Below are 51709 nucleotides of genomic sequence, written 5' to 3' on the forward strand. Positions count from 1 at the left end.
TTCATCAATCGGCTGTTCACCCGCAGCGACTGAACCAGTGCGGATTTGATAGGCCAGGAGCCTGGGCGGCAGAAGGCGTCGAAGCGAAAAGTGGCCCCGGCGAGGACAGTTTTTGCCGGGTTTGCAGCCTCATAGCCGTAGCTATGGGGCAAGAAGCCGGTGAAAAATGGACCGTCGCGGCCACTTTGCAGCCGACGTACCTTCTGCCGCCCAGGCTCCTAGAGGGTTATGATCAAAAAAAATGCTGGCGTTTAAGCATCTGCAAATCATATGGGCCACAAGTGGGCCACGGATGGGCCACATGAAACGGCCAACATCTGCGTTGACCATAGCCCTAGCGCCCTGCTTGGCCCACAAGTCATGCTGAAAGGGCCAGCTTGAAATCAATTGACTGCAAGATGCGCCTCAAGCGGCACACGTAAGTCATTGATTTTGGTGCGGCTGGCGGGGATCGAACCCACGACCCTTGGCTTCGGAGGCCAATACTCTATCCACTGAGCTACAGCCGCAACGCTGAAAGGATGACCCTGATCGACTTTGCAGTGCGCAGGGAGTTCACAGGACCCCGCCAGTTGGGCATGTTCCTGTGGAAAGCATGGATTCTACCAGCCAGGCCAGCGTCGCCCAGTCCTCAGGGAGGCCGCAGCTATAATCAAAGGTTGTCGAATATGAGTTGCTTTAGTCACCCGATATCTGCCTTTTTGAGGAAGCCATGAGCGCAAACGATCACACGACGGCCCACGAAGAAGACCACTCTGGCCCCATCAAAACACCCCAGCAGCTACTGGCTGCGATTTTTTTCTCTTTTGTTGTCCCTATTTTCGCCATCATTGCACTGGTTTATTACGTCACATCGGACAAGCGTCCCCCCGCTGGCGCCGTCAATGTTGAAAAGGCCGTGGCACAGCGCATCCAGAAAATCGGCATGGTGGAGATTCGCGATGCGAACCGCCCGCTCAAGGCCGGCGCGGAAGTCTATGCCGTTCAATGTGCCGCCTGCCACACCGCTGGCGTAGCCAACGCGCCCAAGCTGGGCGACGCCGCAAGCTGGGGACCGCGCATCCGCACCGGCTACGAAGCCTTGCTGACTTCCGCCCTCAAAGGCAAGGGCGCCATGGCCGCGCAGGGCGGTGGCGATTTTGAAGATGCCGAAATCGGCCGGGCCGTTGTGCACATGGCCAATTCAGCGGGCGCAAAATTTGCCGAGCCGCAGCGGGCCGCTGCGGTGGCTGCGGCCCCGGACAGTGCCGCACCCGCTGCTGGGCCCTCCCCCGACGTGATGACCGCCGTGGCCGCTGCCAACAAGACCGCAGCAGCACCTGCCGCCGCGCCGACAACCGTAGCCGGCGCCGTTCCGGCCCTGTACACCCAGGCTTGCGCAGCCTGCCACATCGCAGGCGTCGCCAATGCGCCCAAGCTTGCCGACAAGGCGGCCTGGGCGCCGCGCGTTGCACTGGGCGTGGATGCCCTGACCGCCAGCGTCATCAAGGGCAAGGGCGCCATGCCGCCACGCGGCGGCTCGACCGGCTCGGATGCCGACATCAAAGCCGTCGTGCAGTACATGGTCAGCACCGTCAAATAAAGGAGCAGCAAGCCATGGAAAAAGGCCTCTGACCCATGTCTGACGGGCGACATCAGCTATTTATTTGATAGCATCAGGCCTTGGGCTGCTGACCAGCGGCGGGGCTGCGCACATAGGCAAAACGCTGCGGCAAGTCCCGCGTGGGCACCTCCTGCGGCACCCAAAGGCCCTGCTCGATGGCCTCGGCCGCGTGCAGCATGTCTTGCGTATGAACCAGGCCAAAACCCAGATGCGTGTCGAGGTAGACCCGGCCGTGCTCGTCAAGGACGCAGCGCTGCACACGCGCCGCCTCGCCGGTGTGCGATGTCACTGCGAAATCGGGTGCGATGCCGATGCGCCACACCAGCGGCGTCGCCTCCAGCTCCACATACACGCGCTGCGGGCCGTTCTGGAAAAACCACCGGCCGGCCTTGTCGCTTTCGTAGTTGCGGGCAATGAAGTCGATCAGCTTGTCGTGCTTGAGCAGCGAGCCCTTGCCCGCCGCGACACCGCCGGCAAACGGTCCGGCCGCCTGCGCCTGGTCGTCACGCATGTACCAGTTGCCGCGTGCATCCAGCCCCAACCAGCCGTAGCAGTCGGGCACGTTGGGCCATTTGGCAATGGCCTGGCGAACGATGTCATCCATGGCCTTGATTTTCCGCCAATGGCAACTGCGCCGCGAAAAATCCGCAGACGGCCTCGGGCATGGCACGCACATGGCCGGGAAACGGCGCCGACGGAAACCCGACATGGCCACCTTCGCGCGGCTGCCACAGCGTCACGGCCGCGCTGACGTCGGCGGACTGCGGCAGGCTGGCCGCCGGCACGAAAGGATCGTTGAGTGCATTGAGCGCCAGCGCAGGCACCGCAATGCGCCGCATGTGCGGCTTGGCCGAAGCGCGTCGCCAGTAGTCTTCGGTGTTCTTGAAGCCGTGCAGCGGCGCCGTCACCACGTTGTCGAACGCGTACAGGTCGCGCGCCGCCAACAAGTCTTCGACGCTGAAGAGACCGGGGTGCTGCTCCAGCTTTTTAAGCGCCTTGGGCACCATGGAGCTCAGGAACATGCGTGTGTAGACCAGGCGGTTAAAACCTTGACCGATGGCACGGCCGCTGGCCGCCAGGTCCAGCGGGGAGCAGACCGACGCCACCGCACTGACCACGCTACTGGCGGCGCTGCCAAGCTCGCTTGCCCAGCGCATCAGGGCATTGCCGCCCAGCGAAATACCCACCGCCACCACCGCGCCCGCATGGGCGGCTTTCAAACGCCGCAGTATCCAGTCGATCTCCTCGAAGTCGCCCGAATGGTAGGCGCGGGGCGCATGGTTGAGTTCGCCCGAGCAGCCACGGAAATGCGGCACGGCGCAGGCCCAGCCGCGCACACGCGCGACATCGGCAAAGGCTTCAGCGTAATGGCTGGCCGAGGAGCCTTCCAGGCCGTGAAACACCACAAGAAGTGGGACTCCCACGCTCCCTACCGGCATCCGTTCGTCCTGAGCCTGTTGAAGAAAGCCCCCTGAGGTATCTTCCGATTGTCCTGAGCTTGTCGAAGGGGGGGGCAGCCCTTCGCTGCGTTCGGTATTCGCGCCGGTAGCATGCTGCGCAAAATCGACATCGACAAAATCGTTATCGGGCGTGACCCAGCGCTCGCGCCGGAAGCTGGGCGCTTCGGCCAGATAACGCTGCGAACGCAGGGCCGCATAAATGGTCTGCAGGTTGCCGCCAGGCAACCACCACGGGGCTTGGTAAATCATGGGCAGGGGAAGCAAACTCAATGCAGCACTTGCGGGCTGTCGGAGACTTCCTGCATTTCGCGCGGCGTGCCGGGGCTGGCGTGGTGGGCAACCATGCGCCAGCCCTGCGCGGTCTTGTTGTACACGTTGGTGGCAATCACATAGGCGTGGCGCAGCCCATCTTCGGTTATCACCTCGATACGCTCAAGCACGCTGTGCACGCTGGCGCTCATGGCTTCAACTTTATGGACTTTTTCGGCATGCGCGCGTATGGTGCCGATGGCAAACATGGCTTCAAACGCCGCGCGTATCGCACCAGCGCCCAGCCAGCGGGGACCGCCGGGGTGCACACAGACAATATCGTCCTCATCGGCCCAGCAGGCCATGAGTTTGTCGATGTCGCCGAGTTGCAGCGCTTCGTAAAAAGCCGCTTCGATGTCATCGGCGTTGCCGCTGCTGGCCGGGGGTACTTTGGGTTTTCGCATGGTTCGGTGGGAAGGTGCAGTACTAGGCGCTGACCTTCGTATTAAGCCATGGCTGCACGACGCCCTGCATGTCACGGGCCACGAGCAGTTTGTGCGTGTTGCCAGTGCTGGCGCGCGTCGGACGAGGCGAAGCGATTGGCAAACACATTGGCCTGCCATTGGAAGAGCGATTTTCCGACTCGATGGACATCGTTGTCTATGGTAGTGTTGCAAATCGCATTTTTGGAGGCTTGTCATGAAATCACGCTTTTTCAATGGGGCCCTTGTTGGCGCATTGGCGCTGCTGCTGTCCGGCTGCGGCTACAACGACTTCCAGCGCCTGGACGAACAGACCAAGTCGGCCTGGTCCGAGGTGCTGAACCAGTACCAGCGCCGCGCCGACCTGGTGCCCAACATTGTGGCCACCGTCAAGGGCGAAGCCGCTTTTGAGCAGGACACGCTGACCAAAGTGGTGGAAGCGCGGGCAAAAGCCACCTCCATACAGGTGACACCCGAGACGCTGAACAATCCGGAAGCCTTTGCCAAATTTCAGGCGGCGCAAGGCGAGCTCAGCTCGGCGCTGTCGCGTTTGCTGGTGGTCACTGAAAACTACCCCAACCTCAAGGCCAACCAGGGCTTCCAGGACCTGCGCGTGCAGCTCGAAGGGACAGAGAACCGCATCACCGTGGCGCGCAACCGCTACATCCAGGCGGTGCAGGCGTACAACGTGCTGGCGCGCAGCTTTCCCAACAACCTGACGGCGATGGTGTTTGGTTACGCAGTCAAACCGACCTTCAGTGTGCAGAACGAGACGCAAATTTCTGCCCCGCCCACGGTGGACTTCAACAAGAAGTAAGCCAACACTTTGCCGGGCATGCGCCACTTTCGCTCCTTCCATTGGCCGCAGCTCGCGCTGGCCCTGTGTTTGTTTGTGGGCATCGGTGCGCTGCGTGCGCAGGATGTTCTGCCGGTACCTGCGTTGACTGCCCGCGTGATGGACCGCACCGGCACCCTGGATGCCGCACAAAAGCAGGCTCTTGAGGCCAAGCTGGCCGCTTTTGAGAAGGCGCGCGGCGCACAGGTGGTGGTATTGATGGTGCCCACCACCGCGCCGGAAGACATCGCGGCGTATGCGCAGCGGGTGGGTGACAGCTGGAAGATCGGGCGCAAGTCCATCGGTGACGGGCTGCTGCTGCTGGTGGCCAAAGACGACCGCAAGGTGCGCATTGAAACCACCAAAACGCTGGAAGGGGCCATCCCCGATCTGGCCGCGCGCCAGATCATTGACAGCGCCATCACGCCGCGCTTTCGGCAAAACGACTTTGCCGGCGGTATCAATGCCGCCACCGACCAGATCATGGCGCGCATCACGGGTGAAAACCTGCCGGTCCCTGATCAGCCCGGCGGCAGCCGCCCTGCCGACAGCGGCATCAACTGGACCGACATGGCGGTGTTTCTGTTTTTTGCGGTGCCGATAGGCGGGCGCGTGCTGGCCAGCATGCTGGGCCGCAAGCTGGGTTCGGTCGCCACCGGCGGCGCAGTCGGTGCGCTGGCCTGGCTGTTCACCAGCAGCCTGTGGATAGGCGGCATTGCGGCGCTGGCGGGCATGCTGTTTGCGCTGGTGTCCAGTCTGGGCAGCTTGGGCGCTATGGGCGGTATGGGTCGCGGCCGGGGCTCGTCGGGCTGGGGCGGCGGTGGCGGTTTTGGTGGTGGTGGCGGCGGAGGTGGTTTCAGCAGCGGCGGGGGCGGCAACTTTGGCGGCGGTGGCGCGTCGGGAAGCTGGTAGGCGTCATGATCACCCAACTTAAACTCCTGCTCAAACACCTGTGGCTGGACGCATCCGACGCGGCACGCGCGATTCCGCCGGACATGCTGGAGCGGCTGGCCCGGCGCGTGGCCGCCAGCGAGCGGCGCCACAGCGGCGAGATCAGGATTTGTGTCGAGGCCGCACTGCCCGCCAGCACCCTGTGGCGGCTGGACGGCAACCACAGCCTGGCCGCACTCACCCGCGAGAGGGCTGTGGCGATGTTTGGCAAGTTGGGGGTCTGGGACACCGAACACAACAACGGCATCCTGATTTACCTGCTAGTGGCAGAACACGCCATCGAAATTGTGGCGGATCGTGGTGTGGCCCGGCACGTCAGCGCGGCCCAGTGGCAGGCCATGGTGGCGCACATGGCCAGCGCCTTCAAAGAGCAGCGTTACGAAGACGGGCTGACACAGGCGCTGGAAGAATGTTCGGCCGTGCTGATGCAGCACTTTGCGCTACAGCCGGGCGCCAGCGGCGTCCATGACGCAGGCAACGAATTGCCTGACGCACCCCTGATTCAATAGCCGCTTGCCTTTGCAGCTAACGCGCGAGCAGTACGCCGAGGGCCGCAACGGTACAGAGCAACAACAGCCCGCGCCTGAGCCAGACCCAGCCCACACGTCGGGCCTGTACCGCTGGGTGGACCTCGTCCGCCCAGGTCTCGCTGTCCAGAATGCTGTCCATGATCTGCCCTCCTCTTGGTCGTTTCAACCCCCTCCAACATAGCGCCCATCGGCGCGTCCTGGCGTGAGGAGTTGTTACCATTCGCTATCAATTTAGTAGCTGCTTACGCAGGTGTGATAAGGGCTGGAGGCATATTTGACTGGTATAAAACTGTAGCACCCCAAAAATGACACTTCCGGCAAACACCACACAACCGCTACCCGTGCCGGGTAAGGGTTGCACCCCGACGGCCTGTAGCCAGGTGTGTGTGGAGCACATGAAAAAGCCCCTGGCTTGCGGCAGGGGCTTTGGCGTTGGTGCAAATACCGGCGGCGAGCGATGCGCTGCCTTACTTTTTCTGGCGGAACTTGCGCAGGGCGGCAATTTGCGCCGCCATCACCATCAGTTCGGATTGCGCCATCGCGATATCGATATCGGTCTTGGCGTTTTTCAGGGCCTCTTCGGCAGCCGCTTTGGCCACGCCGGCCTTGGCTTCGTCCAGGTCTTTGCCACGGATGGCGGTGTCGCTGAGCACGGTCACGCAGTGCGGTTGCACTTCGAGCAAGCCACCAGCGACGAAAACAAACTCTTCCGTGCCGTCGGCCTTTTCAATGCGCACCGCACCTGGTTTGATTCGGGTGATCAGCGGTGTGTGGCGTGGGTAAATGCCCAGCTCGCCCGCCTCGCCCGGCAAAGCCACAAACCTGGCTTCGCCGGAGAAGATGGACTCCTCGGCACTGACCACATCGACGCGGATGGTGTGTGGGGTGTCCATGACTTAGACCTTCTTGGCCTTCTCGAAAGCTTCGTCAATCGTGCCGACCATGTAAAAGGCCTGCTCTGGCAGGTGATCACACTCGCCAGCCACAATCATCTTGAAGCCGCGAATGGTTTCCGCCAGGCTGACGTATTTGCCGGGTGAGCCGGTGAACACTTCAGCCACATGGAAAGGCTGCGACAGGAAGCGCTGGATCTTGCGGGCGCGGGCCACGGCCAGCTTGTCTTCAGGCGCGAGTTCGTCCATGCCCAGAATCGCAATAATGTCGCGCAATTCCTTGTAGCGCTGTAGCGTGCCCTGCACGGCACGCGCCGTGTTGTAGTGGTCTTCACCGACCACGGCTGGCGACAGCTGGCGGCTGGTTGAGTCGAGGGGATCAACCGCCGGGTAGATACCCAGCGAAGCAATATCACGGCTCAACACCACGGTGGAGTCCAGGTGGGCAAAGGTGGTGGCAGGCGACGGGTCGGTCAAGTCATCGGCCGGCACGTAAACCGCCTGGATGGAAGTGATGGAGCCCACCTTGGTCGAGGTAATACGCTCTTGCAGGCGGCCCATTTCTTCGGCCAGCGTGGGCTGGTAACCCACGGCGGAAGGCATGCGACCGAGCAGCGCGGACACTTCGGTACCGGCCAGCGTGTAGCGGTAGATGTTGTCCACGAAGAACAACACGTCGCGGCCTTCGTCACGGAAAGACTCGGCAATCGTCAGGCCGGTCAGCGCCACCCGCAGACGGTTGCCTGGGGGCTCGTTCATCTGGCCGTACACCATCGCAACCTTGGACTCACCGAGGTTCTCCAGGTTCACCACGCCGGAATCGGCCATCTCGTGATAGAAGTCATTGCCCTCGCGGGTACGCTCGCCCACCCCGGCAAACACGGACAGACCCGAGTGCGCCTTGGCGATGTTGTTGATGAGTTCCATCATGTTCACGGTCTTGCCGACGCCGGCGCCGCCGAACAGGCCAACCTTGCCGCCTTTGGCAAACGGGCACACCAGGTCAATCACCTTGATGCCGGTTTCCAGCAGTTCCTGCGATGGGCTCAACTCGTCATAAGCCGGGGCTTTGCGGTGAATCGGAGCAGTCAGGGTCTGGTCCACCGGGCCACGCTCGTCAATTGGCGCGCCCAGCACATCCATGATGCGGCCCAGGGTAGCCTTGCCGACCGGCACGGTGATGTTGGCGCCGGTGTTGTACACCATGTTGCCGCGACGCAGGCCGTCGGACGTGCCCAGCGCAATGGTACGCACCACGCCGTCGCCCAGCTGTTGCTGGACTTCAAGCGTCAGCGCGGAGCCTTCCATCTTGAGCGCGTCATAAATCTTGGGCATCTGGTTGCGCGCAAATTCCACGTCAACCACCGCACCGATACACTGAACAATCTTGCCCTGAACACTTGTGTTCATTTTCGGATTCTCTTGAGCCATGACTGGATCCTTTTCTATTCTTTAATCTTTAAATCGGTGTGGCGGTTTAAACCGCAGCAGCACCAGCGACGATTTCCGAAAGTTCTTTCGTGATCGCTGCCTGGCGCGTTTTGTTGTAAACCAGCTTGAGCTCGCCAATCACGCTGCCGGCGTTGTCGGTGGCGGCCTTCATGGCCACCATGCGGGCGGACTGCTCGGACGCCATGTTTTCGGCCACCGCCTGATAAACCAGCGCTTCGACGTAACGGACCAGCAGGTCGTCAATGACGGTCTGTGCATCAGGCTCGTAGATGTAGTCCCAGCCGTGCTGGTCCTTGTCGGCCTGCATGTTTTCTGCCGTCAGCGGCAGCAACTGCTCGACCACCGGCTCCTGACGCATGGTGTTGATGAACTTGGTGTAGCACAGGTACACCGTCTTGATCTTGCCTTCGCTGTATGCGTCGAGCAGCACCTTGACGGGACCGATCAGCTTCTCCAGGTGCGGCTTGTCGCCAAGCTGCGTCACATGCGAGATCACCTTGGCGCCAACGCGGTTGAGAAAACCCAGACCCTTGTTGCCGATGGCCACCGCCTGCGAATCCTCGCCCGCCGCCTGCAGCTCCTTGAGCTTGAGCGTCACGGCACGCAGCACATTGGTATTGAGGCCACCGCACAAGCCCTTGTCGGTGGTCACCACGATGAAACCCGTCGTTTTGGTGTCGTTGGACTCCATGAAGGCGTGCGTGTACTCGGGGTTGGCCTGGGCCAAATTAGCCGCGATGTTGCGGATCTTGTCGCTGTAAGGACGGGCGGCACGCATCCGTTCCTGCGCCTTGCGCATCTTGGAGGCCGCCACCATTTCCATGGCTTTGGTGATCTTCTTGGTGTTTTCCACCGATTTGATCTTGCCTCTAATTTCCTTGCCTGCAGCCATTTCTGTTCCTAATAGTTTCTAGAACGCTTTGGTTTTAGGTCAGATCAAGCGAATGACTTCTTGAACGCAGCCACTGCCGTGTTCAGCTCAGCCTCGGCGTCCTTGTCCATGGCCTTGTTGGCTTCCAGCTTGGCCATCAGCGCAGCGTTTTTGTCCTTCAGGTAGCTGTGCAGTCCGGATTCGAACGCCAGAACCTTCTTGACTTCCACGTCGTCCATGAAGCCCTTGTTCACTGCGAACAGCGTGGCGGCCATGTTGGAAATCGACAACGGCGAGTACTGGGACTGCTTGAGCAGTTCAGTCACGCGGGCACCGCGGTCCAGCTGCTTGCGGGTCGCTTCGTCCAGGTCAGACGCGAACTGCGCAAACGCAGCCAGCTCACGGTACTGGGCCAGATCGGTACGGATACCACCGGAGAGGTTCTTGATCAGCTTGGTCTGGGCAGCACCTCCGACGCGCGACACCGAGATACCGGCGTTGATCGCAGGGCGGATACCGGCGTTGAACAGGCTGGTTTCCAGGAAAATCTGACCGTCGGTGATCGAGATCACGTTGGTAGGCACGAAGGCCGACACGTCGCCGGCTTGCGTCTCAATAATCGGCAGGGCCGTCAGTGATCCGGTTTTGCCTTTGACTTCGCCTTTGGTGAAGTCTTCAACGTATTTTTCGTTCACGCGGGCTGCGCGCTCAAGCAGACGGCTGTGCAGATAAAACACGTCGCCGGGATAGGCTTCGCGGCCTGGGGGACGGCGCAACAGCAGCGACACCTGACGGTAGGCCACAGCCTGCTTGGACAGGTCGTCATAAACAATCAGCGCGTCCTGACCGCGGTCGCGGAAGTACTCGCCCATGGTGCAGCCAGAGTAAGCGCTGACATATTGCATGGCAGCCGACTCGGATGCAGATGCAGCCACAACGATGGTGTAGTCCATGGCACCGGCTTGCTCCAGCGAGCGCACCACGTTTTTGATTGACGAAGCCTTCTGGCCGATGGCCACGTAGACGCAGAATACGCCGGTGCCCTTCTGGTTGATGATGGCGTCAATCGCCACAGCCGTTTTACCGGTCTGGCGGTCACCAATGATCAGCTCGCGCTGGCCACGGCCAATCGGCACCATGGAGTCAATCGACTTCAAACCGGTTTGCAAAGGCTGGTCCACCGATTTACGGGCAATCACACCAGGTGCCACCTTTTCAATCACATCGGTCATCTTGGCATTGACCGGGCCTTTGCCGTCAATCGGCTGACCCAGCGCATTGACCACACGGCCCAGCAGCTCGGGGCCGACCGGCACTTCCAGAATGCGGCCCGTGCACTTGACGGTGTCGCCTTCAGCGATGTGTTCGTACTCGCCCAGAATCACCGAGCCGACCGAGTCGCGCTCCAGGTTCAGGGCCAGGCCATAAGTGGGGGTGCCGTCAGCGGTAGGCGGGAATTCCAGCATCTCGCCCTGCATCACATCGGACAGGCCGTGGATACGCACGATACCGTCGGACACAGACACCACGGTGCCCTGGTTGCGAATGTCGGCATGAACGGCCAAGCCTTCAATACGGCTCTTGATCAGTTCGGAAATTTCTGCGGGATTGAGTTGCATGACTCTTTCCTTCTTTCTGTGTTGTTGGCTAATACCGGGAAGTTGCGCTTGGGCACAACATCACGAAATCAGCGCCACTTTCATTTGCTCTAAACGGGCTTTGACCGAGGTGTCCAGCACCTCGTCACCCACCACGACACGTACGCCGCCTATCAGTTCGGGTTCCAGCTCTACCCTCAGGTTGAGCTTGCGGCCAAAACGCTTTTCCAGCGTTGCCGCCAGATCGGTCAGTGCGCTACCGTCCAGCGCAAACGCGCTGTACACGATGGCATCTGACGATCCGCTCTGCGCATTTTTCAAAACCCGGAACTGGCTGGCAATTTCGGGCAGGACGCCGAGACGCCCGTTGTCCAGCACCGCGCGCAGGAAGTTTTTTGCAGCCTCGGGCAGGTTTGCCTTGGCCACGCCGGAAACCACGTCAAACGTCTGTTCTGCCGTGACTCTGGGGTTGCCTGCAAACTGCTGCAGCTGCGCATTGGCTGCGATAACGGCCAGTTCATCCAGCCAGGTCGCCGCAGCGCCCAGGTCAGACCCGGAGGCCTTGAACAGCGCTTCAGCGTAAGGACGGGCGATGGTGGCTAGTTCTGCCATGTTGACGCCCCTCTTACAGCTCGGTCTTCAGGCGGCCCAGCAAGTCAGCATGCACACCGGCATTGACTTCCTTGCGCAGAATCTGCTCGGCACCCTTGACCGCCAGCGCAGCGACCTGCTCGCGCAGCGTCTCCCTGGCTTTGACGGTTTGCTGCTCGGCTTCGACCTGGGCAGCGGCAATGATTTTCTTGCCCTCTTCCGCAGCTTTGGCCTTGGCCTCTTCGATCATGGCTTGGGCGCGACGCTCGGCATCTGCCAGGCGCCCGGCGGACTCATTGCGCGACTTGGCCAGGTCTTCTTCCACGCGCTTGTTGGCCACGGAGAGTTCAGACTTGGCTTTGTCAGCGGCAGCGAGGCCTTCAGCGATTTTCTTGGCCCGCTCGTCCAGCGCTTTTGTGATCGGGGGCCACACGTATTTCATCGTGAACCACACCAAAATCGCAAAAACGATGGCTTGCAGGAACAGGGTTGCGTTAATGTTCACAGGTCAAGCCCTTTCGCTCGTGAAAGGTCGCCGAAAATCAGGAGAAAGGTCTGGCGAAAGCGAACAGCAAGGCAATTGCCACGCCGATCAGAAACGCAGCGTCGATCAGGCCGGCCAAAATAAACATCTTGGTTTGCAGCTCGTTCATCAACTCAGGCTGGCGGGCCGAGGCCTCAAGAAACTTGCCGCCCATCAGCGCAATGCCGATGGATGCGCCCATAGCGCCCAAACCTACGATCAAACCACAAGCCAACGCGACGAGGCCAAGAGTGTTTTCCATGATTGCTCCTAAAAAAATACAGAAAAGTAAAACGAAAGGTAAAACGAAAAAGTTTAATGTGAATCGTGGGCCTGCCCTACATAGATCAAGGTCAACATCATGAAGATAAAGGCTTGCAGCGTGATCACCAGGATGTGAAAAATGCTCCAGACCGTGCCCGCAAGGATGTGCCCGACGCCGAGATAAAAACCGCCTTGCAGCGGATTAAATTGCCAGGCCCATGCGCCACCCAACAAGGCCACCAGCATGAACACCAGCTCGCCGGCGAACATGTTGCCGAACAATCGCATGCCGTGCGAAAGGGTTTTGGCGAAATACTCGATCACCTGCATCAAAAAGTTGATCGGGTATAAAAACACGCGGTCGCCAAAGGGCGCCGCCACGAGTTCATGCGCCCACCCGCCGGGGCCTTTGATTTTGATGTTGTAGGCCAGGCAAACCAGCAGCACGCTGATCGACAGGCCCAGCGTAGTTGACAGGTCAGCCGTTGGCACCACCCGCATGTAGGCATGCGCCGGGTCATGACCGGCTGCGCCATAAGCGAATGCCCACAACTCGGGAAGCAGGTCTACCGGCAGCATGTCCATGGCGTTCATCAGAAAAATCCAGACAAACACGGTCAGCGCCAAGGGAGCGACCAGCTTGCGGCTGTTGGCATTGCGCACCACGCCCCGCGCCTGGGTTTCAACCAGCTCGGAGAGCATTTCAACAGCGGCCTGAAAACGGCCGGGTACGCCGGACGTCGCTTTCCGGGCGGCGCGCCACAGGAAAAAACAACCCAGCACACCCAAAATAACGGAGTAAATCAACGAGTCAAGATTAAAGAGGCTGAAGTCAACAATGCTGGTTTGCTTGACGCCCTGGCCTGAAAAATTCATCTGCAAGTGCTGCAAATGGTGAACGATGTAATCGCCAGCCGCCGGGCCTTGTGTTCCAGATTGTTCAGCAGCCATAAATCACCCGTTTACCTCTTTTTAATACCTGAAGACTTCAACCACGCCGGGTTCAAGCCATGCTCAAGGTTTCGCCTTCAGACGAAACAGCAACAGCACCCAAACCACCTTCATCGTCACCACAAACCCCGCCACCAGGGCCAGCCAACTCAGGGAAACAACCACTTTTGGCGCAGCGAACAGCATCGCCACCGTCACCAAAATCTTCACCGCTTCCCAAAAAACAAAACCGGCAAAACCCGCTACTGCGCCGCCCGGATGACCCCCGGCCATCCGGCCCGCCAGCCCACCCAACAAACCGCGCCCCATGCCCCGCGCAAACAGTGCCGCTGGAATAACCACCGCCAGGGCACCGTAGAGCGCCGACCAGGCCACATTGCTTCTTCCGGTCAAAGCCCAGGCGGCACCTGCCAGCACAAGCCCGACCATTAATTGCCATGCCACCACCCGCCAGGGCGACAGCGAAGGACTGGCTTCACGCAGCTTTTGCGCTTCCTCGCGCGTCAGCGGCTTGAAATCTTCGTCTCCAGCCTCAAATGGCTGGGCTGAAACCTTCGCCGTGGGAAGAACCGCCGAATTTGTCATTTTTACCATCACAAATTACGAGCAGGGTACAAGCCGGTTATTAGCAAAGCCTTTGATTATACGTAGAAACCCGACGCTGTCGAACAGCGGCTTAAAGTCGGGCGCGGCCGGGGTACATTGGTCGCATTCGTCAAATTCTTTGGCGACGAGCCACAATCAAGACTTTTAGTCACAACCATCTGGGACAAGCCATGTACGACGCAGTCAAACTCATTCACCTTGTCGCGGCCATTGTCTGGATCGGTGGCATGACATTTATGCTTTTTGCGCTTCGGCCAGCCGCATTGGCCATGCTGGAGGCACAGCCCCGGGCACGGCTGATGGGCCAGGTCTGGCAACGTTTTTTTCTGCTGGTGTTGGTTTCCGTTGTGGCGCTGTTCACGACCGGCACCAACCTCTACACCACCGCCTTCAGGGCTGTCAAAGCGGCCACTGGCGCGGGCAGCGTGCCCTTGGGCTGGAACCTGATGCTGGGGATCGGCATCGTGATGATTTTGATTTTTGGCCACATTTACTTCGCCGGGTTTCGCAAATTCAAGCGTGCCGTGGCTGCCGCCGAGTGGTCGCTGGCCGCCAAGGCAGCGGAACAGATTCATCGGCTGACGGTGATTAACTTTGTGCTGGGCTGGCTGTCAATTGCCGCAGTCCGACTGATTCGCTAATTTTGGGTGTCTGCTTGCAGCATGCCCGACGCAGAAATCCAAGGAACCATGATTTTTTCCATAATGAAAATTGATAAACCCCGACATCCGCCAGCCAAACTGGCAACCCAATGAGCGCGCGCAAGCAGCATTCCGACCGTCCCGAGCAAAAGCGCACCAAAGCAAGTTGGACAGACCGCTTCACGCAAGGCGTCAGCCCCCAAACACTGGCGGCCCATCCATGGCTCAAGCCGGTCGCGCATCGCCTGCAGGAGCCCGGGCTCTGGCATTTGCAACATGAAGCGGTAGCCCGGGGAGTTGCCATTGGCCTGTTCTGGGCGTTTGCAATACCTGTCGCGCAGATTTTGGTGGCAGCAGCCCATTGCGTCTGGTGGCGCGCCAACATCCCGGTGGCCGTAGGCATGACGCTGGTCACCAACCCGTTCACCATCGGCTTCTGGCTCTGGCTGGCTTACAAATTGGGCAGCCTGATTCTGGGTGTGACGTCGCACGATGTGATCGACGACAGCGCCGTGCTCCAAGGCGTTGCGATCAGCAGCGGATTTGATCCGCTGGCGTGGCTGCAACAATTTGGCTGGCGCGCCGTACTTGGCATGGCTATTTTTTCAGTCGTCGGCTCAGTCAGCGGTTACATCCTGGTCAAACTGATCTGGCGTTGGCGCGTGTGGTTCAAGCGCCGCAGCCGACTGCGCGGCCAGTGATAAGCACCCACCATCACTGCACCCTCCTCCAGCACCCACGATGACCACTTCCAGCACCCTTCTGCCCGACACGCCCTGCTACCTCAACGGTGAAATCACCGCGCTTAAAGACGCGAAGATCAGCGTGATGGACCGCGGCTTCATCTTTGGCGACGGTATTTACGAAGTGGTCCCAGTCTACGGCGGCAAGCCCTTCCGTTTTGCCCAGCACATGGCGCGCCTGGACCGCAGTTTGGCCGAGTTGCGCATCGCCAATCCGCTGTCCCATGCCAAGTGGCGCGAGCTGGTGCTGAAACTGGTGGACGGCTACGCGCTGTCGCAACACACCTCGCATGAAAAAATCGACCAACTGGTGTACATCCAGATCACGCGCGGCGTGGCCCTGCGCGACCATGTCATGCCGCCCGACCTGGCGCCCACGGTCTTCGTCATGACCAGCAGCATGAAGCCACCCACGCCCAAGCAACGCGCACAAGGCGTGGCCTGCGTCAGCGCCGACGACTTCCGCTGGAGCAAAGCGCACATCAAAAGCACCAGCCTGCTGGGCGCGGTGTTGGCGCGCCAGATCAGTGCCGATGTCGATGCGGTCGAAACCGTGATGTTCCGGGACGGCTACCTCAGCGAGGCGGCGGCCTGCAACGTCTGGGCGGTGCAGGGCGGCAAGGTGCTGGGCCCGCCCAAAGACAACCTGGTGCTGGAAGGCATTCGCTACGGCCTGATCGAGGGCATCTGCCACGACGCCGGCATTGGCTTTGAATTGCGCCGTATCAAGCGCGAAGAAGTGTTCAGCGCCGACGAGTTGCTGCTGTCGTCGGCCACCAAAGAGGTACTGCCCGTCACCCTGCTCGATGGCCAGCCGATTGGCAGCGGCAAGCCGGGCCCGGTGTATGCCAAGATACACGCCGCTTACCAGCGCGCCAAACAGGCAGAGCAGGCATGAGCAGCCCCACGCCCCCTGAAGTCCCGCGCCAGGAGTCGCTGATCGAGTACCCGTCGCAGTTTCCGATCAAGGTGATGGGCCAGAAAGCCGATGGGCTGGTGCATGCCATCAGCCTCATTGCGCACCAGTTTGACCCGGCGTTTGATGCCTCCACCATCGAGCTGCGCGAAAGCAAGGGCGGCAAGTACCTGGGCATCACCATCACCGTAACGGCGACCTCCAGAGAGCAGCTTGATGAGTTGTACCGCACGCTTTCCACGCATCCGATGGTCAAGGTGGTGCTTTGACCGTCAGCTCCACGGTTTTGTGAAAGTTTTGAGGTCGTTTCTTTCACAAGAATAAAGGCTGCCATGCCTTATGAAAATATCGCACTGACTGCAAATCAAGCCCGGCGTGGCAACCTCACCATCAATCGCAACACTTGTAAGTTGTTGATTTCATTGAGAAATACAGTTAAATTAAAATTAGGTAATAAAATTTGCGCCTAATTTGACATTTTAAGTAAACTCACGAGATGCTAATAGAACAGTCTCTTGTTATTCCATTGCCAGCGGTGCAGGAGTACCTGGCCGACACCAATCCTTGGTGGGTAGCCGGTAAAGGCATTGACTCTGACATGCAAGCCTGGCCCAAACGCGCCTACTTTACGTCCTTCATGCGCTTGATCAAAGCCATTGATGTGCGGCGGGCGGTCGTGGTCATCGGCCCCCGTCGGGTCGGCAAGACGGTCATGCTGACGCAGGCGGTGCAGGATCTTCTTGATTCTGGCGTTTCAGGCTCGCGCATCATGGTCGCGCAAATGGACGTGCCCTTATTCTCCGGCCAGTCACTGGGTAGCCTGGTCAAGCTCTTTATCGACACCCATCGCCACAAGCTAGACGATCCAACAAGCGTTTTGTACGTGTTTTTTGACGAAATCCAGTACCTCAAAGATTGGGAAACCCATCTCAAGGTGCTGGTCGACACCCACAAAGGCGTGCGTTTTGTCGCTACCGGCTCCGCAGCAGCCGCACTGCGCATGAAAAGCCGCGAATCGGGGGCAGGCCGGTTTTCAGACTTCGTATTGCCGCCACTCACTTTTGCCGAATACCTCGATTTTTGTGGCCAGACTCATCTGGTACAAGACATCGCAGCGCTGGACGCCGCGCGGCCCGAGTACCACGCGCCCAACATCGCGGCCCTGAACGCGGAGTTCATCAACTACCTCAACTACGGCGGTTTCCCCGAAGCGGTGATGAACCCCTCGGTACGGCAAGACCCCCGGCGCTACCTGCGCCAGGATATTGTGGACAAAGTTTTGCAAAAAGACTTGCCCAGCCTGTTTGGCATTTCTGACACGCAGGAACTGAATCGCTTTTTCAACGTCCTGGCATACAACACCGGGATGGAAGTTGCACCGGCGGGCTTGTCCAAAGACACGGGCTTGAGCAAAACACGCATCGACGAATACCTGGAGTATCTGGAGGCCGCTTTTCTGATCAAACGGGTTCACCGCCTGAGCGACAACGCACGCCGCCTGCAACGCGCCACCAGCTACAAGGTCTACCTCACCAACCCCTCCATCCGCGCCGCGCTGTTTGGCATCGTACGCGCCGAAGACCCGGCCATGGGCCGCCTGGTTGAAACCGCCATCTGGAGCCAGTGGCTGCACAGCACAGACACCATCGCCTCGCTGCACTACGCCAGATGGAAAGAAGGCCGCACCGACTACGAGGTCGATCTTGTCGGCCTGGCCGCCAGCACCCAGAAACCGCGCTTTGCAGTCGAGATCAAATGGTCGGACCGCGCCTGGTCGGATTGGAGCGAACTCAAAAGCCTGCGTAAATTCATGGCGCAGCACCCTCTGGCCCGGCCGCCGCTGGTGACCACGCTCACCCAGGCAGGCAGCGCAACCATTGACGGAAAGCAAGTGGACTTCACCCCGAGCAGCCTGCACTGCTACACCATCGCCCGCAACCTGCTGCAACAAGCCGGTTGAGATACGTCCCCATTTGCTACTGATGCCCCATGCCCACACTTGACTGGCTCAACCGCGCCAACGCCTTCACCACCGCCGCCCGCGTGCCTTACCGGCTGCTGGAACAGGTGTCGATGCATACTACTGCGGCACCTCTTGCTCCCTCGCCCCTTTGGGGAGAGGGCGGGGGTGAGGGGCCGCGCGCGATCACCGACAACCTGCTGATCCAGGGTGACAACCTCGAAGCGCTCAAGGCCCTGCTGCCCTTCTATCGTGGGCAAGTCAAATGCATCTTCATTGACCCACCCTACAACACCAAAAGCGCGTTCGAGCATTACGACGACAACCTGGAGCACGCCCAGTGGCTCAGCATGATGCTGCCGCGCCTGCAGCTCTTGCGCGAGCTGCTGCGGGAGGACGGCTCGATCTGGGTGACGATTGATGACAACGAAGGGCATTACCTCAAGGTGCTGATGGACGAGGTGTTTGGGCGGGGGAATTTTGTGGCGAATGTGGTGTGGGAAAAAAAGTTCTCGCCGCAGAACGACGCGCACCAACTCAGCATCAATCACGATCACTTATTTGTTTATGCCAAGCGTAGTGAAATTTGGCGCCCTGCACTACTGCCTCGCAGTACTAAACAACTGAATAATTTCAAAAATCCAGATGCAGATCCGCGCGGTGGCTGGCTTTCTGTCGATTACACCTGCGCCAAAACGCGTGATGAGCGACCCAACCTTTATTACCCCATCACGAACCCCGCTACGGGAAAAGAAGTTCTACCTTCACCCACGCGGGTATGGGCGTATGACCGAGAGTCAACCAAAGAAAACCAAGCGGCCAACTTACTTTTCTGGGGAATCAAGGGTGAAAACGAACGGCCTAGATTGAAAAAGTTCGTTGACTCAGTGCAAGCGGGCACTGTACCGACCACGATCTGGCGCAACGACGAAGTGGGTAACAACCAAGATGCGAAAAAAGAAGTGCTTGCGTTGGGCGGGGAGACGACATTCACGACGCCCAAACCCGAAGGTTTGATTCAGCGCGTCCTACAACTCGCCACCAACCACAACGACCTCATCCTCGACTCCTTCCTCGGCTCCGGCACCACCGCCGCCGTCGCCCACAAGATGGGCCGCCGCTGGATAGGCATTGAAATGGGCGAACACGCCGCCACGCATTGCCTGCCGCGCCTGCAAAAAGTCATTGATGGCGAACAAGGCGGCATCAGCAAGGCCGTGGGCTGGCAGGGCGGTGGCGGCTTTCGTTTCATGAAGCTGGGCGCGCCGGTGTTTGACGAGAAAGGCCGCATTCACCCCGGCGTGCGTTTTGCCACGCTGGCCGCTTTTGTCTGGCAGCAGGAAACCGGCACGGCGCTGGACGCCAGCCACACGCGGCCCGGCACGCCGTATCTTGGAATTCACTATAAATTTGATAGCTGCTTGCGCATATCCGACAAGGGCGAGGAGCTGATTTCGCTTGTAAAAACGCCGCTATTCGCCTGTTACCTGCTGTTCAACGGCATTCTGAAAGACAAGCGCCCCGCCGGCGGCAATGTGTTGACGCAGGCGGTGCTAGACGCCCTGCTCGCATTGCACGCCACCACACCCGAGCCCGCAGCGCCGCTGCTGGTGTACGGCGAAGCCTGCCGCCTGGGAGCCGAGCGCCTGCAACAGGCTAATGTGACGTTCAAGCACATTCCGTATGACGTGAGGGCGCGGTAACGATGAATACAAGCATGACGACCACTGAGTTGCAGGCCTTCCTCAAAGTGCAGTTCCCCAAAGAAAATGAGCGCTGTGAGTGGAAAGAGTGGCGCAGCCTGAAGTCAAATATTTCAGGCCGCAAGGGCGAAGATCTTGTTTCTTATATATCGGCACTTGCCAACATGGATGGCGGCTGCATCGTCATCGGTGTGCAGGACAAAACGCTGGCGGTGACGGGCATTCAGGACTTTGCGGACTATGCCGTAGAGGACGTTGTCCACCGGATTTTGGGTAAGACGCCAGGCTTGCCGTCTTTGGGTTTGCACGTAGAAGCGCTGCAAGCCAGCGACACCGGCGCGATCGTCTGGCTGGTGCATGTACCGCGCCATGCGCCCAGACAACCCGTGCAAGCGCATGACAAGGCGTGGCAGCGCGATGGCGACAGTCTGGTGGAGCTGCGCCCGGACCGCCTGCGCGGTATTTTGACCGAGCTGATTGCTGGACAAGACTGGAGCGCACAACTTGTGCCAAGTGCTACGGTGGCCGATCTCGACCCTGCTGCCGTTGCCAAGGCGCGGGAAAAGTTTGCGGCCAAACACCAGCAAGAGCGCTGGGCCTCAGAAATCGTCACTTGGAGCACGGAAGAGTTTTTGAATCGCGCAAAGATCACTTTGCACGGACAGATCACGCGCACGGCTCTGTTGTTGCTTGGGCTTCCGCAAAGCGTTGGCCTGTTGCCCGGCGGCGGCGCGGAGATCACCTGGAAAGTGCCCGACGAGCGCATTGCCAAGCACTTTGGCCCGCCTTTTGTACTCACGACCACCGAAGTAGGGCAACACATTCGCAATCCGAACATCAAACTCTTTCCAGCTACCGAACTGCTGGCGATTGAACTGCCACGCTACGACATCAAGGTCATTCTTGAGGGCTTGCACAACTGCGTCGCGCATCAGGACTATGAACAAGCTGGCCGCATTGTGGTGCTGGAGACGGTTGGGCGGCTGCAACTAAGCAACCTTGGCAGCTTCGTCGATGGCAAACCCGAGGACTATTTCACAGGCGACCGCACTCCCAGCGTCTACCGCAACCCGTGGTTGGCGCAAGCCATGAACAACATCGGCATGATTGACAAAGGTGGCTACGGCATTCGCGATATGGTGACCAGCCAGCGCAAGCGCTTTTTGCCTTTGCCAGATTACGAAGGCTCAACTCTGGGCCAGACATTTTTCAACATTTACGGGCAGGTAATAGACGAGAACTACAGCAAACTACTTATAGAGCGCGCTGACTTGCCACTGGAACAGGTGATATGGCTGGATCGGGTACAAAAAAAGCATCGCATTGCGAATGTGCAGTCTGACGTGCTCCGAAAAGCAAAGCTGATTGAGGGCCGCAAACCCAACTTCTTTGTGTCAGCCAAGATAGCTGAAGCGACCGATACGCGTGCGGAATACAGCCGCAATAAGGGGCTGAATGACAAGTACTACAAGACATTTGTGCTTCAGCATATTCAAGAATTTAAGTCAGTCCCGGTGTCTGAGATTAGGTCGCTCTTGCTTGACAAGCTGCCAAACTCGCTGACCGACCAGCAAAAATTGGCTAAGGTGAAGAACTTGCTGAGTAGTTTGCGTATGTACGGCTTTAGCGGGCAAAAAATCGTGGCGACCAATCCTGGGAAAGGCGCGAAATGGTCAATTCTGAAATCTTGAGTTTTCGGTTAGGGCAGGCTGATTTTTGGGTTTAACCGAAAAATTAACCGAAAAATTAACCGAAAAATTAATTTTTCTCAATGAATACAACAACTTAGCATCGGTTAAGTGACGTCCAATTTTTCTGCCAAATCCTATTCCGTAAAACAAATGACCACCCTCACCCTCAAGTCCTACCAGCAAGCCGCTCTGGACGCCCTGCGGACTTTTGCCCGCTCGGCCCAGCTCAAAGGCCCAGCGCTGGCTTTTGGCGAGCAGGTGGGGCGGCCCTATAACCCGGACCCGTTTGGCGAGGTACCCTGCATTTGCATGCGCATACCCACTGGCGGCGGCAAGACGCTGATGGCGGCACATGCCGTCAATGTGCTGGCGCAAGAGTGGCGCGCGACCGATGCACCCGTGGCGGTGTGGCTGGTGCCCAGTGACACGATTCGCAGCCAGACGCTCAAGGCATTGCAAACGGCGGGCCACCCGTACCGCGAGGCACTTGAAGCCAGCTACGGCGCCGGCGTGCGGGTCTGCGTGCTGGAAGACCTGGCCAACATTGCGCCGCCTGACTGGGGCAAGCAGGCGGTGGTCGTGGTGGCGACGATCCAGAGCTTCCGCATTGACGATACCGACAAACGGAATGTGTACAGCTTTTCGGAAAGTTTTGAGCGGCATTTCAAGGGCGCAGACGAGCAGCGCTTGCGCGTACTGCACGACCTGCCGGATGCAATGGTGAGCGCCGAAGAGGCGGCGGCTGACAGCACGGGGGTGCTGCGCGGCTTTGTGGGCCAGCCGCGCTGGAGCCTGACCAACTGGCTGGCGCTGCACGAGCCGCTGGTCATCGTTGACGAAGCGCACAACACCAAAACAGACAAAAGCTTCACCGCCTTGAAGCGGCTGAACCCCAGCGCCATTCTGGAGCTGACCGCCACACCAATTCCGGCCAAAACCAATGTGCTGTACCACGTCAGCGCGCAGGAGCTGGCGGCGGAAAGCATGATCAAGCTGCCGATAGCACTGGCCGAGCATCCGCAGGGCTGGCAGCAGGCGGTGTTTGCAGCCGTGCAAAGCCAGCGCGCGCTGGAAGGTGAGGCGCTGAAAGATGAAGCAGCCGGTAACGGCTATGTGCGCCCTATCGTGCTGTTTCAGGCGCAAAACGAGAACGACGAAGTGCCGCCGGAAGCGCTGCGCAAGCACCTGCAAGATGAACTGCATATCCCCGAAGAGCAGATCAAGGTCGCCACCGGGGACACGCGCGAGCTGGAAGGCCTGGATCTGGCCGCCCGCGACTGCCCGGTGCGCTTTGTGATTACGGTGCAGGCATTGCGCGAAGGCTGGGATTGCCCGTTTGCCTACGTGCTCTGCTCGCTGCAAAAGCTCTCCAGCGCCACGGCGGTCGAGCAATTGCTGGGCCGCGTGTTGCGTATGCCCTACGCAAGCCGGCGCGGGCGTGAGGCGCTGAACCGGGCCTACGCGCATGTGTGTGAGGCCAAGTTTTCAACAGCCGCCCATGAACTGGCCGACCGTCTGATCAACAACATGGGTTTTGAAGCGCTGGACGTGGCTTCGATGGTGGTGCAGCAGTCTGTATTGCCACTTTTTGATCAAAATCAGCCTTCGGCCCCCGCCGTACTTGCGCCAGTAGCTACCAATTTCGTAGCGGGCTCGGTTCCACCGGAGCTGCAGGCGGCGCCAGGTATTGAGGTGGTGCAGATTGCCGGCGAGCAGACCCTGGTGGTGACTGGTCACATCGGCACGGAGGTTGAAGCCCTGCTGATGGCGCAGGTACGTGGCCCCAAAAAACAGGAACAGGTAAAGGGCAAGGTGGCGCAGCACAACGCACTGGTGGCCGCACAACGCGCGCCGGCATCACGCGGCGAGCGTTTTGCGCCTGTTCCCACGCTGGGCTACCGCAGCACGCCGCAGGGCCAGCTCTGGCCGCTGGAACGCGAGGCGGTGCTTGAGGCGGTAGAGCTGGACCTGTTGACGCCGGAAGCCATACAACTGCCGGGCTTTCAGGTGGTCGAACAATCCAACACCTTTGAGATCTATCTGAAGGATGCCCGCGTCAACCTGCGCGCGGCAGACGCCAGCCAGATTGCTTTTGACTACGGCTCCAGCAGCATCACGGCCAATGACCTGGTGCGCTGGCTGGATCAGTCCCTGTTTCAGAAGCTGCCCGAGCTCACGCAGGGGCAGCGCACCAGTTACTTCGCAGCGGTCGTCGGCCACTTGATGCACGAGCGGGGCATCCCGCTGGTGACACTGGCGAAGCTGCGCTTCAAGCTGGCACAGGACATTGAAGCGCGGGTGGGCGACCTGAAAGACAAGGCCGCCAAGACACAATTCCGGCAACTGGTGCTTGAGGAAACCTGGGATATCGAGCCCGACTGGACGCGGCCCCTGCTGTTTGAGGCGAATCGCTACCCGGTCCCCGCAGGCTCGCGCTACGCGGGGCGCTACCAGTTCAACAAACATTTTTATCCGGTGCAGGCAGACTTGAAAGACGGCGGTGAAGAGTTTTTGTGCGCCCAGTTGCTGGACAACCATCCCAAAGTCAAATTTTGGGTCCGTAATCTGACCACCGCGCCCTGCGGCTTTGCGCTGGCAACATCGAGAGGCCGTTTTTTTCCGGACTTTGTGGCCGAGCTGGTGGACGGCCGCATAGCCGTGGTGGAGTACAAGGGCGCACACCTGCTCAATGACCCCTATGAGATTGAAAAGCGGCAGATCGGCGAGTTGTGGGCGCGCAAAAGCGGGGGCCGTTGCCTCTTCGGGCAAGTCGCCAAAGAACGCAATGGCTTGGGAATGTCCGGCCAGCTGGATGCCTTGCTGGTATGAGTATCGAAGTGCGCCCCCTGGGCCAGGTCGATTACCTCCCCACCTGGCAGGCCATGCAGGCCTTCACCGCCGCCCGCAACCGCGAAACTACAAGCCAAATCGGCACCCAGCCCTTATCCGACGGGCGTGACCAGCTATGGATTTGTGAGCATCCGCCGGTTTATACCCAGGGTCTGGCGGGCAAAAGCGAGCATGTTCTGAACCCCGGCGACGTGCCTGTGGTGCCCACCGATCGCGGTGGCCAGGTGACTTACCACGGGCCGGGGCAGGTGGTGGCTTACCCGCTGCTCGACCTCAAACGCGCCGGTTATTACGTCAAGGAGTATGTGTACCGGGTTGAAGAAGCCGTGATCCGTACACTGGCGCACTTCGGCGTGACCGGGCACCGCGTGGCGGGCGCGCCGGGGATTTATGTGCGGCTGGACGACCCTTTTTCACATGCCCGCCTGCCGCCCTCACCCCAACCCTCTCCCAGAGGGAGAGGGAGTGAAGAGTTACCCCCTCTCCCTCTGGGAGAGGGCGGGGGTGAGGGCTCCCCGACCTCCGCCCCCTTTGAGGGCCTGGGCAAGATCGCCGCCTTGGGCATCAAGGTCAGCCGCCAGTACAGCTACCACGGCGTGGCGCTCAACGTGGCGATGGACCTGGAACCCTTCTCGCGCATCAACCCCTGTGGTTATGCCGGACTCAGCACCACAGACCTTTCTACAATCGGGGTATCGGCAAGCTGGCAGGAGGCGGCAGATGTTCTGAGCCAAAAGCTTGTGACCTATCTGGCACCCTGAGCCGCCCCCCAAAGGCAAAACATACATGAGCACCCAAGAAGCCGTCAATCCTGTTGTTCGCGACATCCAGAGCCAGGCAGACTACAACCCGCTGGCCAAACAAAAGGCGGCGGCCAAGCTGTCGCGCATACCGGTCAAGGTGGTGCCCGGCGAGGTGCTGAAAAAGCCCGAATGGATTCGCGTCAAGGCTGGCAGCCCAACGACCCGCTTTTACGAGATCAAGCAGATCCTGCGTGAGAACAAGCTCAACACCGTGTGTGAAGAAGCGTCCTGCCCGAACATCGGCGAGTGTTTTGGCAAGGGCACGGCCACCTTCATGATCATGGGCGACAAGTGCACACGCCGCTGCCCGTTTTGCGACGTCGGCCACGGCCGGCCCGACCCGCTGGATGCCGACGAGCCTTTGAACCTGGCCAAAACCATTGCCGCGCTCAAGCTCAAATACGTGGTAATCACCAGCGTGGACCGCGACGATCTGCGCGACGGCGGCAGCGGCCACTTCGTCGAATGCATCCAGAAGATTCGTGAGCTGTCACCGCAGACCACGATTGAAATCCTGGTGCCCGACTTCCGCGGCCGCGACGACCGCGCGCTGGAGATTCTCAAAGCCGCGCCGCCCGATGTGATGAACCACAACCTGGAAACCACGGCCCGCCTGTACAAAGAAGCACGTCCCGGCTCGGACTATGCCTTCAGCCTGAACCTGCTGAAAAAGTTCAAGGCCCTGCACCCCGGCGTGCCAACCAAAAGCGGCATCATGGTGGGCCTGGGCGAGACCGACGAAGAAATTCTGCAGGTCATGCGCGACATGCGCGCGCACGACATCGACATGCTGACCATCGGCCAGTACCTGGCGCCATCGACCAGCCACCTGCCGGTGCGGCGTTATGTGCACCCCGACACCTTCAAGATGTTTGAGGCCGAGGCCTACAAGATGGGTTTCACCCACGCGGCCGTCGGCGCCATGGTGCGCAGCAGCTACCACGCCGACGAACAGGCGCATGCGGCCGGTGTGGCTGACAAGGCCGACGCCGCAGCGCTGAGCGCGCCCTGAGCCCCGACAGCGCGTTGCAGCCGGCGCTACGCCGGCGTTTATGCTTGCCGCCATGTCCGCCAATCTCTACGCTCTCGGCGCCATCACTTTGTGGGCCACCCTGGCCTCGCTCGGTGTCGCGCTCAGACACGTGCCGCCCTTCCTGCTGACCGGCATCGCGCTGCTGGTCGGCAGCCTGCTGGCCCTGCCCTTTGTGCTGAAAGACCGACGCTTGTGGGCGATCCCCGCCTCGACGCTGATACTCGGTGTCTATGGCCTGTTCGGCTTTCACTTCCTGCTCTTTATCGCGCTGCGCCACGCACCGGCGGTGGAGGCCAACCTGGTCAACTACTTGTGGCCGCTGTTCATGGTGGTGCTGGCGCCGCTGTTCCTCAAGGGCATGCATCTGCGCGCGGTGCATGTGGTAGCGGCGCTGCTGGGATTTGCCGGAGCGGCGATTGCCATCCTGGGCGCGCGTGAGGGCGCCGCCAGCGGTACGGGCTGGGCCTGGGGCTATCTGCCGGCGCTCGCGTCGGCCTTCATCTGGGCCAGTTATTCGCTGCTGACACAACGCGTGGCGGCCTTCCCGACGGCAGCCATCGGCCTGTTCGGTCTGGTGTCTGGCGTGTTATCCCTGCTGTGCCACGGCTTGCTGGAGCCGGCAACTGCCCTGTCCGGCCGCGACTGGCTGCTGCTGGCGGTGATGGGCCTCGGCCCGTTGGGCGCGGCATTTTTTCTCTGGGACAAAGCACTCAAACTCGGCGATGCGCGGCAGATCGGCATCCTGAGCTACCTGACCCCGCTGTGCTCGACCGCACTGCTGATGCTGGTCAGCGGGCGGGCGCTGAGCTGGAGCATTGGCCTGGCCGCCGCGATGATTATTGGGGCGGCGGTGCTGGGGACGCGTGGGAAATAGTTTCGCCCGCCCTTCGGCGACACGCTGCCTCTGTGACTTGCCTGCGGCAGTAGTTTCAACTCCCCACTCCCACCCCTAACTCTCTCGCCCCGCTGGGCGATGGAGGGGGACTTCATGTGGCCGCGTGCGCTGCGCTCGCGTTCAAACATGACGGTCTGTTGGGATTCCCGTGCAGGAAGCGCTGCGCGCTTCCTGCACTCCGGACTTTTGTCTTCGGTATTCGTTTTTCTCTCTTCACCCGTCGGGCTGGGCCGAGACCTGGCTTGCCGGCACACCACAACGTCTCATTCACAAAGATTTCAATGAAATCGGCCTCCAGCCCTTTACCAACAAGCGCTATCAGCTATTATTTTCATAGCAAACTGACGCCCAGCGCCAGGCCCTGCCTGGCGCAGTTCGAGCTGAGTGCCATGCGCCTGCGCCACCAGCCGGCACAGGTACATGCCCAGGCCAACGCCACCCGTGGCCCGCTTGCTCCACGATTGCGGCCCGATACAGCAGGGGACCCGGACCATCGGGTCGCCTTTTCGCAAAAGAAAGTTACTTGCCGCCGGGCACCCCCCGGCCAACAGGCGCAGGCGAACTGCCAGCAGCCAGAAAACCGCTATGAAATCAATAGCTATTCGCGCCCGCCACATATGGGCCACAAGCCAATTTGATCAAAAATTCACGGCGATTTCCGGGCCACACACCCGACCAACTGCTATTCGGTAGCAGCAAGAGAGTTACAGCAGCGCCGCCGGCTCGTCGCTGGCCAGCACCTGCGCGGCCCACAGTGTGAGTTTGCCCGTATCGGCCCGCAGGACCTGCTGCTTGACCGCGAGGATTTGCGAGGGGTGCATGGAAAAGCTGCGCAACCCCAGGCCCAGCAGCAGGCGCGTCATGGTGACGTCGCCAGCCATCTCGCCGCAGACGCTGACGCCCTTGCCCTGAGCGTTGCATTCGGCAATCGTGTCGGCAATCAAGCGCAGCACCGCCGGATGACAAGGGTCGTACAGGTGCGCTACCGCTTCGTCGGCACGGTCAATCGCCAGCGTGTACTGAATCAGGTCGTTGGTGCCAATCGACAGGAAGTCAAAGTACTTCAGAAACAGTTTGACGGTCAGCGCGGCGGCGGGGATTTCGATCATCGCGCCCAGCTGCACCGGTCCATAGGCGATGCCCTTGTTGTCGAGCGCGGCCCGCGCAAAGTCGAGCAGCGACAGGGTCTGGCGGATCTCGCTGCCGTGGGCCAGCATGGGCACCAGCAGATTGACCGGGCCGTGCGCGGCAGCACGCAAAATCGCCCGCAATTGCGTCAGAAACATCGGCGGGTCGGCCAGGCTCCAGCGGATCGCGCGCAGGCCAAGCGCCGGGTTCAACTGCCCGTCCTGCGCCTTGCCGACCAGCCTGTCGAGCGGCTTGTCGGAGCCGATGTCCACCGTGCGTATCGTCACTGGCAGGCCGTTCATGCCTTCAACCGCCTTGCGGTAGGCCAGGTACTGCTCCTGCTCGTCGGGCAACCTGCCGGTGCGGCCCATGAACAAAAACTCACTGCGAAACAGGCCGACGCCGGCCGCGCCCACCTTGACGGCGCCCACCGTGTCTTCGGGCATTTCAATGTTGGCCAGCAGCTCGACCTTGTGGCCGTCCAGCGTCAGCGCTGCGGTGTGGATCAGCCGGTTCAGGCGCTGGCGCTCCAGCTCGCCCTGGCGCTGCTTGAAGCCGTATTCGGCCAGGATGATGGGTGAAGGGTCGACGATCAACACGCCGGCATCGCCGTCGATGATGACCCAGTCGTCCTGTTCGATCAACTGGCTGGCGCTGCGCGCGCCGACCACCGCCGGAATGTCCAGGCTGCGCGCCACAATGGCCGTGTGGGATGTTTTGCCGCCCACATCGGTTGCAAAACCAACAAACAGGCTTTGCTTGAACTGCAGCATGTCGGCCGGCGAGATGTCGTGCGCAATCAGCACCAGCGGCACATCCATGGTGTCGTCGAGCAGCAGGTCCTGCTGGCGCGACGGGCGGGTGGCGGCCTGTGGTGCGGCGTGCAGCACGGGCGACGCCACGCCTTTCATGTAGCCCAGCATGCGCTCGACCACCTGCTCCAGATCCGCCTTGCGCTCGCGCAGGTACTCGTCTTCCATGTCGTCGAACTGCCGGGCAATGATTTCGTACTGCGTGGTCAGCGCCCACTCGGCGTTGTAGAGTCGGTCGTTGATCCAGTGCTTGACGCCGCTGGTGAGTTGCTCGTCCTGCAGCAGCATCAGGTGCACGTCGAGCAATGCCGACAACTCATGCGGCGCATCCTTGGGCAGGTCGCGCTGCACCCGCGTGATTTCTTCGGAAACCGCATCGCGGGCCACGCGCAGGCGCTGGATTTCTTCCAAGGTCTTCGAGGCGTCGATGAAATAATGCGCCACATCGGCACGGCTCGACGCCACCAGCACGGCCCGCCCAATGGCGATGCCGCGTGAGACCGCGAGGCCGTGCACTGAAAATGTCACGGCGACTCCTTGATACAGGGCCGCGATGCGCAGCGAGCCGGATAAAACCAGTCCGAGCCGCGGAACCGGCTTTGCCGGGCCGCAGGCGGGGCGGCCCCTCTCGTGATGAAAGGGGCAGGGAGACGCCGCAGGTTACGCGAAGCGAGCGACCGTGGGGGCATTTATTCCCCTTCGCCGAATTTATCCGCGATCAGCGCAAGAATCGCATCCATCGCCTGCTGCTCGTCAGCCCCATCGGTTTCGATCTCGACGGTGCTGCCCAGGCCGGCGGCCAGCATCATCACGCCCATGATGCTTTTGGCGTTGACGCGGCGCTCGCCCTTGGTCATCCAGACCTCGCAGGCAAAACTGCCCGCGAGTTTGGTGAGTTTGGCCGAGGCTCTAGCGTGCAGGCCCAATTTATTGTTGATGGTCGTGCTGTTCTTTGTCATGATTTCTGCGAGCTTGATTCTGCGGTGCGGTGATGGCGACCTGCATCACACCCTGTGTTCCGCCCAGCACCGCACGCGCCACCAGCGCATCCAGCGGCTCGTGCCGGTAAGACACGGTGCGCAGCAGCATCGGCAGGTTGACGCCAGTGATCAGCTTGGAATGCACGCCGTCCACCAGTTTTTGCGCCACATTGCAGGGCGTGGCGCCAAACACGTCGGCCAGCACCAGCGCGTGCGAGGTGCCGAGCTGGCGAAACACGATGCGCGCCTGCGCCAGGGTTTCTTCCGGCGGCGTGTTGGGCTGCACGTCCAGCGCCACCACACCGGCCGGGTTGTCCGGGAAAACATGCAGCACGCATTGCCGCAGGGCTGAGGCCAGGGGCGCGTGGGCGATGATGAGAATGCCGTTCATTGCGGAGAATTATCAGCGTTCACGCTGAGGAAATAGGCGTATGAGGCTATACAACAACACAAAAACACCCCGAAGGCCGCCTGAAAGCTCGCCACTTCGGCCAGCCCCGCAGCCTTGAAGGCATCGATCAGCAGCCCAATGCCCCACTGCACCACAAACACACCCGAGAAAATCACCAGGTTGTAGGCCGACAGCGCGCGCCCCGCCAGCGAGGCATGAAACGCCATGCCCACCGCCGGCTGCGCCAGGCTCATGGCGCTGCAGCTCATGCAAAACAGGGCCCAACCGAGCCAGCCTGTCGCGGCGCCCGCAAAGATATTGAAGGCCAGCACCGCGATGCTCAGCGGCACGCCCCAGGCTACCAGGCGCGTGGCATGCCAGCCGTGCCGGACCAGCCAGGGGTTGACCATGCCCCAGACCCAGAAAGTCACCAGCATGGTGGCGTTGATGTAGAAGAGGCCGGTGGCCGACTCCAGCGGCGTGTAACCCGCAACCCGCACCATCCAGGGCCCGGCCCACAAAGTCTGCACGGCGACCAGCCCGCCGTAGTTGAAGAAAGCCAGCGGCGTCATCTTCTGAAAATAGCGGTTACGCAGCACGTCCACGTACCGGCCGGGGGGTCGAACGCCTTCGGCCGGCGCCGGAACCACCACGTTCCAGTGCGGAACCACCCAGGCAATACACACCATCGAAATAATGATCAATCCCGCCAAAATCCAGAACAGCGCGCGCCAGCCGGTCAATGGCATCAGCCACTGCACCGGCAAGGTGGACGCCAACATGCCGAGCGAGGCTGTCATCAGCATCCAGGAGTTGGCGCGCAGCAGCGCGGCGGGCTCCAGCCAGCGGCGGTAGCCGGTCAGCGGCGCCATCAGGCAGGCGCTGACGCCCATGCCCACCACCACGCGGGACGCCAGCAGCCAGGAGAAACTGGTCGCCAGCGAAAACGCCAGGCTACCGATCACCGACAGGCCCAGAAACCAGAGAATCACGCGTTTCGGCCCGTGGCGGTCCAGCCAGGCGCCCAGCGGCAACTGCATGGCCGCAAAGCCGAGGAAATAGCCGCCCGCCAGCAGCCCGAGGTCGCGCGCCTGCAGCGAGAACTCTTGCGTCAGCACCGGCGACAAGGTGGCCGTGATGGCCCGCACCAGGGCCGAACAGAAGTAGGCCGCTGCAAACGCCAGGAAAACAATGGCGGCGGTTTTGGGGGGAAGGTAGCCGGCGCTGTCGGCCTGCGCCGTCGTCATGCAGCCGGCTCAAACTTGAGGCTGGAGAAAAAAGTCTCGGCCACCTCGGCACTCATCACGTCGGCATACAGCACCACCTGGAACAGCTGCGAGCCGCGCGAGAAATAAGCCACCTGCCCGGCCACGGCCCGGCCGTCGGCGCGCTGCCCCTGGGCTTTGACCAGAAGCGCCGGCGCGCCAGTGGCCATGCCCGTTGGTCGGAAGGACGATACCTGCGTGGCGCCAGCGACAAGGCCGACCGGCCCGGCCTTCATGTTGGCCAGCGTCAGCGCCTGCCACTGGGCCAGCACCGCCTCGGCTTTTGATGCGTCGCCGATGTCGGCCACCGCCACCGCAAAGGTCGCACCGCCGGCATCACAGCCCAGCATGCGCAGCGCCACCGGCTGGCCGCCCAGCGGCACGGATTTTTCGGCCTTGTCGGGTTTGCAGGGCAGCAGCAGCGCCAGGCCGGTGTTGTCCGGCCGGACTTCTCGCCAGTTGAAGGTCGGGTTGCAGGCGGCCAGCGTCAAGAAGGCCGCAGCCAGCAAAGCCAGTCGCGGCGCGGTCACGGGCAAAGACAACTGATAAGCATGCATGGCACTTTACAGGGATTTGCGCGCCAGACTGGGGATGGCTCGCGCCAGAGGCCCGCTCAGGCAGGGATTTGCACCGCTTTGGCGCACGCTCGACGCCGACTCCTGCACCAATCTGGGCACGCTGCTTGCTTGGATGGTTTCATGCTTTCTGCCCTGCGCCACCACCCTGCCCCGCTGGCTTCGCCGACCGCTGGCTATCTGCCGGGCGCTGACCAGCCGGTCTGGCGCGACAAACTGTCGCAACTGCTGGAATCCACCGGCGAAGGCATTTTTGGCATCGACATGGACGGCCGCTGCACCTTCATCAACCGCGCTGGTGCCGAGCAATTGGGCTACGCACCGGCCGAGGTGCTGGGCCGCAACATGCACGAGCTGGCACACCACAGCCAAGCCGACGGCGCGCATTACCCCGAGCAGCTCTGCCCCATCTTCAACGCCTTCCGCAAGGCCCTGCCCTGCCGCATAGACACCGAGCTGTTCTGGCGTAAAAACGGCAGCGCGTTCGCCGTCGAATACTCGTCCTACCCCATCGTGGATGGCGGCGTGGTGCAGGGTGCGGTGGTCACCTTTGTCGATATCTCGGCGCGGCGCCAGGCCGAAGACGCATTGCGCCAGGCCCATGCAGTGCTGGAGCAGCGCGTCAGTGAGCGCACGCTGGCCCTGTCCGAAGCGCTACAGCAACTGCGCGAACTCTCGGCCTACACCCACAGCGTGCGCGAGGAAGAGCGCACCCGCATCGCACGCGAGGTGCATGACGAGTTGGGCAGCCTGCTGGTGGCCCTGAAAATGGATGTCGGCTGGCTGGACAAACGCCTGCAGGATCTTGGATCGTCGCCTGCCGTCTCCGCGCAACAGCAGCGCGACACCATGCGCAGCAAGTGCCAGAACATGGGCCGGCAGATAGAAATCGCGGTGGACAACGTGGGCCGCATCATCACCGACCTGCGCCCCAGCATCCTGGACCACCAGGGCCTGTGGGCCGCGCTGGACTGGCAGGCGCACGAGTTTGTGCAGTCGGCCGAGCTGGCGCTGGACTGGCAGATGGACATCAGCGAAGCCGCCGCCCTGCCTGAGCAGCAGGCCATCGCGATTTTTCGCATCTTCCAGGAAATGCTCAGCAATGTGGGCCGGCACGCGCAGGCCAGCCGGGTGGCCATCACCATCCAGGCCACGGCAACAGACATCCATATCCGCGTGCAGGACAACGGCCGGGGTGCCGCGCCGGAAGCCTTTGAGGCGGCCAACGCCTACGGTGTCATGGGTATGCGCGAACGCGCACGGCATTGGGGCGGCACACTAGCGATTGCAAGCCAAATCGGCCTTGGGTCCTTGTTTCACCTGCGTATACAGCTCCTGAATTCATAGCAAATCGACACATGACAAACATCAGAATCCTGATCGGTGACGACCACCGCATCGTGCGCGAAGGCCTCAAGCAGGTGCTGGCCGACGCGCCCGACATTGAAGTGGTCGCCGAGGCCGAGACCGGCCCCGACATCCTGCTACAGGTGGACGCCCTGGGCGGCCATGAAGGCTTGGGCGCGGTGCTGCTGGACATCGCCCTGCCCGACCGAGACGGCATGGACGTGTTGCAGGCTCTGAAAAAAGCCTGGCCGCTGCTGCCGGTGCTGATGCTCAGCACCTACCCCGAAAAACAGTACGCCGTGCGCTGCATCAAGCTGGGCGCGGCCGGCTACCTCAACAAAAGCGCGCATCCCGACGACATGATTGCCGCCGTGCGCAAAGTGGCTTCAGGCGGCATGTATGTCTCGGCAGTGGCCGCCGAGGCCTTGGCCAGTGCCATCTCCAAAGGTTCAGGCAGTAGCGCGGCGCGCGGCACTGAGGCCCTGTCGCACCGCGAGCACCAGGTCTTCCGGCTGCTGACGGCCGGCAAGTCCGTGGGCGAAATTGGTGCGCAGCTCGGCCTGGCCTCCAACACAGTCAGCACCTACCGCCTGCGCATCCTGGAGAAAACCGGCACCAAAAACGATGTGGAGCTGGCGCTGTATGCCGAGCGCCACACCAAAACACCGTTCAGCGCCTGAATCGCCGGGCCAGGGCGCTACTTTTGTAGTGCCCGCCCTACACGCCGTCATGCAGGGCAGCGCGATATGCAGTACCGGGCGCCGCCCTGGCCCAAAGTGGCGCGCGCCTTGCAAGGTGCAAGCATCTTCAATTGAAAGGTGCGCGCCATGTCTGACCGCTTCTCCCCCTACGACGCCGACCGGCCCCTGATGCTCAAGTGCAGCTGCGGCGGTGACCACGCCCCGGCCGACCACCACCCGGAGATGAACGCGGACGGCGCCGCCGCCGAGCTGCGCCGGCGCAGCCTGAGCAGCGAGTTCGAGGCCTACTCGAATGAATTCATTGAAGCCACGCTGGTCAAGGCCCTCTTCCCCCAGGACGAAGTACGCCGCCGCTTCCTGCGCGCCGTCGGCAAAGGCACGGCCATGGCCGCGATTGCCAGCGTGCTGCCGGTCGGCACCATGCAGGCCATGGCGCAGGACAAAGGCAAGCTGGAAAAAACCAACCTGAAAATCGGCTTTATCCCGATTACCTGCGCCACGCCACTGATCATGGCGCACCCGCTGGGCTTCTACAGCAAGGAGGGGCTGAATGTTGAAGTTGTCAAGACAGCAGGCTGGGCGCTGATACGCGACAAGATGATCAACAAGGAGTACGACGCCACGCACTTCCTCAGCCCCATGCCGTTGGCGATTTCCATGGGCGTGGGCTCGAACCCGGTGCCCATGAATGTGGCCACCATCCAGAACACCAACGGCCAGGCCATCACCCTGGCCAACAAACACAAGGACAAGCGCGACCCCAAGATGTGGAAGGGCTTCAAGTTTGCCGTGCCTTTTGAGTTCAGCATGCACAACTTTTTGCTGCGGTACTACGTGGCCGAAGCCGGGCTGAACCCCGACACCGACATCCAGATCCGCGTGGTGCCGCCGCCCGAGATGGTGGCCAACCTGCGCGCCGGCAACATCGACGGCTACCTCGGCCCTGACCCTTTCAACCAGCGTGCGGTGTATGAAGAAATAGGGTTCATCCACCTGCTGACGAAAGAGCTGTGGAACGGCCACCCCTGCTGCGCCTTTGGCACCAGCACCGAGTTCATCCAGAAAAACCCCAACACCTTTGCCGCGCTGTATCGCTCGGTGCTGACCGCCGCCGCCATGGCGCGTGATCCGAAAAACCGCGAACTGATCGCCAAGGTGATTGCACCGCAGGCCTACCTGAACCAGCCCGAAACCGTGTTGTCGCAGGTGCTGACCGGCCGCTTTGCCGACGGCCTGGGCAATATCAAGACCGTGCCGGACCGCGCCGACTTCGACCCGATCCCGTGGCAGTCAATGGCGGTGTGGATGCTGACGCAAATGAAACGCTGGGGCTACGTCAAGGGCGACATCAACTACAAACAGATCGCCGAGAAAGTCTTTCTGCTGACCGATGCCAAAAAGCGCATGGCCGACCTGGGCCAAAAAGCACCGGATGGCGCATACCCCAAGTTCACGGTCATGGGCAAGGTGTTTGATGCGGCCAAGCCGGATGAATACCTCAAGTCCTTCGCGATCAACAAGATGGGCTGACGAAGACTTGGATTCCCCCCTCTCCCTCTGGGAGTGGGTTGGGGTGAGGGCTCCCCGCCATCCACACAACAACAGAACCTCGAACGCTGAAGACCCTCACCCCTGCCCTCTCCCAAAGGGCGAGGGAGGAAAGCAAATACCGAACACTGACCACAACTGTTATGGACATTTTCAAAACCCTGAACTTCAAGGCCACGCTGGTGTCGGTGCTGCTGCTGCTGGTGTTTCTGGCGGCTTGGCAACTGGCCACCCTGCCGACGCCCGGCGCTGTCACCGGCAGCGCAGCGTCTACCGAGCAGGCCGAGTACATGAAGATGCTGGGCAAGGACCCGGGCACGGCCAAAACGGGTGGCTTTCCCACGCCGCTGCAGATGGGCCAGACCGCCTGGAAACACCTGGCCGACCCGTTTTACGACAACGGGCCCAACGACAAGGGCATTGCCATCCAACTGGGCTACTCGCTGGCGCGTGTCGGCCTGGGTTTTCTGCTGGCCTGCCTGGTGGCGATTCCGCTGGGTTTTGTGATTGGCATGTCGCCGCTGCTGCGCCGCGCGCTCGACCCGTTTATCCAGGTGCTCAAACCGATATCACCATTGGCCTGGATGCCGCTGGCGCTGTACACCATCAAGGACTCATCAACTTCGGGCATTTTTGTGATTTTTATCTGCTCGGTCTGGCCCATGCTGATCAACACCGCCTTTGGTGTGTCGGCTGTCAAGCGTGAATGGCTCAACGTCGCCAAGACGCTGGAAGTCAAGCCGCTGCGCAAAGCCTTCCTCGTCATCCTGCCGGCCGCTGCGCCCACCATATTGACCGGTATGCGTATCTCCATGGGCATCGCCTGGCTGGTCATCGTCGCCGCCGAGATGCTGGTGGGCGGCACCGGCATTGGCTACTTTGTCTGGAACGAATGGAACAACCTGTCGCTGACCAACGTGATTTTTGCCATCGTGGTGATTGGCGTGATGGGCATGCTGCTGGACCTGATGTTTGCGCAGTTGCAGAAGTGGGTGACCTATGCTGAATGACAGCCGGCCCTTTCTGCAGATTGAAGGCCTGGCCAAGTCATACCCCGGCACCACAGAGCCGGTGTTTGACGAGGTCAACTTCAACATCAACCGCGGCGAGTTTGTCTGCATCATCGGCCACTCGGGCTGCGGCAAAACCACCATTTTGAATGTGCTGGCCGGGCTGGAAACCGCAAGCGCAGGCCATGTGTTCATGGACGGCCGCGAGGTCGCCGGCCCCAGCCTAGAGCGCGGCGTGGTCTTTCAGGGCCATGCGCTCATGCCCTGGCTGACCGTGCGTAAAAACATTGCCTTTGCCGTGCGCTCCAAATGGCCGGACTGGACCAACGCGCAAGTGGATACCCATGTGCAGAAATACGTGGACCTGGTGGGCCTGTCAGCCGCCATCGACAAAAAACCTTCGGCGCTGTCGGGTGGCATGAAGCAGCGGGTGGGCATTGCGCGTGCCTTTGCGATTGAGCCCAAGATGCTGCTGCTGGACGAGCCTTTCGGCGCCCTCGACGCACTGACGCGCGGCACCATTCAGGACGAGCTGCTGGCCATCGTGCGCGAGACGCACCAGACGGTGTTCATGATCACGCACGACGTGGACGAAGCCGTACTGCTGGCCGACAAGATCCTCTTGATGAGCAACGGCCCACAAGCCCGCGTGGCCGAAATCGTGCGCAACACCATGCCGCGCGACCGCCAGCGCGCCACGGTGCACCACGACCCGCAGTACTACCCGCTGCGCAACCACCTGGTCGATTTTCTGGTGGCACGCTCCAAAGACCTGTCGCATGGCAAGGCGCCGGCGCACCCACCGACGGTGGAACCAGGCCGCAGCGCGTTGGCCGATACACCGCCCACCGTTACCTTGAAAGCCGTGGCATGAGCGCCGCCGAACAAGCCCGCCCGCCGCTGCCGCCCTTCACGCTGGAAAGCGCGAAAGAAAAAGTGCAGAAGGCCGAAGACGCGTGGAACAGCTGCGACCCGGACCGTGTGGCGCTGGCATATACCGAAGACTCGGTCTGGCGCAACCGCGCCGACTTCTTCTCGGGCCGGCCCATGATCCGGGAGTTTTTGAAACGCAAGTGGGCCAAGGAGCTGGACTACCGCCTCAAGAAAGAACTCTGGGCCTTCACCGGCAACCGCATCTCGGTGCGTTTTGAATACGAATGGCACGACGACGCCGGCTTCTGGTTCCGCTCCCACGGCAACGAGCAATGGGAGTTCAGCGAGCTGGGCCTGATGCAGCGCCGCGAGGCCAGCATCAACGATGTGCCCATCAAGGAAGCCGACCGCAAGTTTCACTGGCCGCGCCCCGTCGCAGTCTGATCACGATTTCATTTGTTATTTAAAAAGCAGGAGCAAACCGCATGAACCGCATGGACGTTACCGAAAAAATCATCACCGCCAAAGTCAGCAAAGGCATAACCTGGGAGTCTGTTGCCAAAAAAGTCGGCCACAGCAAAGAGTGGGTCACCGCCGGCTGCCTGGGCCAAATGACCTTTGATGAAAAGGCAGCCAAGATCATCGGCAAGATTTTCGGCCTGAACGCCGAAGAGCAAAAGTGGCTGCAAGTTGTGCCCTACAAAGGTTCACTGCCCACGCCCGTGCCGACCGACCCGCTGATCTACCGCTGGTATGAAATCGTCAGTGTGTACGGCACGACCATCAAGGAACTGATCCACGAAGAGTTCGGCGACGGCATCATGAGCGCGATTGATTTTTCAATGGACATCGTGCGCACACCCGACCCCAAGGGTGACCGCGTGAACGTCGTGTTGTCAGGCAAGTTTTTGCCGTACAAAACCTATTGATTGCTACGTGCCGGGGTGCCTGGCACCCTGGCACGTCCTGCGGGCGTGAGCGAGATCACCCACCCGACGAAGGTCGGAGCTTTGCCGGAGAAATTACGCATCCGAATTGACCACTGTGGCCTCCGGTGATTTGGACAAAGAAAAACCCGCCGAAGCCGGTTGGTCGAAGCGGGCCTGACTATCGGTCAGTCACGACGAGCGAAGTTTTCACAAGTGCGATTCCGGCGCGAGGGTGACTCTTCTTTTTCCGTAGTATTTCGCTACGCAATCGTTCGGCCAATCAGTTGCCCAGCCCTCCTTCAGCTCGTAGCCCGTCAACAAGGAAGGAGCTACGGAAAGTCGCGGCACCACGACTTCATCGGCCGATGCGGTCGACAGCAGATGGTTGCGTGCAATGTTCTCCTGCCAGAAGATCGCAAGTTCAGGCCACTGGGAGCGCAAGGTCGCGTAGTTTTTGGCGTTGAGCATTGGGAGAATGCATGCCGATGCGGCAAGGACCACAAAGAACTGAACGCCCTTGATCCGGTGCGCAAAAGAACCGGCAACAACGTGAACAAGAATGAACAGAGCAATTGCGCCGGTGAAGCCAAAGACCACCAGCAATTCGTTGACGGCGCGGTTGGGGATACGATCACCGGTGGCAAACGCACCTACAAAAAAGGCCACAAATACCCAGGTCGCTGCCAGAGCGATGAGACCCAACGCGAAGGCGATGGACCAAAATGGCTTGGGAAGCTTTCGAGCCGTGGCAAGGCCAAACAAAATCACCAGAGAAATGAAGGCCAGCACCTCCGGGCGATCAGCCAAAGATCCCGCGATCTCGGCAACGTAGCCCGCCGCATCGCTTAGCGACGTCCAGATGTCGCCGGCGTCCGCAAACCGTCCCATCCGTTGGGAATTTCCCGGCGCCAAAAGCACAATGCCATAGCCGGCAACTGCTGCGGCAGCGGTAGCGACAAATGGCCACACCCTCGCGGTCCCCGACGTCAGCAACTGGAACAGCATGCTGAGGCAAGCAACGCCGAGTATGAAGAAAACCGTAAATTCGTTCAGCGCGGCGGTGACGAAACACAAAGCGGCCCAAAAAATGAGCGCAGGACCACCAATAACCGCGTCATCCAGGGCCGTCCTGGTCGACCACGCTACGTATAGGCAAGCGCCAATCGCAGCGGTCAAATAGCAGGCCGTTCCAGGCAACCAATAAAGGAACTCACGAAGGCTTGGCACCAGGCCAAGCGCAGAAATAGAAAACATCAGACCGAACAAGACGCCGATCCTCCAGCCCATTCCGCGGAAGAACAACAAAGACGATGCGACGATGGAAAAAATAAATCCAGCTGACAACAAAACCATCAACAGCGGGTAGACCACAAAAAGGTTCAGACTTGTGATCCTGGCTAAAACAGATGGTGCAGCGATCATAAAAAGCGCCGGCAACCTTCCGGTCACACTAACGTAATATTGCTCAATCAGTGCAATTACCTTGTAGAGACTGAAAGAAGATTGGCAAAAATCGTCGCTGTTTGGACTGCTGTAGAGCGCAGCGGCAAGGAGGGGGAAAAGAACCCACGAACTGACCCCAATCAAAATCAAATAAGCAGCGGCCTCGAATCTAGATTCCAAACAGGCACCGCGCCTTATTCTTGCTTGAAGCTCAGAACCATCGTAAACGCTCACTGTTATTCCTCGTATTTTCATATTCACGGCCATAAAAATACGGCCACTCGTACACAGGCTTAAAGGAAAAACCCATCAAGCGGGTTAAATCGCTGTCTCAGTTCGGCCTTCAATACAGCAGGCACTTTGATCTTTAAAGTTTACCGCATGCTTGCCACGATTCCTTCGAAATCACATCGCCAAATAGATCGGAGCGTTGAGGTGCCCGTGCGGCAAATTGCCTGAACAAACGGGTTCACATCTAACCCCGCCGCGCTGCGGCGCTCGTTTTCTGCCATGACTCAAGCCAATACCTCGGCCATCGACTGCAGGGCTTTAATTCCCACCGCAGCCTGGTCCCACCGATGACCAATTGATAGCCAGCATGAGTTCACCGTGTCGGCCGCGACTTGAACAGTGTTGGTTCGAGGGTAGGGTACGAATAAGCCTATGGGGTGCCGACCGACCCGCTGATCTACCGCTGGTATGAAATCGTCAGTGTGTACGGCACCACGATCAAGGAACTGATTCACGAAGAGTTCGGCGACGGCATCATGAGCGCGATTGACTTTTCCATGGACATAAAGCGCACGCCCGATCCCAAGGGTGACCGCGTGAATGTGGTGTTGTCGGGCAAGTTTTTGCCGTACAAAACCTATTGATTCCAATGGCCGGGCCGCCGGCCCGGCGTTGACCCACTGGTCGATGGGGCCAAGAGGCTATGCCCCTTGAGGCCAATTTATTTGCACCTTGCGACTTTTTGCAAGGCAGTCTCGCAAGTACAAATTGATGAGACTCTGGTAGGGGACACCAGCTTCATCAGCCATGCCTTTGAAATACTCCACCACGTCCTGCGACAGGCGCATGGTGACGGACTTTTTCAGTTTCGAGGCATATGGGTTTTTCCGAGACTTCAGTCTCGACAAGTCGTATTCAGCTTTCATGGCTTGCCACTTTGGCAAAACGCGCTTTCAAGAACGTTGGGCATGCCCCGGACCGGTCGGTAGACCGACCTCTTAAACCGAAGCGTCACGAAACGCCCTCAAGACTGTGTTGATGCGCGTTTGATAGCCAGAGCCTTGCGCTTTGAACCACTCAAGCACGTCTTGATCCACGCGAAGCGAAATCGATGCCTTGGAAGGCAGCGGCTTGACACCCTTGCGAACCAGACCACGGACAATATGCTTCACGTCCGCCTCTGGGTGTTCGGGCGTCGGCTTTGCGCCAACAGTGCCAGATTTCAGACGCGCCCAATCAGTTCTGGATTTCATCGAAGTAGATTTGCGACTCGCGCTTGGTAGCTTTTCGGAACGAGATGATGCGGATTTCATGTTCATTCTCCGTATGTACGATTGAAACAGGGAAGCCGGCGAGCATGCCCAGCGTCACGAAGCGTTGCTCTCCGTAGGCGAAGCGGTCATCCTCGAAAGTGAAGGTCACACCCCCAAAAACGCTTCCGGCATCCAAAAAATCAAGGCCATGGGTTTTGATGTTCGCTGCACGCTTCGTTTCTGACCAGGTGAACTTCATGCGCTCATTGTATATACGAAACGTATTGGCATCAATCGGCCCGCCGATTTACCGCCGGTACGAAATCGTCAGTGTGTACGGCACGACGATCAAGGAACTGATCCAGGAAGAGTTTGGCGACTGCATCATGAGCGCGATTGACTTCTCGATGGACATCGTGCGCACGCCAGACCCCAAGGGTGATCGGGTCAATGTGGTGTTGTCGGGCAAGTTTTTGCCTTACAAGACTTATTGAAGGTCAGGCCGCCAGCGCAAATCCCTCGTCATTGGCAAGATACGCAAGAATTTTCGGGTTCTTCTGAGCAATGGCGATCAATGCCTTGGCAGCACCCGTTGGTTGACCGCGTGAACGTGGTGCTGTCGGGCAAGTTTTTGCCTTACAAGACCTATTGATTTCGATGAACCGGGGTTCCGCCTGGCACCCTGGCGTCTCGCGGTTCTAGAGTCCGCGAATCCGGCAGGCCAGCAGCAACAGCGCAAAGCCCACGATCCACGACCAGGTCGCAATCGGCTCGCCCACGCGCACCACGCCAAAGTGTGCGAGCAGGGCAACAACAAACAGAACCAGAGAAATCACCCACACGACGAAGGTAGGAGCTTTGCCAGAAAAATTGCGCATGGTGTGTTCCTTGTGGGTTGTGAGCTGAAGAAAATTGATTCTAGGGGTCGTTAGCTTCCGATTATCAACAAAAGTGCCACGTCTGACACCTTCACGCGAGGCGCGGCGACGTCGGTTATGCGCTAAAGCGACTTGCCTTGAAACTTGTTCTGTGCATAGGCTCTATACCCCCGGTGCCCACCGACCCCTGATCTAGCGCTGGTACGGAATTGTCAATGTGTACAGCACCACGATCAATGAACTGATCCACGAAGAATTCGGCGACGGCATCATGAGCGCGATCAATTTTTCCAGGGACATCGTGCGGCAACCGGCCCCAAAGGGGAATCGGGTGAATGTGGTGTTATCGGGCAAGTTTTTGCCTTACAAAACCTACTGACACAAACCGAAGGCTAACTTCGGAATCAACCGGCACACTTGAACGAAGGCCGCAGACGGCCAGAGACGCTTGCGCGTCCGTTTCGATTGATGTTAGGCCGGTTCATTGGGGTGCACCCAGTCAATGATTTTGAGACGAAACTTCTCGAGCGATTGAAGCGCCATCGAAATGCGGCCGCAGTCTAGCTCAAAGGCTTCCGGCAGAAGCTCCTCTTCAGTGCTCTCCCGGACACCTTTACTAGCCCGAAGCACAGAGTTCTCTCGAATGAGCCCCGATGCGCCTTCAACATTCGTCCACATCCAATATTTGGAATGGACCATTTCATTCCGTCTCTCTCCCAACTTCAATAGTTCGCTCATTAGCTCACGAAACACCTTCTTCTCCTCGTCATATCTCCCCCGGCGGATGTCGAGAAATCGAGCGAAGAGGACACCAGTCGTCTTCACCCGCTTCGTGTATTCCAGTTCATTCACCAGGATTCGGATGAATTCATCGTCCGCGTCTGCCAGAAGGGTTAGCAATTCGGTGAGCGCAGCCTCCGTGTGCTGAAACAAGAAGATGAAGCGGCCGAGCTGGTGAAGTGCTGTGGGACTATCCATCATGAGGCCTCATCGTTACGAATCGCCCGTCAGGTTCTTGGACTCATGCAATAGCGTGGAGGCAAAAACACCAAGAACGATGACTGCGTAGATTGCCGAGACTGCCAACAGGATGCGGAGCCATTGTTGATCAAATTCTGCGCGGTCGGCTGCAACCAGAAACTTCGCAATTTCGCTATCGGAGTAGCCCGCTTTCCGTGCCTCTTCGAGCTTGAAGCCGCGTTCGTCCGCTACGACTTGGATCTTGGACTCAACAAGCGTTAGGTCGTTGAGATGTTGATCGCGCAGGTAGATGAAGCTCACTGCGAGTGATGCGACCGCAACGGCGGTCGCTGCCAATACCCACGCAATAGCTCTTTTACGAATTGGTGTCATTGGCTACTTCTGGCTCGGTGTTTCGGGGAGGTTGTATCTGTCAAGTCCCCACTTCTCGAGCAGTCCGTTTCCGGAGTAGCGAAACGTTGCTTTGCCGTCTTCGGCCCGATACACCGTCCCCACGCTCAATTGGTGCATAGCTAGTTCTGGGACTTCACGAAACACTCCACCGTTCAAAAAGGTGGTTTTTCCGGTGCGAGTTTCTATTCGATAAACGCGACCGTCGGAGGCGGCGTGTAACTGGAAACCTTCAGGCGACTGGGGTGATGCGCCGGGCGGAGACGCGCATGCAGCCAAGAAAAGTGTCAACGCTAGCGTCTGCAAGAACCTGCATTTCATTGTTGCTCCCCCATAACGCCCACCGTAATTTTAGACCGCAAAACCTTCGGAGTAATTTGGTGGCTGCGGTTCGACTGAGACATGTAATCCCCTTGAAAAGGCTGCCTGTATTGGCTTGGCGAGGTAATGTGCAATTTATGCAGGCATTACTGTAAGAGAAGTCAACAAGCCCGACAGTAGCTACGAGCGAATTCTAGACTCGCAGCTCGTCATGCCCATCCTTCAATCGGGGGATCTGTGGTTTTTCTGGTTCTATCAGACTAGCCACGTCACGCAGCCAGCTCTAGTGGTTCGCCGCTCAGTTTCAGCACTTCCCTTCACCCTTCAACCGGTCGCGTCCAAAGCTGGGGGCAAAATGCCCTCATGAACTCCCTAGACGGCATTCGCATCCTCGACCCTCTCCCGCGTACTTGCGGGCCCCTGGTGTACCCAGACCCTGGCTGACCTCCATGCGATGACCTGAGCTCAATGACGAAGGCTCATGCAGCATGCAACTCTTCGCGCAGCACGCGCCTCAGCGCAGCGACGGTAAGCGGTTTTTCTTTGTCATTGACTGTAGAGAGCGCATCGCGAAGTGCTGCATTGATGAGGGTTTGATAACCCGCTCCGGCATTTTCCGCCTTGGTCCGAAATGCTTCGATGATGTCATCGTCAAGCATGATGGTGATGCGCGTTTTTCCGGGCGAGGGGATGACTGCGCCGCGCTTGCCTTTGCTGAAGTCGTATTCCTCACGCATGGTATTGCTCCGATTCGCCTCGGGAGGCCTTGCGAGCGGAAATGACACGTGTCCGCTCCTCACGCTGGGTATGAACGACCACCAAAACGCGCCCCAATGCATCCATGCCCAGCGAAACAAAGCGCTGCTCACCGATGGCATCAGGATCTTCAATGGTGACAGCCAGCGGATCGCGCAGCGCCTGTTCAGCGTGAGCAAAACTCACGCCATGCTTGCGCAGATTGGCTTGTGCCTTCGCGGGATTAAATTCAAACTCCACATCTCTATTATGCATATACTATGCATATTGTCAACGACGACAACAACCAGGAGGCATCTCGATCTGAAGGCAAAATGCCCCCATGAACCCCCCTAGACGGTATCCGCATCCTCGACCTCTCCCGCGTGCTGGCGGGCCCCTGGTGTACCCAGACTTTGGCTGACCTGGGGGGCCGATGTCATCAAGATCGAACGCCCCGGCACCGGGGACGACACGCGCACCTGGGGGCCGCCGTTTTTGCAGGATAGCTCTGGCGCCGACACGGCAGAAGCCGCTTATTACCTGGGTACGAACCGCAACAAGCGGTCCCTCACTTGTGACATTGCCAAGCCCGAGGGCCAGGCGCTGATCCGCGAGCTGGTGGCGCATTGCGATGTGTTTGTGGAGAACTTCAAGGTGGGCGACATGGCGCGTTATGGGCTGGACTACGCGTCGCTCAAGGTGCTTAACCCCAAACTCGTTTATTGCTCTGTCACCGGCTTTGGCCAGACCGGGGCGTATGCCGAGCGCGCGGGTTATGACTACGCGATTCAGGGCATGGGCGGGATGATGAGTGTAACTGGCTGAAAGAGCACAGGGTCAGGGCCACCAATATCAAATCTCCAATAATATTGTTTTTGGAACATTTATTATGTCATAATTATTCTTATAAGATTATTAATCACCGTGCCCAAGTTGAATCCATTCCCTGTTTTACCGAAGATTGCGCTCCATGAGTTGGGTTCGCGCATCTCACAGGCAAGGCGCGTCCGCGAAATGACGCAGACGGATCTCGCACGCGCTGCGGACCTCGGTCTGAGTACGGTTGTAGACCTTGAAGCGGGAAAACCGGGCGTGAGTTTGGGCTCTTTGGCCAAGGTCATGGAAACATTGGGGCTTCTGGGGCAGCTTGATGAGGTCTTCGACCCGCATAAGGATCCCCGGTTCACCGAGCAAGCCATCCGAAAACTACCCAAGAGGGCGCGAGGCTGATCATGACCTCGACACCTATCTGGACTTGGCTGCCTGATGCCACGGAGCCCACGCTCACGGGGGATTTCGAGCTTGAGCAGGATCGCGGTGTCGTGAGGTACGAGCCTGCGTACATGGAAACGCCCTACGCCGTCCCACTGGATCCTGTTGTGCTGCCGTTTACCAAGCGCATCAAAGGTAGGTCATTTCAATCGAACAGTGGCATCCCGGGCGTCATTTTGGATGTTGCACCTGCGGGCTACGGCGCCGACCGCTTGAAAGCGGTGGCAAAACGGGAGCTGAACGTCCTGGAGCTGTTGCAGGCAGGCTTGGCTGATGGCGCCGGAGCCATAGAGGTCTGCGCCGATATCGAGCGAAAAATTGACACATGGCGCCCCCCCGCGATCAAAGATCTGATGGATGTGATCGGGGAGCTTGAGGACACTGCGCCTGCGAGTCGGGCTATCCGACGACTGCTTGAAGACGAATCGACCAGTGCGGGAGGAGAAAGGCCAAAAGTTACCGTTCAGGATGGCGAGCGTTTATGGCTGGCAAAGATGCAAGACCGAGGCGATGTCCCTCATCTGCCGGCAAAAGAATTCGTGGTGATGGATCTCGCGCGAGAAGCTGGTCTTTCGGTTCCCCAAATCCAGCTTTTGGGCGACGAAAAGCGAAAGGTCTATTTGATCGAGCGATTCGATCGAGGGGGCAGTCCATTCAAGCCCACACGGCTGCACTACACCAGCGCACACACCATCCTTGGCCTGGATGGATCAGGCGATCACGATAACCCGCGTCGCTCTTACCTGGTGATGGCCGATATGCTCAGGCGCTGGCAACTAAAGTCCGGGCACGTCGAAGACCTTCATGAGCTGTGGCGCAGGATGACGTTTAACGCTTTGGTCGGCAATACGGACGATCACCCGCGCAATCACGCACTTATTTTGTCCAAAGGAGTCTGGCGCTTATCTCCTGCGTTCGATATCACGCCGCAGCCAAAAACGGCCGGGCTATTAAGCCTTGCGTGCGACGAGCACGGAAGTCGTGAATGCACGCCGGAGCGTCTGCTGCGATCAGCGCGCCACTTCGAGCTGGATATGGAAAGCGCGGTGGCTTGGCTCGCTCGGGCTGCGACCTTGATTGCAAGCGAGTGGGCAAAACGAATGTCCGCAGTGAATGTTGATGCTGATGCAGTTAAATATGTTGCCCCGGCGTTCAAGCTGAGTCATGCGCTGGCTGAAAACGCAGACGCTATTTACAAGGCAGCCGAAGCAGCTTCCGCGAGACCAGACAGACGACGTCGACGATAAACCCCGCGATCTTTTTCGCGTAGGCCTCCTTAAATAGTCGAAAACATCCGGCGGAGGCGCCCAAGCGAATGCCCCCTTCAGCCAGCCTTACCCATAGCCAATAGGCAAAATGCCCCCATGAACTCCCTAGACGGCATCCGAATCCTCGACCTCTCCCGCGTGCTGGCGGGCCCCTGGTGTACCCAGACGCTGGCTGACCTTGGGGCCGACGTCATCAAGATCGAACGCCCCGGCACCGGTGACGACACGCGCACTTGGGGGCCGCCGTTTTTGCAGGACAGCGCTGGCGCCGATACGGCCGAGGCGGCCTACTACCTGGGCACCAACCGCAATAAGCGGTCCCTCACCTGCGACATTGCCAAGCCCGAGGGCGCGGCGCTGATCCGTGAATTGGTGGCGCATTGCGACGTGTTTGTTGAAAACTTCAAGGTGGGTGACATGGCGCGTTATGGGCTGGACTACGCGTCGCTCAAGGTGCTTAGCCCCAAACTGGTTTACTGCTCGGTCACCGGCTTTGGCCAGACCGGGCCGTATGCCGAGCGTGCCGGTTACGACTACGCGATTCAGGGCATGGGCGGGCTGATGAGTGTGACGGGTGAACGGGACGACATCGGCGGTGGGCCGCAGAAGGTGGGGGTGGCGGTGGCTGACCTGATGACCGGCATGTACGCCACCGTCGGCATTCTGGCCGCGCTGCGCCATGCCGAAAAAACCGGCGAAGGCCAGCAGGTGGACATGGCGCTGCTGGACACACAGGTCGCCATGCTGGCGAATCTGGGCGCCAACTACCTGGTCAGCGGCAAGGTGCCGGGGCGTGCCGGCAATGCGCACCAGAACATCGTGCCTTACCAGGTGTTTGAAGTGGCGCCCGCCGCTGATGGAAACAAAGACCACTTGATTCTGGCCGTGGGCAATGACAGCCAGTACGCCAAGTTCTGCGCGGTGGCCGGCCACCCCGAGCTGGCGAGTGATGCGCAGTACGCCAGAAACCGCGACCGGGTGCGGAATCGTGCGGTGCTGGTACCGCTGCTGGCCGCCATCATGCTGACGCGTACCAAGGCCGACTGGCTGGCGGCGCTGGAGGCCGCCAAAGTCCCTTGCGGCGCGATCAACCACCTGGGTGAGGTGTTTGCCGACCCGCAGATTGCCGCCCGCCAGATGGTCACGCACTGGGAGCACCCGGTTAAAAGCGACTTGCGCCTGGTGTCCAGCCCGATCAAACTCAGCGCCACACCAGTGCGTACAGACCTGGCGCCGCCGCTGCTGGGCCAACATACGCAAGAGGTGCTGCGTGAGGTGTTGAACTACTCTGACGCACAACTGTCTGACCTGAAACACAAAGAGGTGATCTGATGGCCAATTTTGTCCTTGTGCATGGCGCCTGGCACGGCGGCTGGTGCTGGCAGCGGGTAAGCGCACTTTTGCAGCAGCAGGGGCACCGCGTGCACGCCGTCACGCTGACCGGCCTGGGCGAGCGCGCCCATTTGCTTTCGCCTGCGATCACGCTGGACACACACATTGACGACGTGATCAGCGCCATTGAGGTGGAAGAGTTGCACGAGGTGGTGCTGGCCGTGCACTCTTACGCCGGCATGATTGGCACGGCGGTGGCCGACCGCATAGGCAAACACCTCAAGCATTTGGTGTATGTCGATGCGGTGATTCCCAAACCCGGCGAAAGCTGGAGCAGCACACAATCTGCCGCCACGCAGCAGCAACGCCTGTCGGCGGCCAAGGCCTCAACGCGCTTCAGCTTTCCGCCGCCCGACCCGGAGGTGTTTGGCCTGACGGATGCCGACCACGCCTGGGTCAAGCGCCGGCAGACGCCGCACCCCGGCAACACCTACCAAGCGCCCTTGAGCTTTGACATGCAGCGCGTGGCGGCGATTGCGCGCACCTTTGTCAATTGCACCCAGCCGGCGTTGGCCACGATAGAGCCAAGCCGGCTGCGCGCCAAAGACCCGAAGTTCTGGGACGGTGCCTGGTTGCCCAACTCAAAAATTGTCGAGATCAAAACCGGCCACGATCCGATGATCAGCGAGCCGGCAGCGCTGGCGAAAATTCTGCTGGATTGCGCATGACACTGCTGGCACGCCGCCAGTTCAGCGCCGCGCTGGCGGGCAGCTTGCTGCTGCCCACGCTGGCATGGGCCAAAGACACAGCCTTGCCGGTGCCGGTTTCCCTGCCCGGCGCTGTGCAAACCGCCGCCGCCAAAAAAGAGCCGCTGGTGATACTTGTCAGCCTGCCCGGATGCCCGTATTGCGAGGTGGTTAGGCGCAACTATTTGCTGCCCGGCCGCCAGGAGGCCGGCCTGCACGCCTGGCAGCTCAACATCAGCGACCGCAGCACGCCGTTGATCGGCTTCGACGGCAAGGCCACCACCGCCGCCGTGCAGATTGCCGCCTGGAAAGCCGGCTTCACACCGACGGTGCTGTTTCTCGGGCCCAACGGGCAGGAGATTGCCGAACGCCTGGTCGGCCTGGGCTCCAACGACTTCTACGGCGCCTACCTGGAAGAGCGGCTGGCGACTGCGCGCAAGGCGCTGGGCGGCAAGGGCTGAGCTTGTCATGGCGGACGTGATCCGCCATCCAGCAACTTGGGTCGGCCGCAGCAAGGGGATGGATCCCGGCTCAAGGCCGGGATGACAGCCAAGCGGGGCAACGAATTTGCTCCTGAATTAATAGCTGAAGACGCATGCTGTACATGGGCTAGAGGCCGATTTGCTCTTAAAACTCAGGCCCAAAAGGGGTACTCAGGCCGGTTTTAGCCGATTTCAAGCATCAAATCGCCCTCTAGCCCTTACCCAGCAAGCATGAGGCGCTACTAAAAATATAGCATATCGCTGGCCAGGGCAGAACGGTCGGCGCAGCGGTTTTACAGCCTCTCGGCGCAGATCCAGCGCGAACGCAAGGACTACTACGACCGGCTGGAGCAAACCCAAAAAAGGCGCCATGGACGTCACGCCCTGGCTGGGGTGGTTTCTAGGCTGCCTGCTGCGCGCCGTGGAGGGCGCAGAGGCCACACTCTCGGAAGTCCTGGGACGCGCCCGCTTCTGGCAGCGCTGGGCGGAAATGCCGATGAATGAAAGACAGGTCAAGCTGGTGAACCGCTTGCTCGATGGCTTTGATGGCAAGCTGACCAGCAGCAAGGGGGCGATGACTGCAAAGTGCTCGGCGGATACCGCGCTGCGTGACATCAACGAACTGGTGACTGCGGGTGTGTTGAAAAAATCGGACTCGGGTGGGCGAAGTACGAGTTATGAATTGGTGGCGTAAGAAGCTTTTGCGGCGCTCGATGGCCTGCAAGCTTGACATTGCGGACCCGCAATCTATGTCATGCTGGATCTGAAAAGCTATCAAAGTCATAGCAACTGCAGAGACACCCATACCGTGAAGCCGCAAAGGCATCAACAAGTCTGCGCTTTTTCAGGAGGCGCTGTGACTGCCCCCAACAACCTCCGCATGCTGGTGCGCTAATAAGGGAAAAACCCACTTTTTCAATGATTTACCGGTTTGCAAGATACGGCCTGTACGTCTGTTCACAGGCTGGCTGGTCCAGCCCTTAGCGCGCTACCATCAAGTTCTGATCGCCGCAATACCCCGGAGGCCGAATGCTCACCACTACCGCCGAATCGCCCACCCACGCAGAGCTGCGTCAGACTGCAGAAGTCAGGCTTCAGGGAGGCAACGCCCCTCGAACCCAAGGCTGGACAACCGGTGCAGCAGCACTGACGCTGCTGCACAGCCTTGCCAGCAACCCGGCCACTGCCGGCGATGCGCTCAAGCTGCTGCATGAGCTGCAAGTGCACCAGGTGGAGCTTGATCTGCAGCACGAACACATGGAAGAAGATCGCCGCGATCTTGAGCGGTCGGCGCAGCGCAGCGCAACGCTTTACGACTTCGCGCCGGTGGCTTATTTCACCGTTGATGGCGCGGGCCGAGTCATCGAAGGAAACCTGGCGGGTGCCCGCATGCTGGAGGTAGAGCGCGATGACCTGGGAGGCCGCAGCATCGCCAGCCTGGTCGCGCCGGGCAGTCGCCGGGCGCTGCTGGCTTTGCTGGAACAGGCGCGCGGCGGCAGCGGCCGGCATAGTTGCAAAGCGCAGGCTGACGGCGCGGCTGGATCGGGGTGGCTCCAGGTGGTGGCCCGCGCCTCGCCACGCGGACAGTCCTGCCTGGTGGTGGTCATCGATTTAACTGACGCCAACACGCCTGGCCTGTAGGCATGGGGGGGGGGGGGGGGGGGGGGGGGGGGGGGGGGGGGGGGGGGGGGGGGGGGGGGGGGGGGGGGGGGGGGGGGGGG

56 protein-coding genes, 1 tRNA gene and 6 pseudogenes are annotated in these 51709 nt (G+C 60.1%); 35 read left to right on the forward strand and 28 right to left on the reverse strand.

Annotated features, from left to right (window positions below):
* Positions 1–433: 433 nt before the first annotated feature.
* Positions 434–509, reverse strand: a tRNA-Arg gene (locus Q8O29_RS13895).
* A 203-nt stretch (positions 510–712) separates the two neighbouring features.
* Between Q8O29_RS13895 and Q8O29_RS13900 the strand changes: the two genes are divergently transcribed.
* Positions 713–1582: a cytochrome c5 family protein gene (locus Q8O29_RS13900; RefSeq protein ID WP_305563763.1), complete on the forward strand. Its 870-nt coding sequence runs from the start codon at positions 713–715 to the stop codon at positions 1580–1582.
* A gap of 73 nt (positions 1583–1655) precedes the next feature.
* Here the strand turns inward: Q8O29_RS13900 and Q8O29_RS13905 are convergent, their stop codons facing one another.
* The 3 genes from Q8O29_RS13905 to Q8O29_RS13915 are packed head-to-tail and all read right to left on the reverse strand — an operon-like array spanning position 1656 to position 3776.
* Entirely contained in the window at positions 1656–2207 is a 552-nt protein-coding gene (locus tag Q8O29_RS13905) for a DUF2946 family protein (RefSeq protein ID WP_305563765.1), read from the reverse strand.
* Positions 2200–3312, reverse strand: a complete 1113-nt coding sequence (locus tag Q8O29_RS13910) for a YheT family hydrolase (protein ID WP_305563767.1) — start codon at positions 3310–3312, stop codon at positions 2200–2202. Before Q8O29_RS13910 ends, Q8O29_RS13905 begins: the two co-directional genes overlap by 8 nt.
* Before the next feature lie 17 nt (positions 3313–3329).
* On the reverse strand, positions 3330–3776 hold the full coding sequence (locus Q8O29_RS13915; RefSeq protein WP_305563769.1) for a nuclear transport factor 2 family protein: 447 nt from the start codon (positions 3774–3776) through the stop codon (positions 3330–3332).
* A gap of 235 nt (positions 3777–4011) precedes the next feature.
* Here Q8O29_RS13915 and Q8O29_RS13920 point away from each other — a divergent pair, with 235 nt between their 5' ends.
* From Q8O29_RS13920 to Q8O29_RS13930, 3 genes are read left to right on the forward strand one after another with little or no spacing between them, the layout of a single operon-like run.
* Complete coding sequence (locus Q8O29_RS13920) at positions 4012–4611, forward strand: LemA family protein (RefSeq protein WP_305563771.1); 600 nt, start codon at positions 4012–4014, stop codon at positions 4609–4611.
* An 18-nt stretch (positions 4612–4629) separates the two neighbouring features.
* Positions 4630–5541 (forward strand): YgcG family protein, encoded by a 912-nt coding sequence (locus Q8O29_RS13925; protein ID WP_305563773.1) that lies wholly within the window; start codon positions 4630–4632, stop codon positions 5539–5541.
* Positions 5542–5546: 5 nt separating this feature from the next.
* On the forward strand, positions 5547–6089 hold the full coding sequence (locus Q8O29_RS13930; protein ID WP_305563775.1) for a TPM domain-containing protein: 543 nt from the start codon (positions 5547–5549) through the stop codon (positions 6087–6089).
* 16 nt (positions 6090–6105) lie between these two features.
* Here Q8O29_RS13930 and Q8O29_RS13935 read toward each other — a convergent pair whose 3' ends face one another.
* The 10 genes from Q8O29_RS13935 to Q8O29_RS13980 all read right to left on the reverse strand — a co-directional run bounded on the left by Q8O29_RS13935 (position 6106) and on the right by Q8O29_RS13980 (position 13847).
* Positions 6106–6276 (reverse strand): hypothetical protein, encoded by a 171-nt coding sequence (locus Q8O29_RS13935; protein ID WP_305563777.1) that lies wholly within the window; start codon positions 6274–6276, stop codon positions 6106–6108.
* Positions 6277–6577: 301 nt separating this feature from the next.
* Entirely contained in the window at positions 6578–7003 is a 426-nt protein-coding gene (locus Q8O29_RS13940) for a F0F1 ATP synthase subunit epsilon (RefSeq protein WP_305563779.1), read from the reverse strand.
* Between the two features lie 3 nt (positions 7004–7006).
* Complete coding sequence (gene atpD / locus Q8O29_RS13945; protein WP_305563781.1) at positions 7007–8434, reverse strand: F0F1 ATP synthase subunit beta; 1428 nt, start codon at positions 8432–8434, stop codon at positions 7007–7009.
* A 46-nt stretch (positions 8435–8480) separates the two neighbouring features.
* Positions 8481–9347 carry a F0F1 ATP synthase subunit gamma gene (gene atpG, locus Q8O29_RS13950; protein WP_305563783.1) on the reverse strand — a complete coding sequence of 289 codons (867 nt, stop codon included), beginning with the start codon at positions 9345–9347 and terminating at the stop codon, positions 8481–8483.
* Between the two features lie 44 nt (positions 9348–9391).
* Positions 9392–10945 carry a F0F1 ATP synthase subunit alpha gene (gene atpA / locus Q8O29_RS13955; RefSeq protein ID WP_305563785.1) on the reverse strand — a complete coding sequence of 518 codons (1554 nt, stop codon included), beginning with the start codon at positions 10943–10945 and terminating at the stop codon, positions 9392–9394.
* Between the two features lie 60 nt (positions 10946–11005).
* Positions 11006–11536 carry a F0F1 ATP synthase subunit delta gene (locus Q8O29_RS13960; RefSeq protein WP_305563787.1) on the reverse strand — a complete coding sequence of 177 codons (531 nt, stop codon included), beginning with the start codon at positions 11534–11536 and terminating at the stop codon, positions 11006–11008.
* A gap of 13 nt (positions 11537–11549) precedes the next feature.
* Complete coding sequence (locus Q8O29_RS13965; protein WP_305563789.1) at positions 11550–12020, reverse strand: F0F1 ATP synthase subunit B; 471 nt, start codon at positions 12018–12020, stop codon at positions 11550–11552.
* Positions 12021–12057: 37 nt separating this feature from the next.
* Positions 12058–12300 (reverse strand): F0F1 ATP synthase subunit C, encoded by a 243-nt coding sequence (gene atpE, locus Q8O29_RS13970; protein ID WP_305563791.1) that lies wholly within the window; start codon positions 12298–12300, stop codon positions 12058–12060.
* A gap of 53 nt (positions 12301–12353) precedes the next feature.
* Positions 12354–13253 (reverse strand): F0F1 ATP synthase subunit A, encoded by a 900-nt coding sequence (gene atpB / locus Q8O29_RS13975; RefSeq protein ID WP_305563793.1) that lies wholly within the window; start codon positions 13251–13253, stop codon positions 12354–12356.
* 63 nt (positions 13254–13316) lie between these two features.
* A complete protein-coding gene (locus tag Q8O29_RS13980; RefSeq protein ID WP_371134242.1) occupies positions 13317–13847 on the reverse strand; it encodes an ATP synthase subunit I in 531 nt (176 codons plus the stop codon).
* A 182-nt stretch (positions 13848–14029) separates the two neighbouring features.
* On the opposite strand from Q8O29_RS13980, the gene Q8O29_RS13985 reads away from it, so the two are divergent.
* The 12 genes from Q8O29_RS13985 to Q8O29_RS20395 all read left to right on the forward strand — a co-directional run bounded on the left by Q8O29_RS13985 (position 14030) and on the right by Q8O29_RS20395 (position 27732).
* Positions 14030–14500: a CopD family protein gene (locus Q8O29_RS13985; RefSeq protein WP_305563797.1), complete on the forward strand. Its 471-nt coding sequence runs from the start codon at positions 14030–14032 to the stop codon at positions 14498–14500.
* Positions 14501–14610: 110 nt separating this feature from the next.
* Complete coding sequence (locus Q8O29_RS13990; RefSeq protein ID WP_305563798.1) at positions 14611–15201, forward strand: DUF2062 domain-containing protein; 591 nt, start codon at positions 14611–14613, stop codon at positions 15199–15201.
* 40 nt (positions 15202–15241) lie between these two features.
* Positions 15242–16141 carry a D-amino acid aminotransferase gene (locus Q8O29_RS13995; protein ID WP_305563799.1) on the forward strand — a complete coding sequence of 300 codons (900 nt, stop codon included), beginning with the start codon at positions 15242–15244 and terminating at the stop codon, positions 16139–16141.
* Positions 16138–16428 (forward strand): YbeD family protein, encoded by a 291-nt coding sequence (locus tag Q8O29_RS14000; protein WP_305563800.1) that lies wholly within the window; start codon positions 16138–16140, stop codon positions 16426–16428. Before Q8O29_RS13995 ends, Q8O29_RS14000 begins: the two co-directional genes overlap by 4 nt.
* Before the next feature lie 227 nt (positions 16429–16655).
* Positions 16656–18119, forward strand: coding sequence for an ATP-binding protein (locus Q8O29_RS14005; RefSeq protein WP_305563803.1), 1464 nt, complete (start codon positions 16656–16658; stop codon positions 18117–18119).
* A 29-nt stretch (positions 18120–18148) separates the two neighbouring features.
* Complete coding sequence (locus tag Q8O29_RS14010; protein ID WP_305563805.1) at positions 18149–19822, forward strand: site-specific DNA-methyltransferase; 1674 nt, start codon at positions 18149–18151, stop codon at positions 19820–19822.
* Positions 19823–19836: 14 nt separating this feature from the next.
* Complete coding sequence (locus tag Q8O29_RS14015; RefSeq protein WP_305563807.1) at positions 19837–21513, forward strand: RNA-binding domain-containing protein; 1677 nt, start codon at positions 19837–19839, stop codon at positions 21511–21513.
* Between the two features lie 150 nt (positions 21514–21663).
* Positions 21664–24342: a DEAD/DEAH box helicase gene (locus Q8O29_RS14020; protein WP_305563809.1), complete on the forward strand. Its 2679-nt coding sequence runs from the start codon at positions 21664–21666 to the stop codon at positions 24340–24342.
* A complete protein-coding gene (gene lipB / locus Q8O29_RS14025; protein ID WP_305563812.1) occupies positions 24339–25124 on the forward strand; it encodes a lipoyl(octanoyl) transferase LipB in 786 nt (261 codons plus the stop codon). Before Q8O29_RS14020 ends, lipB begins: the two co-directional genes overlap by 4 nt.
* A 25-nt stretch (positions 25125–25149) precedes the next feature.
* Positions 25150–26178 (forward strand): lipoyl synthase, encoded by a 1029-nt coding sequence (lipA, locus tag Q8O29_RS14030; protein WP_305563814.1) that lies wholly within the window; start codon positions 25150–25152, stop codon positions 26176–26178.
* 52 nt (positions 26179–26230) lie between these two features.
* Entirely contained in the window at positions 26231–27073 is an 843-nt protein-coding gene (locus Q8O29_RS14035) for a DMT family transporter (RefSeq protein WP_305563816.1), read from the forward strand.
* Positions 27074–27375: 302 nt separating this feature from the next.
* On the forward strand, positions 27376–27732 hold the full coding sequence (locus Q8O29_RS20395) for a hypothetical protein (protein WP_371134243.1): 357 nt from the start codon (positions 27376–27378) through the stop codon (positions 27730–27732).
* Between the two features lie 66 nt (positions 27733–27798).
* Here Q8O29_RS20395 and ptsP read toward each other — a convergent pair whose 3' ends face one another.
* From ptsP to Q8O29_RS14065, 5 genes are all read right to left on the reverse strand, one after another.
* Positions 27799–29562 carry a phosphoenolpyruvate--protein phosphotransferase gene (gene ptsP / locus Q8O29_RS14045; protein WP_305563818.1) on the reverse strand — a complete coding sequence of 588 codons (1764 nt, stop codon included), beginning with the start codon at positions 29560–29562 and terminating at the stop codon, positions 27799–27801.
* A gap of 161 nt (positions 29563–29723) precedes the next feature.
* On the reverse strand, positions 29724–29993 hold the full coding sequence (locus Q8O29_RS14050) for an HPr family phosphocarrier protein (protein WP_305563820.1): 270 nt from the start codon (positions 29991–29993) through the stop codon (positions 29724–29726).
* Positions 29962–30405 carry a PTS sugar transporter subunit IIA gene (locus Q8O29_RS14055; RefSeq protein WP_305563822.1) on the reverse strand — a complete coding sequence of 148 codons (444 nt, stop codon included), beginning with the start codon at positions 30403–30405 and terminating at the stop codon, positions 29962–29964. The genes Q8O29_RS14050 and Q8O29_RS14055 overlap by 32 nt, the downstream gene beginning before the upstream one ends.
* Entirely contained in the window at positions 30402–31652 is a 1251-nt protein-coding gene (locus Q8O29_RS14060) for an MFS transporter (RefSeq protein WP_305563824.1), read from the reverse strand. Before Q8O29_RS14060 ends, Q8O29_RS14055 begins: the two co-directional genes overlap by 4 nt.
* Positions 31649–32227 (reverse strand): hypothetical protein, encoded by a 579-nt coding sequence (locus Q8O29_RS14065; protein WP_305563826.1) that lies wholly within the window; start codon positions 32225–32227, stop codon positions 31649–31651. Before Q8O29_RS14065 ends, Q8O29_RS14060 begins: the two co-directional genes overlap by 4 nt.
* Before the next feature lie 141 nt (positions 32228–32368).
* Between Q8O29_RS14065 and Q8O29_RS14070 the strand changes: the two genes are divergently transcribed.
* From Q8O29_RS14070 to cynS (Q8O29_RS14100), 7 genes are all read left to right on the forward strand, one after another.
* Positions 32369–33592 (forward strand): PAS domain-containing sensor histidine kinase, encoded by a 1224-nt coding sequence (locus Q8O29_RS14070; RefSeq protein WP_305563827.1) that lies wholly within the window; start codon positions 32369–32371, stop codon positions 33590–33592.
* Positions 33593–33603: 11 nt separating this feature from the next.
* Positions 33604–34272, forward strand: a complete 669-nt coding sequence (locus tag Q8O29_RS14075; protein WP_305563829.1) for a response regulator transcription factor — start codon at positions 33604–33606, stop codon at positions 34270–34272.
* Positions 34273–34419: 147 nt separating this feature from the next.
* Complete coding sequence (locus Q8O29_RS14080) at positions 34420–35823, forward strand: CmpA/NrtA family ABC transporter substrate-binding protein (RefSeq protein ID WP_305563831.1); 1404 nt, start codon at positions 34420–34422, stop codon at positions 35821–35823.
* A 161-nt stretch (positions 35824–35984) separates the two neighbouring features.
* Positions 35985–36851 carry a nitrate ABC transporter permease gene (ntrB, locus tag Q8O29_RS14085; RefSeq protein WP_305563833.1) on the forward strand — a complete coding sequence of 289 codons (867 nt, stop codon included), beginning with the start codon at positions 35985–35987 and terminating at the stop codon, positions 36849–36851.
* On the forward strand, positions 36841–37725 hold the full coding sequence (locus Q8O29_RS14090; RefSeq protein ID WP_305563835.1) for an ABC transporter ATP-binding protein: 885 nt from the start codon (positions 36841–36843) through the stop codon (positions 37723–37725). Before ntrB ends, Q8O29_RS14090 begins: the two co-directional genes overlap by 11 nt.
* Positions 37722–38168, forward strand: a complete 447-nt coding sequence (locus Q8O29_RS14095; RefSeq protein WP_305563837.1) for a nuclear transport factor 2 family protein — start codon at positions 37722–37724, stop codon at positions 38166–38168. Before Q8O29_RS14090 ends, Q8O29_RS14095 begins: the two co-directional genes overlap by 4 nt.
* A 41-nt stretch (positions 38169–38209) precedes the next feature.
* On the forward strand, positions 38210–38653 hold the full coding sequence (gene cynS / locus Q8O29_RS14100) for a cyanase (protein WP_305563839.1): 444 nt from the start codon (positions 38210–38212) through the stop codon (positions 38651–38653).
* A 207-nt stretch (positions 38654–38860) separates the two neighbouring features.
* On the opposite strand, the gene Q8O29_RS14105 is transcribed toward cynS (Q8O29_RS14100), so the two are convergent.
* Positions 38861–40330, reverse strand: coding sequence for a DUF6056 family protein (locus Q8O29_RS14105; RefSeq protein ID WP_305563841.1), 1470 nt, complete (start codon positions 40328–40330; stop codon positions 38861–38863).
* Positions 40331–40764: 434 nt separating this feature from the next.
* On the opposite strand from Q8O29_RS14105, the pseudogene cynS (Q8O29_RS14110) reads away from it, so the two are divergent.
* A pseudogene (gene cynS / locus Q8O29_RS14110) lies at positions 40765–40971 on the forward strand (cyanase); the annotation flags it as partial.
* Positions 40972–41028: 57 nt separating this feature from the next.
* Here cynS (Q8O29_RS14110) and Q8O29_RS14115 read toward each other — a convergent pair.
* From Q8O29_RS14115 to Q8O29_RS14125, 3 genes are all read right to left on the reverse strand, one after another.
* Complete coding sequence (locus tag Q8O29_RS14115) at positions 41029–41253, reverse strand: BrnA antitoxin family protein (protein ID WP_305563843.1); 225 nt, start codon at positions 41251–41253, stop codon at positions 41029–41031.
* Between the two features lie 72 nt (positions 41254–41325).
* On the reverse strand, positions 41326–41580 hold the full coding sequence (locus Q8O29_RS14120; RefSeq protein ID WP_305563845.1) for a BrnA antitoxin family protein: 255 nt from the start codon (positions 41578–41580) through the stop codon (positions 41326–41328).
* A complete protein-coding gene (locus tag Q8O29_RS14125; protein WP_305563846.1) occupies positions 41564–41839 on the reverse strand; it encodes a BrnT family toxin in 276 nt (91 codons plus the stop codon). The genes Q8O29_RS14120 and Q8O29_RS14125 overlap by 17 nt, the downstream gene beginning before the upstream one ends.
* Positions 41840–41879: 40 nt before the next feature.
* Between Q8O29_RS14125 and Q8O29_RS14130 the strand changes: the two are divergent.
* Positions 41880–42074: pseudogene (locus Q8O29_RS14130) on the forward strand (cyanate hydratase); the annotation flags it as partial.
* Positions 42075–42278: 204 nt separating this feature from the next.
* Here the strand turns inward: Q8O29_RS14130 and Q8O29_RS14135 are convergent.
* Positions 42279–42458 carry a hypothetical protein gene (locus Q8O29_RS14135; protein ID WP_096698807.1) on the reverse strand — a complete coding sequence of 60 codons (180 nt, stop codon included), beginning with the start codon at positions 42456–42458 and terminating at the stop codon, positions 42279–42281.
* A gap of 152 nt (positions 42459–42610) precedes the next feature.
* On the opposite strand from Q8O29_RS14135, the pseudogene Q8O29_RS14140 reads away from it, so the two are divergent.
* Positions 42611–42837, forward strand: a pseudogene (locus tag Q8O29_RS14140) (cyanate hydratase); the annotation flags it as partial.
* A 92-nt stretch (positions 42838–42929) separates the two neighbouring features.
* Here the strand turns inward: Q8O29_RS14140 and Q8O29_RS14145 are convergent.
* The gene (locus Q8O29_RS14145) at positions 42930–43439 is read right to left on the reverse strand and encodes a hypothetical protein (protein WP_305563849.1); all 510 of its coding nucleotides are present in this window, start codon (positions 43437–43439) and stop codon (positions 42930–42932) included.
* Between the two features lie 12 nt (positions 43440–43451).
* Positions 43452–43811, reverse strand: a complete 360-nt coding sequence (locus tag Q8O29_RS14150; protein ID WP_305563851.1) for a hypothetical protein — start codon at positions 43809–43811, stop codon at positions 43452–43454.
* Between the two features lie 702 nt (positions 43812–44513).
* Here Q8O29_RS14150 and Q8O29_RS20400 point away from each other — a divergent pair.
* A pseudogene (locus Q8O29_RS20400) lies at positions 44514–44604 on the forward strand (CoA transferase); the annotation flags it as partial.
* A 25-nt stretch (positions 44605–44629) separates the two neighbouring features.
* On the opposite strand, the gene Q8O29_RS14155 reads toward Q8O29_RS20400, so the two are convergent.
* Both Q8O29_RS14155 and Q8O29_RS14160 read right to left on the reverse strand, forming a co-directional pair.
* Positions 44630–44887 carry a BrnA antitoxin family protein gene (locus Q8O29_RS14155; RefSeq protein WP_305563852.1) on the reverse strand — a complete coding sequence of 86 codons (258 nt, stop codon included), beginning with the start codon at positions 44885–44887 and terminating at the stop codon, positions 44630–44632.
* A complete protein-coding gene (locus Q8O29_RS14160; protein WP_305563854.1) occupies positions 44880–45146 on the reverse strand; it encodes a BrnT family toxin in 267 nt (88 codons plus the stop codon). Before Q8O29_RS14160 ends, Q8O29_RS14155 begins: the two co-directional genes overlap by 8 nt.
* 125 nt (positions 45147–45271) lie before the next feature.
* On the opposite strand from Q8O29_RS14160, the pseudogene Q8O29_RS14165 reads away from it, so the two are divergent.
* The 8 genes and pseudogenes from Q8O29_RS14165 to Q8O29_RS14200 all read left to right on the forward strand — a co-directional run.
* Positions 45272–45710 (forward strand): annotated as a pseudogene (locus Q8O29_RS14165) (CaiB/BaiF CoA transferase family protein); the annotation flags it as partial.
* 102 nt (positions 45711–45812) lie between these two features.
* A complete protein-coding gene (locus tag Q8O29_RS14170; protein ID WP_305563856.1) occupies positions 45813–46118 on the forward strand; it encodes a helix-turn-helix domain-containing protein in 306 nt (101 codons plus the stop codon).
* A gap of 113 nt (positions 46119–46231) precedes the next feature.
* Positions 46232–47407 (forward strand): type II toxin-antitoxin system HipA family toxin, encoded by a 1176-nt coding sequence (locus tag Q8O29_RS14175; RefSeq protein WP_305563858.1) that lies wholly within the window; start codon positions 46232–46234, stop codon positions 47405–47407.
* A 117-nt stretch (positions 47408–47524) separates the two neighbouring features.
* The gene (locus Q8O29_RS14180) at positions 47525–48760 is read left to right on the forward strand and encodes a CaiB/BaiF CoA-transferase family protein (protein ID WP_305563860.1); all 1236 of its coding nucleotides are present in this window, start codon (positions 47525–47527) and stop codon (positions 48758–48760) included.
* Positions 48760–49488 (forward strand): alpha/beta fold hydrolase, encoded by a 729-nt coding sequence (locus Q8O29_RS14185; RefSeq protein ID WP_305563862.1) that lies wholly within the window; start codon positions 48760–48762, stop codon positions 49486–49488. The genes Q8O29_RS14180 and Q8O29_RS14185 overlap by 1 nt, the downstream gene beginning before the upstream one ends.
* Positions 49485–49967, forward strand: a complete 483-nt coding sequence (locus Q8O29_RS14190) for a hypothetical protein (RefSeq protein ID WP_305563864.1) — start codon at positions 49485–49487, stop codon at positions 49965–49967. Before Q8O29_RS14185 ends, Q8O29_RS14190 begins: the two co-directional genes overlap by 4 nt.
* Before the next feature lie 282 nt (positions 49968–50249).
* A pseudogene (locus Q8O29_RS14195) lies at positions 50250–50682 on the forward strand (Fic family protein); the annotation flags it as partial.
* 335 nt (positions 50683–51017) lie between these two features.
* Positions 51018–51629, forward strand: coding sequence for a PAS domain-containing protein (locus Q8O29_RS14200; protein WP_305563866.1), 612 nt, complete (start codon positions 51018–51020; stop codon positions 51627–51629).
* The last annotated feature ends 80 nt before the right edge of the window (positions 51630–51709 follow it).

Source organism: Polaromonas sp. (assembly GCF_030689685.1).
GTDB lineage: Bacteria > Pseudomonadota > Gammaproteobacteria > Burkholderiales > Burkholderiaceae_C > Polaromonas.

Bases quoted from the DNA above. Each gene is read 5' to 3' on its own strand.
- Q8O29_RS13990 (WP_305563798.1), top strand. From the start codon at position 14,611: ATGAGCGCGCGCAAGCAGCATTCCGACCGTCCCGAGCAAAAGCGCACC.
- Q8O29_RS14000 (WP_305563800.1), top strand. From the start codon at position 16,138: ATGAGCAGCCCCACGCCCCCTGAAGTCCCGCGCCAGGAGTCGCTGATC.
- Q8O29_RS20395 (WP_371134243.1), top strand. From the start codon at position 27,376: ATGAAATCGGCCTCCAGCCCTTTACCAACAAGCGCTATCAGCTATTAT.
- Q8O29_RS13995 (WP_305563799.1), top strand. From the start codon at position 15,242: ATGACCACTTCCAGCACCCTTCTGCCCGACACGCCCTGCTACCTCAAC.
- Q8O29_RS14075 (WP_305563829.1), top strand. From the start codon at position 33,604: ATGACAAACATCAGAATCCTGATCGGTGACGACCACCGCATCGTGCGC.
- Q8O29_RS13910 (WP_305563767.1), bottom strand. From the start codon at position 3,312: ATGATTTACCAAGCCCCGTGGTGGTTGCCTGGCGGCAACCTGCAGACC.
- Q8O29_RS14150 (WP_305563851.1), bottom strand. From the start codon at position 43,811: ATGACACCAATTCGTAAAAGAGCTATTGCGTGGGTATTGGCAGCGACC.
- Q8O29_RS14035 (WP_305563816.1), top strand. From the start codon at position 26,231: ATGTCCGCCAATCTCTACGCTCTCGGCGCCATCACTTTGTGGGCCACC.
- Q8O29_RS13915 (WP_305563769.1), bottom strand. From the start codon at position 3,776: ATGCGAAAACCCAAAGTACCCCCGGCCAGCAGCGGCAACGCCGATGAC.
- Q8O29_RS13960 (WP_305563787.1), bottom strand. From the start codon at position 11,536: ATGGCAGAACTAGCCACCATCGCCCGTCCTTACGCTGAAGCGCTGTTC.
- Q8O29_RS14010 (WP_305563805.1), top strand. From the start codon at position 18,149: ATGCCCACACTTGACTGGCTCAACCGCGCCAACGCCTTCACCACCGCC.
- Q8O29_RS14005 (WP_305563803.1), top strand. From the start codon at position 16,656: ATGCTAATAGAACAGTCTCTTGTTATTCCATTGCCAGCGGTGCAGGAG.
- Q8O29_RS14200 (WP_305563866.1), top strand. From the start codon at position 51,018: ATGCTCACCACTACCGCCGAATCGCCCACCCACGCAGAGCTGCGTCAG.
- Q8O29_RS14055 (WP_305563822.1), bottom strand. From the start codon at position 30,405: ATGAACGGCATTCTCATCATCGCCCACGCGCCCCTGGCCTCAGCCCTG.
- Q8O29_RS13900 (WP_305563763.1), top strand. From the start codon at position 713: ATGAGCGCAAACGATCACACGACGGCCCACGAAGAAGACCACTCTGGC.
- ntrB (WP_305563833.1), top strand. From the start codon at position 35,985: ATGGACATTTTCAAAACCCTGAACTTCAAGGCCACGCTGGTGTCGGTG.
- Q8O29_RS14070 (WP_305563827.1), top strand. From the start codon at position 32,369: ATGCTTTCTGCCCTGCGCCACCACCCTGCCCCGCTGGCTTCGCCGACC.
- Q8O29_RS14050 (WP_305563820.1), bottom strand. From the start codon at position 29,993: ATGACAAAGAACAGCACGACCATCAACAATAAATTGGGCCTGCACGCT.
- Q8O29_RS14180 (WP_305563860.1), top strand. From the start codon at position 47,525: ATGAACTCCCTAGACGGCATCCGAATCCTCGACCTCTCCCGCGTGCTG.
- atpG (WP_305563783.1), bottom strand. From the start codon at position 9,347: ATGGCTGCAGGCAAGGAAATTAGAGGCAAGATCAAATCGGTGGAAAAC.
- Q8O29_RS13930 (WP_305563775.1), top strand. From the start codon at position 5,547: ATGATCACCCAACTTAAACTCCTGCTCAAACACCTGTGGCTGGACGCA.
- Q8O29_RS14090 (WP_305563835.1), top strand. From the start codon at position 36,841: ATGCTGAATGACAGCCGGCCCTTTCTGCAGATTGAAGGCCTGGCCAAG.
- atpA (WP_305563785.1), bottom strand. From the start codon at position 10,945: ATGCAACTCAATCCCGCAGAAATTTCCGAACTGATCAAGAGCCGTATT.
- Q8O29_RS14015 (WP_305563807.1), top strand. From the start codon at position 19,837: ATGACGACCACTGAGTTGCAGGCCTTCCTCAAAGTGCAGTTCCCCAAA.
- cynS (WP_305563839.1), top strand. From the start codon at position 38,210: ATGAACCGCATGGACGTTACCGAAAAAATCATCACCGCCAAAGTCAGC.
- Q8O29_RS14095 (WP_305563837.1), top strand. From the start codon at position 37,722: ATGAGCGCCGCCGAACAAGCCCGCCCGCCGCTGCCGCCCTTCACGCTG.
- Q8O29_RS14185 (WP_305563862.1), top strand. From the start codon at position 48,760: ATGGCCAATTTTGTCCTTGTGCATGGCGCCTGGCACGGCGGCTGGTGC.
- Q8O29_RS14175 (WP_305563858.1), top strand. From the start codon at position 46,232: ATGGAAACGCCCTACGCCGTCCCACTGGATCCTGTTGTGCTGCCGTTT.
- lipB (WP_305563812.1), top strand. From the start codon at position 24,339: ATGAGTATCGAAGTGCGCCCCCTGGGCCAGGTCGATTACCTCCCCACC.
- Q8O29_RS13985 (WP_305563797.1), top strand. From the start codon at position 14,030: ATGTACGACGCAGTCAAACTCATTCACCTTGTCGCGGCCATTGTCTGG.
- Q8O29_RS14120 (WP_305563845.1), bottom strand. From the start codon at position 41,580: ATGAAATCCAGAACTGATTGGGCGCGTCTGAAATCTGGCACTGTTGGC.
- Q8O29_RS14155 (WP_305563852.1), bottom strand. From the start codon at position 44,887: ATGCGTGAGGAATACGACTTCAGCAAAGGCAAGCGCGGCGCAGTCATC.
- Q8O29_RS13905 (WP_305563765.1), bottom strand. From the start codon at position 2,207: ATGGATGACATCGTTCGCCAGGCCATTGCCAAATGGCCCAACGTGCCC.
- atpB (WP_305563793.1), bottom strand. From the start codon at position 13,253: ATGGCTGCTGAACAATCTGGAACACAAGGCCCGGCGGCTGGCGATTAC.
- Q8O29_RS14190 (WP_305563864.1), top strand. From the start codon at position 49,485: ATGACACTGCTGGCACGCCGCCAGTTCAGCGCCGCGCTGGCGGGCAGC.
- Q8O29_RS13920 (WP_305563771.1), top strand. From the start codon at position 4,012: ATGAAATCACGCTTTTTCAATGGGGCCCTTGTTGGCGCATTGGCGCTG.
- Q8O29_RS13940 (WP_305563779.1), bottom strand. From the start codon at position 7,003: ATGGACACCCCACACACCATCCGCGTCGATGTGGTCAGTGCCGAGGAG.
- atpE (WP_305563791.1), bottom strand. From the start codon at position 12,300: ATGGAAAACACTCTTGGCCTCGTCGCGTTGGCTTGTGGTTTGATCGTA.
- atpD (WP_305563781.1), bottom strand. From the start codon at position 8,434: ATGGCTCAAGAGAATCCGAAAATGAACACAAGTGTTCAGGGCAAGATT.
- Q8O29_RS14145 (WP_305563849.1), bottom strand. From the start codon at position 43,439: ATGATGGATAGTCCCACAGCACTTCACCAGCTCGGCCGCTTCATCTTC.
- Q8O29_RS14135 (WP_096698807.1), bottom strand. From the start codon at position 42,458: ATGCGCAATTTTTCTGGCAAAGCTCCTACCTTCGTCGTGTGGGTGATT.
- Q8O29_RS13925 (WP_305563773.1), top strand. From the start codon at position 4,630: ATGCGCCACTTTCGCTCCTTCCATTGGCCGCAGCTCGCGCTGGCCCTG.
- Q8O29_RS14080 (WP_305563831.1), top strand. From the start codon at position 34,420: ATGTCTGACCGCTTCTCCCCCTACGACGCCGACCGGCCCCTGATGCTC.
- Q8O29_RS14115 (WP_305563843.1), bottom strand. From the start codon at position 41,253: ATGAAAGCTGAATACGACTTGTCGAGACTGAAGTCTCGGAAAAACCCA.
- Q8O29_RS14020 (WP_305563809.1), top strand. From the start codon at position 21,664: ATGACCACCCTCACCCTCAAGTCCTACCAGCAAGCCGCTCTGGACGCC.
- Q8O29_RS14060 (WP_305563824.1), bottom strand. From the start codon at position 31,652: ATGACGACGGCGCAGGCCGACAGCGCCGGCTACCTTCCCCCCAAAACC.
- Q8O29_RS14065 (WP_305563826.1), bottom strand. From the start codon at position 32,227: ATGCATGCTTATCAGTTGTCTTTGCCCGTGACCGCGCCGCGACTGGCT.
- lipA (WP_305563814.1), top strand. From the start codon at position 25,150: ATGAGCACCCAAGAAGCCGTCAATCCTGTTGTTCGCGACATCCAGAGC.
- Q8O29_RS14125 (WP_305563846.1), bottom strand. From the start codon at position 41,839: ATGAAGTTCACCTGGTCAGAAACGAAGCGTGCAGCGAACATCAAAACC.
- Q8O29_RS13980 (WP_371134242.1), bottom strand. From the start codon at position 13,847: ATGGTAAAAATGACAAATTCGGCGGTTCTTCCCACGGCGAAGGTTTCA.